General features: G+C 63.1%; 56 protein-coding genes (1 of these 56 cut by a window edge). 18 read left to right on the top strand and 38 right to left on the bottom strand.

Annotation, left to right across the window (positions count from 1 at the left end; translation table 11 throughout):
• Positions 1-77, bottom strand: the beginning of a protein-coding gene (ppx, locus tag PHI64_RS01445) for an exopolyphosphatase (RefSeq protein WP_299877457.1). 1,435 nt of this gene lie to the left of the window's left edge; the window shows 77 of its 1,512 coding nt (coding positions 1-77); the start codon lies at positions 75-77; the stop codon falls past the left edge of the window.
• Positions 78-235: 158 nt separating this feature from the next.
• Here ppx and ppk1 point away from each other — a divergent pair, with 158 nt between their 5' ends.
• From ppk1 to bioD, 7 genes are all read left to right on the top strand, one after another.
• On the top strand, positions 236-2,323 hold the full coding sequence (ppk1, locus tag PHI64_RS01440) for a polyphosphate kinase 1 (protein WP_299877454.1): 2,088 nt from the start codon (positions 236-238) through the stop codon (positions 2,321-2,323).
• 108 nt (positions 2,324-2,431) lie between these two features.
• Positions 2,432-3,718 carry a fibronectin type III domain-containing protein gene (locus tag PHI64_RS01435; RefSeq protein WP_299877451.1) on the top strand — a complete coding sequence of 429 codons (1,287 nt, stop codon included), beginning with the start codon at positions 2,432-2,434 and terminating at the stop codon, positions 3,716-3,718.
• Between the two features lie 102 nt (positions 3,719-3,820).
• Positions 3,821-5,152: an adenosylmethionine--8-amino-7-oxononanoate transaminase gene (bioA, locus tag PHI64_RS01430; protein WP_299877858.1), complete on the top strand. Its 1,332-nt coding sequence runs from the start codon at positions 3,821-3,823 to the stop codon at positions 5,150-5,152.
• A 58-nt stretch (positions 5,153-5,210) separates the two neighbouring features.
• Entirely contained in the window at positions 5,211-6,329 is a 1,119-nt protein-coding gene (bioF, locus tag PHI64_RS01425) for an 8-amino-7-oxononanoate synthase (RefSeq protein WP_299877855.1), read from the top strand.
• Positions 6,326-7,060 (top strand): alpha/beta fold hydrolase, encoded by a 735-nt coding sequence (locus PHI64_RS01420; RefSeq protein ID WP_299877449.1) that lies wholly within the window; start codon positions 6,326-6,328, stop codon positions 7,058-7,060. The genes bioF and PHI64_RS01420 overlap by 4 nt, the downstream gene beginning before the upstream one ends.
• A complete protein-coding gene (gene bioC / locus PHI64_RS01415; protein ID WP_299877447.1) occupies positions 7,053-7,829 on the top strand; it encodes a malonyl-ACP O-methyltransferase BioC in 777 nt (258 codons plus the stop codon). The genes PHI64_RS01420 and bioC overlap by 8 nt, the downstream gene beginning before the upstream one ends.
• 64 nt (positions 7,830-7,893) lie before the next feature.
• Positions 7,894-8,562, top strand: a complete 669-nt coding sequence (gene bioD, locus PHI64_RS01410; protein WP_299877444.1) for a dethiobiotin synthase — start codon at positions 7,894-7,896, stop codon at positions 8,560-8,562.
• On the opposite strand, the gene PHI64_RS01405 is transcribed toward bioD, so the two are convergent.
• Genes PHI64_RS01405 through rpsB form a run of 17 tightly spaced genes read right to left on the bottom strand, consistent with a single transcriptional unit; the run spans position 8,551 to position 23,918 of the window.
• Complete coding sequence (locus PHI64_RS01405) at positions 8,551-9,336, bottom strand: RNA methyltransferase (protein ID WP_299877441.1); 786 nt, start codon at positions 9,334-9,336, stop codon at positions 8,551-8,553. The genes bioD and PHI64_RS01405 overlap by 12 nt on opposite strands.
• A 2-nt stretch (positions 9,337-9,338) precedes the next feature.
• Positions 9,339-9,794, bottom strand: a complete 456-nt coding sequence (locus PHI64_RS01400; RefSeq protein ID WP_299877438.1) for a CopD family protein — start codon at positions 9,792-9,794, stop codon at positions 9,339-9,341.
• Complete coding sequence (rnhB, locus tag PHI64_RS01395; protein ID WP_299877436.1) at positions 9,791-10,399, bottom strand: ribonuclease HII; 609 nt, start codon at positions 10,397-10,399, stop codon at positions 9,791-9,793. The genes PHI64_RS01400 and rnhB overlap by 4 nt, the downstream gene beginning before the upstream one ends.
• A 48-nt stretch (positions 10,400-10,447) precedes the next feature.
• Complete coding sequence (gene lpxB, locus PHI64_RS01390) at positions 10,448-11,599, bottom strand: lipid-A-disaccharide synthase (protein WP_299877433.1); 1,152 nt, start codon at positions 11,597-11,599, stop codon at positions 10,448-10,450.
• A 3-nt stretch (positions 11,600-11,602) separates the two neighbouring features.
• On the bottom strand, positions 11,603-12,379 hold the full coding sequence (gene lpxA, locus PHI64_RS01385) for an acyl-ACP--UDP-N-acetylglucosamine O-acyltransferase (RefSeq protein WP_366945112.1): 777 nt from the start codon (positions 12,377-12,379) through the stop codon (positions 11,603-11,605).
• Positions 12,376-12,807, bottom strand: a complete 432-nt coding sequence (gene fabZ / locus PHI64_RS01380; RefSeq protein WP_366945111.1) for a 3-hydroxyacyl-ACP dehydratase FabZ — start codon at positions 12,805-12,807, stop codon at positions 12,376-12,378. Before fabZ ends, lpxA begins: the two co-directional genes overlap by 4 nt.
• Positions 12,808-12,812: 5 nt before the next feature.
• On the bottom strand, positions 12,813-13,841 hold the full coding sequence (gene lpxD / locus PHI64_RS01375) for a UDP-3-O-(3-hydroxymyristoyl)glucosamine N-acyltransferase (RefSeq protein ID WP_299877427.1): 1,029 nt from the start codon (positions 13,839-13,841) through the stop codon (positions 12,813-12,815).
• 12 nt (positions 13,842-13,853) lie between these two features.
• Entirely contained in the window at positions 13,854-14,348 is a 495-nt protein-coding gene (locus tag PHI64_RS01370; RefSeq protein WP_296572139.1) for an OmpH family outer membrane protein, read from the bottom strand.
• A 47-nt stretch (positions 14,349-14,395) separates the two neighbouring features.
• Complete coding sequence (gene bamA, locus PHI64_RS01365; protein WP_299877425.1) at positions 14,396-16,693, bottom strand: outer membrane protein assembly factor BamA; 2,298 nt, start codon at positions 16,691-16,693, stop codon at positions 14,396-14,398.
• 6 nt (positions 16,694-16,699) lie between these two features.
• Positions 16,700-18,064: an RIP metalloprotease RseP gene (rseP, locus tag PHI64_RS01360; protein WP_299877422.1), complete on the bottom strand. Its 1,365-nt coding sequence runs from the start codon at positions 18,062-18,064 to the stop codon at positions 16,700-16,702.
• Between the two features lie 5 nt (positions 18,065-18,069).
• Positions 18,070-19,263, bottom strand: coding sequence for a 1-deoxy-D-xylulose-5-phosphate reductoisomerase (gene ispC, locus PHI64_RS01355; protein ID WP_299877420.1), 1,194 nt, complete (start codon positions 19,261-19,263; stop codon positions 18,070-18,072).
• Between the two features lie 4 nt (positions 19,264-19,267).
• Positions 19,268-20,092, bottom strand: coding sequence for a phosphatidate cytidylyltransferase (locus tag PHI64_RS01350; RefSeq protein WP_299877418.1), 825 nt, complete (start codon positions 20,090-20,092; stop codon positions 19,268-19,270).
• Entirely contained in the window at positions 20,085-20,873 is a 789-nt protein-coding gene (gene uppS, locus PHI64_RS01345) for a polyprenyl diphosphate synthase (protein WP_299877416.1), read from the bottom strand. Before uppS ends, PHI64_RS01350 begins: the two co-directional genes overlap by 8 nt.
• A 53-nt stretch (positions 20,874-20,926) precedes the next feature.
• Entirely contained in the window at positions 20,927-21,484 is a 558-nt protein-coding gene (gene frr / locus PHI64_RS01340) for a ribosome recycling factor (protein ID WP_299877413.1), read from the bottom strand.
• A 10-nt stretch (positions 21,485-21,494) separates the two neighbouring features.
• On the bottom strand, positions 21,495-22,211 hold the full coding sequence (pyrH, locus tag PHI64_RS01335) for a UMP kinase (protein ID WP_299877411.1): 717 nt from the start codon (positions 22,209-22,211) through the stop codon (positions 21,495-21,497).
• Between the two features lie 15 nt (positions 22,212-22,226).
• Positions 22,227-23,123 (bottom strand): translation elongation factor Ts, encoded by an 897-nt coding sequence (gene tsf, locus PHI64_RS01330; RefSeq protein ID WP_299877408.1) that lies wholly within the window; start codon positions 23,121-23,123, stop codon positions 22,227-22,229.
• A 42-nt stretch (positions 23,124-23,165) separates the two neighbouring features.
• Complete coding sequence (rpsB, locus tag PHI64_RS01325; protein WP_296571982.1) at positions 23,166-23,918, bottom strand: 30S ribosomal protein S2; 753 nt, start codon at positions 23,916-23,918, stop codon at positions 23,166-23,168.
• A 281-nt stretch (positions 23,919-24,199) separates the two neighbouring features.
• On the opposite strand from rpsB, the gene map reads away from it, so the two are divergent.
• Together map and PHI64_RS01315 are read left to right on the top strand one after the other, a co-directional pair.
• The gene (map, locus tag PHI64_RS01320) at positions 24,200-25,021 is read left to right on the top strand and encodes a type I methionyl aminopeptidase (protein ID WP_299877403.1); all 822 of its coding nucleotides are present in this window, start codon (positions 24,200-24,202) and stop codon (positions 25,019-25,021) included.
• A gap of 20 nt (positions 25,022-25,041) precedes the next feature.
• Complete coding sequence (locus PHI64_RS01315) at positions 25,042-27,633, top strand: [protein-PII] uridylyltransferase (protein WP_299877401.1); 2,592 nt, start codon at positions 25,042-25,044, stop codon at positions 27,631-27,633.
• 26 nt (positions 27,634-27,659) lie between these two features.
• Here the strand turns inward: PHI64_RS01315 and def are convergent, their stop codons facing one another.
• Together def and PHI64_RS01305 are read right to left on the bottom strand one after the other, a co-directional pair.
• Complete coding sequence (def, locus tag PHI64_RS01310; protein ID WP_299877398.1) at positions 27,660-28,193, bottom strand: peptide deformylase; 534 nt, start codon at positions 28,191-28,193, stop codon at positions 27,660-27,662.
• Positions 28,190-28,927 (bottom strand): S-methyl-5'-thioinosine phosphorylase, encoded by a 738-nt coding sequence (locus PHI64_RS01305; RefSeq protein ID WP_299877396.1) that lies wholly within the window; start codon positions 28,925-28,927, stop codon positions 28,190-28,192. Before PHI64_RS01305 ends, def begins: the two co-directional genes overlap by 4 nt.
• A gap of 129 nt (positions 28,928-29,056) precedes the next feature.
• On the opposite strand from PHI64_RS01305, the gene typA reads away from it, so the two are divergent.
• Entirely contained in the window at positions 29,057-30,871 is a 1,815-nt protein-coding gene (gene typA / locus PHI64_RS01300; RefSeq protein WP_299877393.1) for a translational GTPase TypA, read from the top strand.
• Positions 30,872-30,982: 111 nt separating this feature from the next.
• Here the strand turns inward: typA and galU are convergent, their stop codons facing one another.
• The 4 genes from galU to smc are packed head-to-tail and all read right to left on the bottom strand — an operon-like array spanning position 30,983 to position 38,612.
• Positions 30,983-31,855, bottom strand: a complete 873-nt coding sequence (gene galU / locus PHI64_RS01295) for a UTP--glucose-1-phosphate uridylyltransferase GalU (protein WP_299877391.1) — start codon at positions 31,853-31,855, stop codon at positions 30,983-30,985.
• A 2-nt stretch (positions 31,856-31,857) separates the two neighbouring features.
• Positions 31,858-33,954, bottom strand: a complete 2,097-nt coding sequence (ligA, locus tag PHI64_RS01290) for an NAD-dependent DNA ligase LigA (RefSeq protein ID WP_299877388.1) — start codon at positions 33,952-33,954, stop codon at positions 31,858-31,860.
• A 12-nt stretch (positions 33,955-33,966) separates the two neighbouring features.
• Positions 33,967-35,067 carry a cell division protein ZipA C-terminal FtsZ-binding domain-containing protein gene (locus tag PHI64_RS01285; protein WP_299877385.1) on the bottom strand — a complete coding sequence of 367 codons (1,101 nt, stop codon included), beginning with the start codon at positions 35,065-35,067 and terminating at the stop codon, positions 33,967-33,969.
• Between the two features lie 20 nt (positions 35,068-35,087).
• Positions 35,088-38,612 (bottom strand): chromosome segregation protein SMC, encoded by a 3,525-nt coding sequence (gene smc / locus PHI64_RS01280; protein ID WP_299877383.1) that lies wholly within the window; start codon positions 38,610-38,612, stop codon positions 35,088-35,090.
• A gap of 298 nt (positions 38,613-38,910) precedes the next feature.
• On the opposite strand from smc, the gene dapC reads away from it, so the two are divergent.
• The 6 genes from dapC to PHI64_RS01250 all read left to right on the top strand — a co-directional run bounded on the left by dapC (position 38,911) and on the right by PHI64_RS01250 (position 44,894).
• Complete coding sequence (dapC, locus tag PHI64_RS01275; protein ID WP_299877380.1) at positions 38,911-40,125, top strand: succinyldiaminopimelate transaminase; 1,215 nt, start codon at positions 38,911-38,913, stop codon at positions 40,123-40,125.
• A complete protein-coding gene (dapD, locus tag PHI64_RS01270) occupies positions 40,122-40,970 on the top strand; it encodes a 2,3,4,5-tetrahydropyridine-2,6-dicarboxylate N-succinyltransferase (RefSeq protein ID WP_299877378.1) in 849 nt (282 codons plus the stop codon). Before dapC ends, dapD begins: the two co-directional genes overlap by 4 nt.
• Before the next feature lie 50 nt (positions 40,971-41,020).
• Positions 41,021-42,193, top strand: coding sequence for a PilT/PilU family type 4a pilus ATPase (locus tag PHI64_RS01265; RefSeq protein WP_299877375.1), 1,173 nt, complete (start codon positions 41,021-41,023; stop codon positions 42,191-42,193).
• 11 nt (positions 42,194-42,204) lie between these two features.
• Positions 42,205-43,368, top strand: a complete 1,164-nt coding sequence (gene dapE / locus PHI64_RS01260; RefSeq protein ID WP_299877372.1) for a succinyl-diaminopimelate desuccinylase — start codon at positions 42,205-42,207, stop codon at positions 43,366-43,368.
• The gene (prmB, locus tag PHI64_RS01255; protein WP_299877369.1) at positions 43,365-44,306 is read left to right on the top strand and encodes a 50S ribosomal protein L3 N(5)-glutamine methyltransferase; all 942 of its coding nucleotides are present in this window, start codon (positions 43,365-43,367) and stop codon (positions 44,304-44,306) included. The genes dapE and prmB overlap by 4 nt, the downstream gene beginning before the upstream one ends.
• A 138-nt stretch (positions 44,307-44,444) precedes the next feature.
• A complete protein-coding gene (locus tag PHI64_RS01250; protein WP_299877366.1) occupies positions 44,445-44,894 on the top strand; it encodes a response regulator in 450 nt (149 codons plus the stop codon).
• Between the two features lie 12 nt (positions 44,895-44,906).
• Here PHI64_RS01250 and PHI64_RS01245 read toward each other — a convergent pair whose 3' ends face one another.
• From PHI64_RS01245 to PHI64_RS01190, 12 genes are all read right to left on the bottom strand, one after another.
• Complete coding sequence (locus tag PHI64_RS01245) at positions 44,907-45,401, bottom strand: glutathione peroxidase (protein ID WP_299877363.1); 495 nt, start codon at positions 45,399-45,401, stop codon at positions 44,907-44,909.
• On the bottom strand, positions 45,398-45,592 hold the full coding sequence (iscX, locus tag PHI64_RS01240; RefSeq protein ID WP_299877360.1) for a Fe-S cluster assembly protein IscX: 195 nt from the start codon (positions 45,590-45,592) through the stop codon (positions 45,398-45,400). The genes PHI64_RS01245 and iscX overlap by 4 nt, the downstream gene beginning before the upstream one ends.
• Entirely contained in the window at positions 45,589-45,933 is a 345-nt protein-coding gene (gene fdx, locus PHI64_RS01235; RefSeq protein ID WP_299877357.1) for an ISC system 2Fe-2S type ferredoxin, read from the bottom strand. The genes iscX and fdx overlap by 4 nt, the downstream gene beginning before the upstream one ends.
• A gap of 15 nt (positions 45,934-45,948) precedes the next feature.
• Entirely contained in the window at positions 45,949-47,817 is a 1,869-nt protein-coding gene (gene hscA / locus PHI64_RS01230) for a Fe-S protein assembly chaperone HscA (RefSeq protein WP_299877354.1), read from the bottom strand.
• Positions 47,817-48,347: a Fe-S protein assembly co-chaperone HscB gene (hscB, locus tag PHI64_RS01225; RefSeq protein ID WP_299877351.1), complete on the bottom strand. Its 531-nt coding sequence runs from the start codon at positions 48,345-48,347 to the stop codon at positions 47,817-47,819. The genes hscA and hscB overlap by 1 nt, the downstream gene beginning before the upstream one ends.
• A gap of 52 nt (positions 48,348-48,399) precedes the next feature.
• A complete protein-coding gene (iscA, locus tag PHI64_RS01220) occupies positions 48,400-48,723 on the bottom strand; it encodes an iron-sulfur cluster assembly protein IscA (RefSeq protein ID WP_296572041.1) in 324 nt (107 codons plus the stop codon).
• A gap of 13 nt (positions 48,724-48,736) precedes the next feature.
• The gene (iscU, locus tag PHI64_RS01215; protein WP_299877347.1) at positions 48,737-49,120 is read right to left on the bottom strand and encodes a Fe-S cluster assembly scaffold IscU; all 384 of its coding nucleotides are present in this window, start codon (positions 49,118-49,120) and stop codon (positions 48,737-48,739) included.
• Between the two features lie 13 nt (positions 49,121-49,133).
• Entirely contained in the window at positions 49,134-50,345 is a 1,212-nt protein-coding gene (locus PHI64_RS01210) for an IscS subfamily cysteine desulfurase (RefSeq protein ID WP_299877344.1), read from the bottom strand.
• 42 nt (positions 50,346-50,387) lie between these two features.
• Positions 50,388-51,536, bottom strand: a complete 1,149-nt coding sequence (locus PHI64_RS01205) for a cysteine desulfurase family protein (RefSeq protein WP_299877341.1) — start codon at positions 51,534-51,536, stop codon at positions 50,388-50,390.
• 17 nt (positions 51,537-51,553) lie between these two features.
• Positions 51,554-52,042, bottom strand: a complete 489-nt coding sequence (iscR, locus tag PHI64_RS01200) for a Fe-S cluster assembly transcriptional regulator IscR (RefSeq protein ID WP_299877338.1) — start codon at positions 52,040-52,042, stop codon at positions 51,554-51,556.
• A 103-nt stretch (positions 52,043-52,145) separates the two neighbouring features.
• On the bottom strand, positions 52,146-52,913 hold the full coding sequence (gene cysE, locus PHI64_RS01195; protein ID WP_299877335.1) for a serine O-acetyltransferase: 768 nt from the start codon (positions 52,911-52,913) through the stop codon (positions 52,146-52,148).
• A gap of 86 nt (positions 52,914-52,999) precedes the next feature.
• Complete coding sequence (locus PHI64_RS01190; protein WP_299877332.1) at positions 53,000-53,722, bottom strand: RNA methyltransferase; 723 nt, start codon at positions 53,720-53,722, stop codon at positions 53,000-53,002.
• Positions 53,723-53,800: 78 nt separating this feature from the next.
• Here PHI64_RS01190 and PHI64_RS01185 point away from each other — a divergent pair, with 78 nt between their 5' ends.
• Complete coding sequence (locus tag PHI64_RS01185; RefSeq protein WP_299877329.1) at positions 53,801-54,607, top strand: inositol monophosphatase family protein; 807 nt, start codon at positions 53,801-53,803, stop codon at positions 54,605-54,607.
• A gap of 7 nt (positions 54,608-54,614) precedes the next feature.
• The gene (locus tag PHI64_RS01180; RefSeq protein WP_299877326.1) at positions 54,615-55,235 is read left to right on the top strand and encodes an arylesterase; all 621 of its coding nucleotides are present in this window, start codon (positions 54,615-54,617) and stop codon (positions 55,233-55,235) included.
• A gap of 10 nt (positions 55,236-55,245) precedes the next feature.
• Here the strand turns inward: PHI64_RS01180 and PHI64_RS01175 are convergent, their stop codons facing one another.
• A complete protein-coding gene (locus tag PHI64_RS01175) occupies positions 55,246-55,794 on the bottom strand; it encodes a bifunctional 2-polyprenyl-6-hydroxyphenol methylase/3-demethylubiquinol 3-O-methyltransferase UbiG (RefSeq protein ID WP_299877322.1) in 549 nt (182 codons plus the stop codon).
• On the bottom strand, positions 55,791-57,254 hold the full coding sequence (locus PHI64_RS01170) for an NAD-dependent succinate-semialdehyde dehydrogenase (protein ID WP_366945110.1): 1,464 nt from the start codon (positions 57,252-57,254) through the stop codon (positions 55,791-55,793). Before PHI64_RS01170 ends, PHI64_RS01175 begins: the two co-directional genes overlap by 4 nt.
• Positions 57,255-57,472: the final 218 nt, after the last annotated feature.

Genomic DNA, 57,472 nt, shown 5'->3' with positions numbered 1-57,472 from the left:
TCATTGACGATCCGCCCGACCTGCAGGCGGAAACTGTTGGAGCCAAGATCGATGGCAGCAATCAACTCACGGTTCATGAATCACACACGATATGCGCCAAGGGCGCCAAGGGCCAGAATTCTAGCACTGGCGCCCCTTGGGCCCACGGGAATCAGTCCCCGAGCCCCATCGTCATCTATCTGAAACACTAGCGTCACATACTTCGGCTCAACCCGGACGATCACTAGGACGACGCATGCCCCACCACCATTCCGACCGCCACTTCAGCACCGATCACTTCATCAACCGGGAGCTCTCCCTGCTGCAGTTCCAGCGCCGCGTGCTCGCCCAGGCGGCCGACACGTCGGTCCCGCTGCTGGAGCGGCTCCGCTTTCTTTGCATCGTATCGAGCAACCTTGATGAGTTTTTTGAAGTGCGCGTTGCCGGCGTCAAGGAACAGCAGCGTCTCGGCAGCCTCACCCTGACCACCGACGGGCTGACCCCGGCCGAACTGCAATCGCGGATCAGCCGCGAAGTCCATAGCCTCATCACCGATCAGTACAACCTGCTCAACAACACCATCCTCCCCGCCCTGGCCGCCGAAGGGATCGTCTTCCTGCGCCGCTCGGTATGGACCGACGCCCAGCACCTGTGGGCCCGGGAGTATTTCATCCGGGAGGTGATGCCGGTGCTCACCCCAATCGGGCTTGACCCGGCCCACCCCTTCCCCCGGGTGCTTAACAAGAGTCTCAATTTTGCCGTCGAACTGGAGGGTCGCGACGCCTTCGGGCGCAGCTCCGGCGCCGCCATCGTGCAGGCGCCCCGGGCCCTGCCCCGGGTTATCCGCCTGCCCAAGGAGCTGACCGGCGTCGATTACGGCTTCGTCTTCCTGTCGTCCCTGCTCCACGCCCACGTGGGCGAGCTCTTTGAAGGCATGAACGTGCTGGGCTGCTACCAGTTCCGGGTCACTCGCAACTCCGACATGTTTGTGGACGAGGAGGAGGTCAAGGATCTGCGCGTCACCCTCAAGGGCGAACTGCAGCAGCGCCACTACGGCGACGCCGTGCGTCTCGAGATTGCCGACAACTGCTCCGAGACCATGGCGAGCTTCCTGATGACCCAGTTCGAGCTGGGCCGGGACGATGTCTATCGGGTGCCCGGCATGGTCAACCCGGTGCGCCTCAACCAGGTACCCGACTGGGTCGAGCGCCCCGATCTCAAATATCGCTCCTTCCGCCCTGCCCGCCCCCGGGGGCTCGAGAAGCACGAAAACATCTTCCGTGCCATCCGCCGCCAGGACATCCTGCTGCACCACCCCTTCCAGAGCTTCGAGCCAGTCATCGAACTGCTCAAGGCCGCCGCCGACGACGCCGACGTGGTCGCCGTCAAGATGACGGTGTATCGCACCGGCACCGACTCCGTGCTGATGGAACACCTGGTCCGCGCCGCCCAGAAGGGCAAGGAAGTGACCGTGGTCCTCGAGCTGATGGCCCGCTTCGACGAAGAAGCCAACATCAGCTGGGCCGCCCGCCTCGAAGAAGTCGGCGCCCACGTGGTGTATGGCGTGTTCGGCTACAAGACCCACGCCAAGATGCTGCTGCTGGTGCGCCGCGAGGAAGGCACCCTGCGCCGCTACGCCCACCTGGGCACCGGCAACTACCACCCGCGGACCACCCGCTTCTACACCGACTTCGGCCTGCTCACGGCGAATGAAGAAATCGGCGCCGACGTGGCCGAGGTGTTCAAGCAGCTCACCGGACTCGGTCAGGCGGGCAAGATGCGTCACCTGTGGCAAGCGCCCTTCAGCCTGCAGCCCAACGTGGTGCAGGCCATCAAGGACGAAGCCGAGATCGCCCGGGCCGGGCGCAAGGGCCGCATCATCGTCAAGGTCAATGCCCTGCTCGAACCCGAGACCATCGAGGCCCTGTACGAAGCCTCCCAGGCCGGCGTCGAGATCGACGTGATCGCCCGCAGCGTGTGCGCCCTCAAGCCGGGCGTACCGGGGCTGTCCGACAACATCCGGGTACGCTCCATCGTCGGGCGTTTCCTTGAGCACCACCGCATCTTCTACTTCGGCGCAGATGGCGCCGAGAAACTCTACCTGTCCAGCGCCGACTGGATGGAGCGCAACTTCTTCAAGCGCATCGAGATCGCCTTCCCCATCCTCGACCCGAAAGTGAAACGGCGTGTAATGAAGGAAGGCCTGCGCCCCTACCTGGGCGACAACTGCCAGGCCTGGGAGCTGGGCAGCGACAACCAGTACCGGCGCAAGAACCCCCGCACCACACGGCGCTCGGCCCAGGAAATCCTGCTCAAGGAATTGTGCGGGGTGGCGACGGGCTGAACACTGGCCGATACCGGCCCGGCATGAGGGGCGCACTCACGGGAGCGGGATCACACCCCCGCCCTGTTGTAGAATCCGGGATCGCTCCATTCACTGATGGTCCTCCCCATGTTTCTGCCCCGCCGCCGACTGATTCTCGCCACCACCCTCAGCACCCTGGTCCTGGCCGCCTGCGGCGGCGGAGGCTCGTCCGCCCCCGCCCCGTCCAACGTCACGGTCGTGGGGGGTGACACCCAGGCCTTCATCAACTGGACCGCCGAAGCCGGCGTCGAGTACTGGCTGTGGTTCAAGGCAGGCACCACCGTGTCGCCGGGCGAGAAAACCGCCAGCTACCGCCTCAAGGTGTCGCCGCCCTATGTTCTCACCGGCCTCACCAACGGCACCGAATACGCCTTCTCCATCAACGCCCGCAAGAACGGCGGCGAAGGCGGCCCCGGCTCCACTCCGATCACCGCCCTGGTCGGCGCCGCCGGCACCGCCTGGCATGCGGGCAACGCCCTGGGCAGCGGTCAGACCCTGCGCGGCGTGACCTACGGCCTGTCGGCAAGCGGTGCCAGCACCTACGGCTATGTGGCCGTCGGCGACGGTGGCGCGCTGTTCCGTACCCCCGATACCGCCGAAGGGCGCAATTACATCTCCACCTCGCCCCTCACCTGGATCGCCCCCACCGGCACCCTGGTGAGCAGCAGCATCGATCTCAAGGGTGTGGTGTATGCCAGCAGCCTGGCCAAGTACGTGGCCGTGGGCAGCAACGGCAACGCCGCCTACAGCTCCGATGTGAACAACTGGACCACCGTGACCAGCGCCGGCACCGGCACCACCCAGACCCTCAACGCCGTAGCCACCAATGGCGGCACGGTGGTGGCGGTGGGTGACAACGGCGCCCTGCGCTATTCCAACGACGGCATCACCTGGAGCGCCACCACCGTCACCCCGGCGGTCACCGCCAACCTGCGCGGCGTGGCCTACTCCACCAAGGGCCTTTGGGTGGCCGTGGGCAGCGGCGGCACCGTGCTCACCAGCACCGACGCGGTCAACTGGACGGCCACCACCCAGACCGGCGACCTCACCGCTGTGGCTACGGTGGCCACCACCACCGATGGCGTCACCACCTACACCTTCGTCGCCGTGGGCGCCGACGGCACCGTGCTCACCAGCACCGACGGCAGCACCTGGAGCAGCACCGTGCTGAGCGCCTCCCTGTACACCGTCTCCGCCGCCAGCCGCCTGGTCGCCCTGGGCAGTAACGGCAACATCTTCACCCGCGAGCTCACCGGCACCACCTGGACCGCCCAGACCTCGCCCATCGCCGGCAGCACCCTGTACGGCCTGGTCAACGCCCAGAGCGTCTTCACCGCCGTGGGTGGCAGCAGCGCCAGCATCTACGCCTACTGACCCCCAGGCCAGGCTGCCCGCAGCCGGCCCCCGAGTGGAGCCGCCATGACCTGGCCGCTCCACTTTTCACTTTCGAGCCCTACCGATTCCACCGATCACGCCATGTCGTCCAGCCCGCACAACGCCCGCTTCCTCGACCGCTCCCTCGCCGCGGTGTGGCACCCCTGCACCCAGATGAAGCACCACGAGCAGCTCCCCCTCATCCCGATTTCCCGGGGTGAAGGCGCCTGGCTGTTCGACATGGACGGGCGACGCTACCTGGACGGCATCAGCTCCTGGTGGGTCAATCTCTTCGGCCACGCCAACCCGCGAATCGGCACCGCCCTCAAAGCCCAGCTCGACACCCTGGAGCATGTGATGCTCGCCGGTTTCACCCACGCGCCGGTGGTCGAGCTGTCGGAGCGCCTCGCCGCCCTCACCGGCCACCAGCTGGGCCACGCCTTCTATGCCTCCGACGGCGCCTCGGCCACCGAGATCGCCCTCAAGATGAGCGTCCACTACTGGCGCAACCTGGGTCGGCCGGGCAAGAACCGCTTCCTCAGCCTGGCAGGCAGCTACCACGGCGAGACCGTCGGCGCCCTGGCGGTCACCGACGTGGCCCTCTTTCGCGACGCCTACGCCGACCTGGTGCGGGGCGGCAGCTGCATCCCCAGCCCGGACGCGCGCCAGGCCGAGGCCGGCGAAAGCGCTGCAGATGTGGCCCGCCGCGCCGCCGCTGCCCTCGAAGCCCACCTCCAGGCCCACGCCGACGATACTGCCGCCCTCATCATCGAGCCCCTGGTGCAGGGTGCCTCCGGCATGGTCATGTACGACCCCGAATACCTGCGCCTCGCCCGCCTGCTGTGCGACCGCTATCAGGTACATCTCATCGCCGACGAGATCGCAGTGGGCTGTGGCCGCACGGGTACTTTCTTCGCCTGCGAGCAGGCCGGCATTTCGCCCGACTTCCTGCTCCTCTCCAAAGGCATCTCCGGCGGCTATCTGCCCTTGTCAATCGTTCTCACCACCGACCGCGTTTTTGAAGCTTTCTACGACGACGACACCACCCGGGGCTTCCTGCACTCCCATTCTTACACCGGCAACCCCCTGGCCTGCCGCGCCGCCCTGGCCACCCTCGACATCTTCACCCAGGACGACGTGATCGCAACCAACCGCCCCAAGGCTGCACGCCTCGGTGAAGCCTTCCAGGCTGCAGTGGGCAGCCACCCGCAGGTGCGCCATCTGCGCCAGCAGGGCATGATCCTGGCGTTCGATGTCGCCGATGCCCCCGCCGGCTTCTCCCGCCGCTTCTTTGCCGAAGCCCTGAACCGGGAGCTGCTGCTGCGCCCCATCGGCAACACGGTCTACACCATGCCGCCCTACATCCTCTCCGATGACGAGATCGACCTCCTCGCCAGCCGTTGCGCCGCCGCCCTGGAGGCCAGCCTTGGCTGAGCCCATCGACCCGCTGGACGCACTGCGCGCCGGCCTGGACGAACTCGGCACCACCGGCCTGCGCCGGCGCCGGCGCATCGTCACCACCCCCTGCCGGCCCGACACCCGCCTGGCCGACCGGGACAGCGCCGTGCTCGCCTTCTGCTCCAACGACTACCTGGGCCTCGCTGCCGAGCCAGCCATTGCCGACGCCATCCGCCGCGGCAGCGAACGCTGGGGCAGCGGCTCCGGCGCCTCACACCTGGTCAGCGGCCACTACGCTCCCCACGAAACCCTGGAGCAACGCCTCGCAGCCTTCACCGGCATGGACGACGCGCTCTATTTCTCCACCGGCTACATGGCCAACATCGGCGTCATGCCGGCCCTGGTCGGCCGGGGCGACGCCATCTTCGCCGACAAGCTCAACCACGCCTCCCTGGTGGATGGCGCCCTGCTCTCCCGCGCCGAGCTGATCCGCTACCCCCACTGCGACCTGCAGGCCCTGGCGGCCCGACTGGCCGCCTCCGACGCACCGCGCAAGCTCATCGTTACCGACGGCGTGTTCAGCATGGACGGCGACATCGCGCCCCTGCCGGAACTCCTGGCCCTGGCCGAAGCCCACCAGGCCTGGCTGTTGGTGGACGATGCCCACGGCTTCGGCGTGCTCGGCCCTCAAGGCCGTGGCTGCCTGGCCCATTTCGGCCTGGCCTCGCCGCGCCTGATCTACATGGGCACCCTGGGCAAGGCCGCCGGGGTGTCCGGCGCCTTCGTGGCCGGCCAGCGGGACGTGATCGACTGGCTGCTCAACAAGGCCCGTAGCTACATCTTCACTACCGGGGCGCCCCCCATGCTGGCCGAAGGTCTGCTCACCGCCCTAGACCTGATCGGGCAAGGTGATGAGCGACGCACCCATCTCAACGCCCTGATCGCCCGTTTCAAGGCCGGTCTGAAGCTGAAGCGCTGGCAGCTACTGCCCTCCGACACGCCCATACAGCCTCTGGTCATCGGTGACAACCACGAAGCCCTGGCCATCTCCCGGGCGCTCGACAGCGAAGGCCTGTGGGTGCCGGCAATCCGCCCGCCTACCGTACCAAAGGGCTCGGCGCGGCTGCGCATCGTACTGTCGGCCGCCCACAGCACGGCGCAGGTCGATCGCCTCGTGGACACCCTCACGCGCCTGGAAACCTTACAAGCATGACCAGCCCCATCATTCTCCTGCATGGCTGGGGGCTGTCATCGGCAGTCTGGGGGCCGTTGCAAGCCGCCTTCGACCCCGATCTGAACATACGCGCCATTGATTTGCCCGGCCATGGCAGTGCCTCCCGCGTAGGCCCGCAGCTGGAAGACTGGTCCAAGGCCGTGCTCAAGCAGCTGCCCGAACACGGCATCCTCGTCGGCTGGTCCCTTGGCGCCCAGCTGGCCATGCAGATCGCCCACGATCATCCCACACGCGTCGACCGGCTAGTCCTCATCAGCGCAACGCCACGCTTCGTGCAGGCCGACGACTGGCCTACCGGCATGCCAGCCACCACCCTGGACGACTTCCGGCTCAGTTTCGATGCCGACCCGGCAGGCACCCAGCGCCGCTTCATCGCCCTGCAGGGGCTCGGCGACACGCGCCGGCGCACCGTGCTCAATGCGCTGGGCAGCGCGACAACGCCAGCGGATGAAGCCCACAGGGCGGCCCTTGCCGACGGCCTGGGTTTGCTCGAAAGCACCGACCTCCGCCGTCTCGTGCCGGAGATCCGTCAGCCCGTCCGCCTGCTCCACGGCGGCGGCGACACCCTGATGCCCGGCGGCGCCGCCGAATGGCTGGCCGACACTTTGCCCGATGGGCGCCTGAGCACCTTCGCCGATAGCGGCCACGCGCCCTTCCTCTCCCGCCCCCTGGACTGCGCCAACCTGATCGAGGGCTTCGCCCATGACTGACGCACCGGCCTCCAAACGCGCTGTTCGCGCCGCCTTCGACAAGGCCGCCGACGCCTACGACGCCGTCGCCGCCGTCCAGCGCAAGGCCTGCGACCGTCTGCTGGCCATGATCTCGGCCCAGGCATTCGAGCCCCAACGCATTGTCGACGCCGGCTGCGGCACTGGCTACGCCCTCGCCGGCCTGCACCGGCGTTTTCCCGGCGCCGAGCTGATCGCCCTCGACTTTGCCCCGGCCATGCTGCGCCGTCAGCCCCCCGGCCTGGCCCTGCCCCTGTGCGCCGATCTCGAACGGCTGCCCCTGGCCGAGGCCAGTGTGGACGCCCTGTGGTCCAGCTATGCGCTGCAGTGGTGCCACCCGCGCCGCGCCCTGCCCGAACTGGCGCGCAGCCTGCGCCCCGGCGGCCAGCTGTGGATCGCCACCCTCGGCCCCGGCACCCTGCATGAACTGCGCGACGCCTTCCGGTTGGTGGATCAGCACGAGCACGTGCTGCCTTTCCAGGCCCCGGAAGTGCTGGAAGACGCCGCCGAAGACGCCGGGCTGCGCGTCCTGGCCAGCGAGCGGGACACCCTCCAGGCCTGGGCCCCCGATCTGCGTGGCCTGCTCGCCGACATCAAGACCCTCGGCGCCCACCAGACCGGCGCACCACGCCGCCCTCCTTTAGGCAGGACGGGGTGGAACAAGCTGGTCAAGGCCTACGAGATGCACCGTACCCCGGCCGGGCTGCCAGCCTCGTATGACACCCTCTGGCTCCTCGCGGAAAAGACATGAACACCACCCACCGGCCCCTTCCCAATCAAGCCCGCAGCGCAGTGCGCGGCACGGAGGTACTTCAATGAGCGCCTACTTCATCACCGGCACCGACACCGAGATCGGCAAGACCTTTGTTACCTGCACCCTCCTCCATGCGGCTCGGGCCCGGGGCCTGAAAGCCGTGGGCATGAAGCCTATCGCCGCGGGTGCCGAAATGATTGCGGGTGAGTTTCTCAACGAAGACGCAGCCCGTCTGCGAGCGGCAGGCAGTTTCGACCCCGGCCTCGCCCTGCTCAACCCCTACTGCCTGGCCAGCCCGATCGCCCCGCACATCGCAGCGGCCGAGGAAGGCGTGCACATCGACCCCCAACGCATTCTGATAGCTTTTGCCGAACTCACCCGGCAGGCCGACGTGGTGCTGGTGGAAGGGGTGGGCGGTTTTCGTGTGCCGCTGATCGCCGGCTACGACACCGCCGATCTGGCCTGTGACCTCGCCCTACCGGTGATCCTGGTGGTAGGCATGCGCCTGGGTTGCATCAACCATGCGCTGCTCACCGCCGAAGCCATCCAGAACCGCGGCCTGCGGCTGGCCGGCTGGATCGCCAACCAGGTCGACCCGGCCATGTTGCGCTTTCAGGAGAATCTGGACGCCCTGCGCCTGCGCATGGAAGCCCCCCTGCTCGGCGTCGTGACCTTTCAGGCCGACGGTGAAGCCGCGCAGGCTGCGGCCAGCGTCAGCCTACCGGCCTGAGCGCCGCTGGCGCAGCTGCTCGAACAGGCACACCCCGGCGGCCACGCCCACGTTCAGGGATTCCATGCCCCCCGGCATCGGAATCAGCACCCGCCGGGTAGCGAGGGCCGCCACGGCCCCCGACAGCCCCTGTCCCTCCGAACCGAACAGCCAGGCCACCGGCCCCTGCAAATCGAGCTCGTAGAGATCGACGGCATCACGCAGATCGGCAGCCAGGATCGCCCCCGCAAAGCCGGCCAGCGCAGCTGCAACATCACAGCCCTCCCACAGGCGCAGCCCGAAATGGGCACCCATCGCCGCCCGCAAGACCCGCGGCGACCAGGCCTGGGCGCACCCCGGCGTCAGCAGCACGTCCCCCACGCCAACAGCCGCTGCCGTGCGCAAGATGGTGCCAAGGTTGCCCGGATCCTGAACGCCGTCGAGAACCACGCAGGTTTCCGCGAGGAGAGGCCCATCCGGCATCGCCGGGACAGCAATCCGGGCCAGCACCCCGGCGGGCGAGTCCACAGGGCTGATGTGGGCAAAAAGCCGCTCCGGAACTTCGATCAAGGAATCCGGCGCACAGCGCTGCAACAACGAGGCGATCTCCGGCTGCGCCCTGCCGCTGTCGCTCACTACCACCTGCAGCAGCGCGAAACCACGCGCCAGCGCTACCTCCACGAGATGGGCACCGTCGAGCAGCGTCTCCCCTGCCCTGCGCCGGTCCCTGGCCGAGGTGGCCAGAGCATGCAGGTGCTTGATCAGCGGATTATCGCGGGAGGTGATCAGCTTCACGATCAATAAGCCAGGCCGAGGGTGGCCAAGGCCACGGTGAACGCCCCCAGGGCCAGGTTGAAGGTGACCCGCTGACGGATAAGATTGAGGGCCTGCGCGCCCTGGGCCCAGCTTTCGGTGGCAACAGCCTGATGCAGGGCTCGCCACGGGCCAAACCAGATGCTGGCGAAAATGCCGGCCATCAGCAGGCCGATGGCTGCCATGACATGCCACGAGCGGGGCGCCTGGGCAAAACCGATTTCGAGCAACATCGCAAACCCCGACACCACGATGACGGCGATGGCCACCCACACGATGCGGAAAAACCGCCCCAGCACGGCGGCCCACAAACCGAGACGCTGGGCCGGCGGCAAGGCGAGGGCCGCCGGACGCAGGCAAAAATGCGCAAAAGCCATCCCCCCTACCCAGATCACGACACCGGCCAGATGGCTGAACAGCAGAAAATGATGAAGTTTCACAGGCGGTCCTCGTCGGTCCACAGAGGCGGATTGGCCAGGATGGCGTGCACTGGCGCGAAACTGCGCCGGTAAATAGCACACACCCCGTGGGCCTTCAGCGCGGCAAGGTGTGCCGGCGTCGGATAGCCTTTGTGACCGGCCAGCCCGTACTGGGGGTATTGCTTGTCCAGGGCCACCAGCAGCGCATCCCGCGCGGTTTTGGCGAGGATGGATGCGGCCGATATCTCCGGCACCAGCGCATCGCCCTTGACGATGGCCTCACAGGGCATGGGCAGATGGGGGCAGCGGTTGCCATCCACAGCCACCCGGTCCGGCACCGTCTTCAGCCCCGCCACCGCCCGCTGCATGGCCAGCATGGAGGCGTGCAGGATGTTGAGGCGATCTATCTCCTCGACACTGGCCTCGGCAATGCACCAGGCCAGCGCCTTTTCCCGGATCTCCAGAGCCAGCGCTTCACGGCGCTTTTCGGAGAGTTTCTTGGAATCGGCCAAGCCGTCGATGGGCCGCGCAGGATCAAGGATGACCGCGGCAGCGACAACCGGCCCACACAGGGGGCCACGCCCGGCTTCGTCGACACCACAGAGCAGTCTTGCATCCTCAGCCACAGACTCCTCCAGCGCACCGGTTCGGATTTAGCCTCGCGGGCGCGGCCTTCACCGTCCGCGCCCCTGCAGATAGGGAAGAATGGCGGCAGCAGCCCGGGCCGCTGTGTCCTGGCGCAATTGCAGGTGCATGTCGGTGAAGCAGCGGGTCAGCTCCGCCACCTTATCCTTGTCGGTCAGCCACCCATCGAGTGCTTCGGAAAGTGCCTGCGGCGTTGCTGCATCCTGGAGGATCTCTGGCACCACCTCGCGCCCGGCCAGCACGTTGGGCAAACCGACCCAAGGCAAGTAGGCCATCCGGCGCATCAGGCGGAAGGACCATTTGCCCATCTTGTAGGTGATCACCATCGGTCGCTTGAGTAAGGCTGCCTCTAGGGTTGCCGTGCCACTGGCCACCAGCACGGCGTCAGCAGCGATCATCGCATCGACCGCGTGGCCGAACAGGATGCGGATGGGCAAGTCGATGTTGGCGTGGCGACGCAGAGCCTCTTCGAAAAGCAGGCGGGTCTCCCGCGTGGCCAGGGGAACCAGGAAGCGGGCCTCCGGGTGACGTTCGCAGAGCGCGGCAGCAGTGGCGATGTAGGTATCGGCGAGGTTGCGCACCTCCGACTGGCGGCTGCCGGGCAACAGGGCAAACACCGGGACGCCATCGGGGATCTGCAGCATCTCCCGGGCAGCAGCGCGATCCGGTACCAACGGAAAGACGTCAGCCAGCGGATGCCCCACGTAGCTCACCGGTACCCCAGCAGCCTGGTACAAGGGCGGCTCGAAGGGGAACAGGCACAGCATGTGGCTGACGGAACGGGCGATACCCTTGAGGCGCCCCTTGCGCCAGGCCCAAATGGATGGCCCGACGAAGTGGATAGCCGGGATGTGCCGGTCCTTGAGGCGTTTCTCAAGCCACAGACTGAAGTCCGGCGCATCCACGCCGATGAAAGCTGCCGGCGGATCCGCCAGCAGGCGCCTCAGCAGGCTGCGACGGATACCCGACAGCTCCCGGTAGTTCTTCAGCGCATCCACATAACCGTGAACAGCCAGCTTCTCGGCCGGCCACAGGGCCTTGAACCCCTCGGCCTGCATCTTCGGACCACCAATGCCGAAGAACTCGGCGTCCGGCAGGTGGCGCTTGAGCGCCCGGATCAGGTGGCTGGCGAGGAGGTCACTGGACGCCTCGCCCGCCACCATGGCGATGCGCAAACCCATGGACTAACGGACAATGCCACGACCGGAGTCGGCAATGAAGTCGGAGAACTGCCGAAGTTCCGGGACATCAGCGGCGGCTGCCGCAATCTGCTGACGCGCCTCGTCGAGGGTCAGGCCATTGCGATAGAGCGTCTTGTAGGCACGTTTGATGGCGGCGATGCCTTCGCTGGAAAAACCACGCCGCTTGAGCCCCTCACTGTTGATGCCATGGGGCGAGGCCGGATTGCCCGAAACCGTGACGAAGGGCGGCAGATCCTGCAGCAACACGGTGCCGACGCCACAGAAGCTGTGGGCACCAACGCGCACAAACTGGTGCACACCGGTAAAGCCGCCCAGAATCGCCCAGTCGCCCACGGACACATGCCCAGCCAAGGTGGCGTTGTTGGCGAAGATGGTGTTGCTGCCCACCATGCAGTCATGGGCCACATGCACGTAGGCCATGATCCAGTTGTCATTGCCGACACGGGTCAGACCGCCGTCCTGAACAGTGCCGGTGCTGAAGCTGCAGAACTCGCGAATGGTGTTCCGATCACCGATCTCGAGACGGGTCGGTTCATCGGCATACTTCTTGTCCTGGGGCTCGGAACCGATGGAACAGAACTGGAAGATGCGATTATCGCGACCGATCCGGGTATGGCCCTCGATGACCACATGGGGGCCTACCGTCGTGCCGTCAGCAATCTCGACGTGCTCGCCGATAACCGAAAACGGGCCGACCTGCACGTCTGCCGCAAGGCGCGCCCCCGGATGGACAATTGCAGTCGGATGAATCGCCATCACTTGATCGCGCACATGAATTCAGCTTCGGTTGCCACCTCGCCAGCGACGCGGGCAACCCCCTTGAATTTCCAGATGTTGCGAATGGTACGAACAATCTCGACCTCAAGCATCAACTGGTCACCAGGCACCACCGGGCGCTTGAAGCGCACATTATCCACCGAGGCAAAGTACACCATCGCATCCTTGTCCGGAACCGTGCCCTCGGTCTTGAAGGCCAGCACGGCCGCAGCCTGGGCCAGCGACTCGATGATCAGAACGCCCGGCATGACCGGATTATGGGGAAAATGGCCGGGGAAGAAGGGCTCGTTGATGGTGACGTTCTTGAGGCCCACAGCGCGCTTGCCAAGCTCCATCTCGACTATCCGATCCACCAGGAGGAAGGGGTAACGATGCGGGATGTACTGCTTGATTTCGTTGATGTCGATGATTTCGCTCATGATTTCTTTTCCATATCAGCGAGCTTCTTCTCCAGCTCACGCACCCGGTTGGCCATCGCATCAAGGCGACGCACGTGGGCAAAATTGCGAATCCAGTCCGCATGAGGCATCTGCGGCAGCATCGCGGTATACACCCCGGGCTTGTCCACCGACTTGGAAATGATGGTCCCCGCCGACACCACCACGTCATCGCAGACCTGGAGATGACCGGAGATCCCGGCCTGGCCGCCCACCATCACCCGAGCGCCGATATGAGTGCTGCCGGCAACGCCCGAATGCCCGGCCATGATGCTGTCGTCGCCGATACTGACGTTGTGAGCAACCTGGATCAGGTTGTCGAGCTTGACGCCGTTGCCGATTACCGTATCCCCGAGAGCGCCCCGGTCAATGGTGGTATTGGCGCCGATCTCCACATCATCACCAATCAGCACTCTGCCGATCTGGGGAATCTTGACCCAGTGACGATCCGCATCCCGGGCAAAGCCGAAACCATCCGAACCAATGACCACCCCGGAATGGAGAATGGCCCGTTCGCCTACCACGCAATCGAAATTCAGCACAACGCCCGCGTGCAACAGGCTGTCGGCCCCGATGTGCACACCGTCGCCAATCAGGCAACCCGGCCCAATCACGCAGTTCTCGCCGATCACGCAGTTCTCGCCAATCACCGCATTTGCGCCGACGGAGACGGAGGGCGGCAATGCCGACGCTACCGAAGCACGCGGATGAATCCCCGCTGGAGCGCGTCGCGCCGGATTGAAGAACTGGGCCGCTCGGGCGAAGTAAAGATACGGGTCCGGCGTGACGATACGCGGCCTGTCGGTCAACTCCACGGCCTTCGGGGCCAGGATGAAGGCTGCGGCCCGACTGGTTTCAAGGGCCTGGCGATACTTGGGGTTGGCGAGAAAGGCGAGATCTCCCTCACCCGCCTTTTCGAGTGTGGCAATCTGCCTGACCACCACATCCGGGTCGCCCAGCAGTTCGCCTCCGAGCCTGCCGACGAGGGCACCAAGAGAGACTTCCATAAAGGCTGGGGCCTACTTCGCTTCGCTCAGGGCCTTGATCACCTTGTCGGTGATATCGATGCGCGGGCTGGCGTAAACGGCTTCCTGGAAGATGATGTCGTACTTATCGGCCTCGGCGATCTGCTTGATCGTCTTGTTGGCGCGCTCAAGCACCCCCGCCAGTTCCTCGTTACGGCGCTGGTTCAGGTCTTCCCGGAACTCACGCTGCTTGCGCTGGAACTCCCGGTTGAGGTCGTTGAACTCACGCTCCTTGTTGCGGCGCTCACCCTCTCCCATGGTCATGGTGTTCTTCTCGAGCGCTTCCTGCATGCCCTGCAATTGCTTGGCGATGCGCTGGAGATCTTGGTCACGTTTCTCGAACTCCTTCTCGAGCTTTTGCTGCGCCTTCTTGGCAGGCGTAGCTTCCTTCATGACTCGATCGGAATTGACAAAGCCGACCTTCACCTCGGCAACAGCCGTCTGCGCAAACGCGGCCAGCAGCACTGCTGCCAGCGTGGAAATGCCAATACCCTTCACTCAAACCTCCATCTGCTTGCAATACGGTTCGGTCGCGATCAAAAAACCGTACCCAACTGGAACTGGAACTTCTGCGTACGATCCCCTTCTTCCTTCTTGAGTGCCTGACCAAGACTGAACTTGAGCGGGCCCACAGGGGAACTCCAGGAGAACGCCAACCCGGCACTGTAACGCAAATCGGAAGCCCGGACCTTGTCGTCCGCGGCCCACACATAGCCCGCATCCGCAAACAGGGACAGCCGCATGGACTTGTCTTTCTGGGAACCGGGCATGGGGAAATAGTACTCCGCATTACCGACGACACGACGATTGCCCCCCAGGGAACGCACGTAACCGGAGCTATCGGTATAGCGGGGACCAAGGGTGCTCTGTTCATAGCCCCGCACGGAGCCGATGCCGCCCGCGTAAAAATTCTTGTAGAACGGCAGCTCCTTGCCATCGTAGCCATGGGCATAGCCCACGTCACCATTGAGCATCAGCGCATAACCGCCGCCAAACGGAATCCAGTACTGGTGCTGGTAGTTGGCGCGGATGTAACGCATGTCGAGGACTGGCGTGGCAACCTCCACCGACGCACGCTGATAGACACCAGAAGTCGGATACAGGAAGCTGTCCCGGCGATCCCGGGCCCAACCGGCCGTTGCGAGCAGGCTTCGTGCCGTATCACCAAAGGTGTTCACGAAATTCACGTACGGCGCCGGACTGGAGTCGTAGACCTTGATGGTGGTCTGATCAATGGCCAGACCGAAATTGATCCGATCATCCTCGGCAATCGGGTAACCAAAGCGGACGCCGGCACCAATCGAGGAGCTCTTGTAGGTAGCCACCGACAGGGAGGTCGGATCGACGTTGCGCTGGTAGATATCCCAACCCACGCTGACGCCATCGATGGTCCAGTAGGGATTGGTGAAGGACAGGGCAACCGTCTTGTTGATCTTGCCGGTATTCACCTGCAGGGTCATGGCGTTGCCGGTGCCGAACAGGTTTTGCTGGGAGATCGACGCCGACAGGATGATCTTTTCCGAACTGGAGAAACCCGCACCGAGCATCAGATTGCCGGTAGCGCGCTCCTTGACGGTGAAGTTGGCATCAACCTGATCGGTGGAGCCGGTGACCGCCGGTGTCTCGATACTCACTTCATCGAAGTAGCCCAGGCGATCGAGACGGACCTTGGAGCGATTGAGGGCCGCGCCGTCGTACCAGGCGCCTTCCATCTGGCGCATCTCGCGACGGATCACCTCGTCACGGGTGCGGACATTGCCGGCGAAATTGATCTTGCGCACATAAACGCGACGGCCCGGGTCAACAAAGAAGGTGAAGGCCACTTCACGCTTGGCTTTGTCCACTTCGGGCGCTGCGTTGACGTTGGCAAAGGCATAGCCGGCGTTACCCAGACGATCACTGATGGCCTTGGTGGTGGCCGTGACGCTGTCACGCACGAAGGTCTCACCAGCCTTGAGTTTGATGAGCGCCTGAAGCTCGGCCTCGGGAACCACCATGGTACCGGCCAGTTTGACGTCGGAGACCGTGTACTTTTCACCCTCGGAGATGCTCAGGGTGATGTAGATATCCTTCTTGTCCGGTGTGATGGACACCTGTGTGGAATCGATACTGAAGTCCAGGTAGCCCCGGTTCAGGTAATGGGAGCGGAGCGCCTCGATGTCGCCAGAAAGCTTCTGTTTCGAATACTGATCGCTCTTCGAATACCAGGTCATCCACCCCGGAGTGGTCAGGGAGAAGAGCTCCAGCAGCTCCTTTTCCTTGAACACCTTATTGCCGATGATACTGATCTGGCGGATGCGCGCTGCCTCACCTTCAACCACATTGAAGTTCACACCGACCCGATTGCGTTCGAGGGGCGTCACTGTCGTGGTGATCTGCACGCCGTACAGACCCTTCGAAAGGTACTGGCGCTTGAGCTCTTGCTCGGCACGCTCAAGCACGGCTCGGTCGAAGATGCGGGATTCAGCCAGGCCGACTTCCTTGAGGCCCTTCTTCAGCGCCTCCTTGTCGAACTCCTTGATGCCGACAAAATCGACCTGGGAGATGGCCGGACGCTCATCGAGGACAACGACGATCACGTCCTTGTCCACCTCGATCCGGACATCCTTGAAGAAACCGGTGGCAAACAGGGCCTTGATCGCCTGGGAGGCCTTGTCGTCGGAAAACTGCTCGCCGACCTTGACGGGCAGGTAACTGAATACCGTTCCGGCCTCGGTACGCTGGATACCTTCGATACGAATGTCTTTGACGACGAATGGCTCAAAGGCCAATGCGGGTGAGGCAGCGAAAAGCGCGGCGATCACCCCAGGAAGAAGCAGAAGCTTGGATTTCATCCGATTTCAGCTAGCAACAAGGCGGTTGATGTCGTTGTAGAAGGCGAAAGCCATTAGCGCTGCCAGCAGGGCCATGCCGATCTGCTGGCCGATTTCCATAACCCGCTCGGAAACCGGGCCGCCCTTGATGATCTCGATCACATAATACAGCAAGTGCCCCCCATCAAGCACCGGCACCGGGAGCAGGTTGAGGACCCCCAGACTGATGCTGATAAGCGCCAGGAACTTGATGTAATGGGAAAAGCCCATGCGTGCGGACTGCCCAGCAAAGTCTGCGATTGTCACCGGGCCACTGAGATTCTTCACCGAAACCTCGCCGACAATCATGCGCCCCATGACCGACAGACTGAGGGCCGCCGTATCCCAGGTCTGACGCAAGCCCTTGCCGAGCGCATCCAGGGTGTCGTAGCGGACTGTCACGAACATCATGTCGCGCCGCCCCTCGGCGTCGGCCACGCCAACCCCGATGCGCCCGATCGGGCGACCGTTCTCCTCCACCGAAGCCGGAACAAGGCGGGTCACGAAGGACTCACCATCTCGCAAAGCTTCCACCTCCAGGGACTGTCCCGGCGCCTCGCGAACCGCCATCACAAGCTCGCTCCAGTCGCTCACGGCCCGCTCGCCAATACGGATGACACGGTCTCCGGCGCGCAGCCCCGCACCCTCTGCAGCCCCGCCCGGGCTGAGCTTGCCCAGCACCGGGGGCAAACTGGGTCGCTGCAGTGTCAGGCCAACCTGGGTAGCGATGTCCTGCTTGTCCTGATCGACCGTCGCCATGCTGAGGTCCAGCTTTCGGAAAGCGATCTCCCGGGCATCGTTGATCGTCTCGACCACCACGACCCGCCTATCCAGGGCATCATTGATCAGCGCCCAACGAAACTCCTGCCAGGTCTGCACAGACCGACCGTCAACACTGCGGACCACATCACCATCAACAAAACCCGCCTTCTCGGCCACACTGGCGGCAACCGGCACACCAAGACGCGGTCGCAGCTCCTCCACACCTCCGGCATACAACCCCCAGTACAAGACGATGGCCAGGGCGAAATTGGCTAACGGCCCGGCTGCCACAATGGCAATCCTCCGCCACACGCTTTGCCGATTGAAGGCCCGGTGCTGCTCATGGGCCGGCACCGGGGCTTCGCGCTCGTCCAGCATTTTCACGTAGCCCCCCAGTGGAAAGGCCGACAGCACCCACTCCGTCTGATCCGAGCCAAGCCGGCGCGTCAGCAGCGGCTTGCCGAATCCCAGCGAAAACCGCAGCACCTTCACGCCACACAGACGCGCCACGCTGTAGTGACCAAACTCGTGCACAACGATCAATATCCCGAGTGCAAGCAGAAAGGGCAGGACGTAATCAAGCAGACCCATGCCGCTCACCTGACCAACCCCCGCACCAGACCAGCGGCAATTTCCCGCGCCTGGCGGTCCGCCTCGAAAACGACATCGAGAGAATCTGCCTTGCGCGGCACAAACGCATCCAGCGTAGCCGCAATGACTCCAGCGATGCGATCGAAGCGTAGGCCGCCCTCCAGAAAACTGGCCACCGCGACCTCATTGGCCGCATTGAGCACAGCCGGTGCAACACCACCCTCCTCCAGAACCCTGTACGCCAGGGCCAGGCAGGGGAATCGCTGCAGGTCGGGGCGTTCGAAATCAAGCCTGGCGATCTCGAACAGATCCAGGGGACGCACCCCCGCATCCACCCGCTGCGGATAGGCCATGGCATGGGCGATGGGGGTCCGCATGTCGGGGTTGCCCAACTGGGCAAGCACCGATCCATCAGCATACGAGACCATCGAATGAATCACGCTCTGCGGGTGAATCACCACCTCAATACTCCCTGCCGGCAAGCCAAACAGCCAGTGCGCCTCAATGACCTCAAGCCCCTTGTTCATCATGGTGGCGGAATCCACGGAAATCTTCCGCCCAATCACCCAGTTGGGGTGGGCGCAAGCCATCTCGGGTGTCACCGCAGCCAGCTCCTCCACGGGCTTGCACCGAAATGGACCACCGGAGGCCGTCAGCAGGATGCGATTGACACCGCTACCGTGGAGGCCACGCTCGAACCCGGCCGGCAGGGCCTGAAAGATGGCGTTGTGCTCACTGTCGATAGGCAACAGGAGCGCGCCAGCCGCGGCAACCTCCTGCATGAAGAGCGCGCCGGACATTACCAGCGCCTCCTTATTGGCGAGCAGGATGCGCTTGCCGGCCCTGGCAGCCGCAAGAGCCGGTACGAGCCCAGCAGCCCCAACGATGGCCGCCATCACCATGTCGACTTCCGGCGCCGAAGACACCTCCGCCAGCGCAGAGGCCCCCGCAAGCACCTCGGTGCAGCAGCCCGCGGCATCAAGCCTGGACTGCAGGGCAGCAGCATCCTCGGCCCTGTCGAGAACCGCATAGGCCGGACGATGGGCCAAACACTGCTCGAAAAGCTTGTCCACCTGCCGATGGGCGGTGAGGGCAAACACACCGAAAAGATCCGGATGACGCGCCACCACGTCCAGGGTACTGACACCGATCGAGCCCGTGGCGCCGAGCACCGTTACACGTTTCCTGCCTTGGTTCATGACTTCAAAGCGCCATCCAGAGCGTCACCAGGCCGGCTATCGGCAGGGTCGACGTAAGACTGTCGATACGATCAAGCACACCGCCGTGCCCCGGCAGCAGACTGCCACTATCCTTGACTCCTGCCTGCCGCTTGATCAATGACTCGAAGAGATCACCGATGATGCTCACCGCAGTGAACACAATCAGCGCCGGCACCGCAAGAATATAAGAACCGGCCGTCACGCCATGCCCCAGGCTGTTCAGACAGATGAGACCAAAGATCACCACCCCGGCCACGGCTCCGTAGGCGCCTTCCCAACTCTTGCCGGGACTGATGGATGGGGCCAGCTTGCGACGGCCGAAAGCACGACCGGTGAAATAGGCGGCGATGTCAGCGACCCACACAGCCGCCATGACCCCCAGCAGCAGCCACGGACTCAGCAGCCGGAGATGAGCGATGGCCAGACTGGGCGGCAGCAACAGCACTAAACCGACCAGCGCAGCAGCCCCCTGCCCCGGTAACTGCCAGCGGGAACGCAACCAGAACGGCACGCACAGAACCCAGAACAGGGCACTGACCGCATACACCGGCACCAGACCAAACGGGGCAACCGTAAGCTCGGTATGCAAACCGGCGACTGCGCCGGCAGCAACGCACAGCCCCCCGAGGATCAGCGCATAGACATGCCTTGCCACACGACCGAAACCGAGCATGGTTGCCCATTCAGACGCTGCAATGCCGCAGATGAGGGATGCAAACAGGAGCCAGCCTGCGGCGGGCAGGAGAAACAGTGCGGCGAGAAGACCTGCGAGCAGGACAAGCGCGGTGATAACCCGCGCCTTAAGCATGATCGGACGCGGTATCGGGCTTGTCGGAGACGACCTGTTCGCTGGTCCGTCCAAAGCGACGCTCGCGCCCCTGGTAAGAGGAGATCGCTTCATCCAGAGCGGCCTCACCAAACTCGGGCCACAGCTTGTCGGTGAAATACAGCTCGGAATAGGCAAGCTGCCAGAGCATGAAGTTGCTGATGCGCTGCTCTCCCCCCGTTCGGATGAACAGATCAGGCTCGGGGCTGAAACTGAGCGCCAGGTGCGGGGCCAGATCCTCCTCGGAATACGGCCGGCTGACCGCCTCCCCGGAGGCAGCGATCATCTTCTCCACCGCCTGCATGATGTCCCACCGGCCACCATAGTTGGCGCAGATGGTGAGATTCATCTTGCCATTGTCGGCAGTCAGCGCCTCACCATCGCGGATCAGCGAAACCAGTCCATCATCAAACGGGGTCAAGTCGCCGACAACACGCAGACGGATCTCATTGCGATGGATGCGCTCGATTTCGGCCTTCAGGGACTTCACGAACAACTGCATCAAGAAAGACACTTCGTCTTTCGGACGGCGCCAATTCTCGGAACTGAAGGCAAATACCGTCAGATACTCGACACCACGATCCAGGCAGCTCCGGATCACCTCACGGAGAGAATCGACCCCCTTCGCGTGCCCGGCAACCCGGGGCATCAGTCTCTTGCGCGCCCAGCGCCCATTGCCGTCCATGATGATCGCGATGTGCCGCGGAACCGCTGCAGCTTCGGGTACGCCCTGCGTGGAGCTGAGAAACGGCAATCGCACCATATCGTATCCGCCTGGAAGAAAAGAAACCGGAAAAGCAGCAACCGACCTTGCGGTCAGATCTGCATCAGCTCTTGTTCTTTCTGGACGAGAAGCTTGTCGATCTCGACAATCGCCTTGTCAGTCAGCTTCTGGACATCATCCTGGGCACGACGCTCGTCGTCTTCGGAAATCGTCTTGGCCTTGAGGGCATCCTTGAGCGCGCCATTGGCATCGCGTCGCAAATTGCGCACTGCAACCTTGGCGCCTTCGCCCTCGTGCTTGACCACCTTGATGAGCTCCTTGCGGCGCTCTTCGGTCAGAGCAGGCATAGGCACACGAATGATCTCGCCCTGCGCAGCCGGGTTCAGACCCAGATCGGAATCACGGATCGCCTTCTCGACCTTGCCGACCATGGGCTTCTCCCACGGCTGGACACCGATGGTGCGCGCATCAATCAGGGTAATGTTGGCAACCTGACTGATGGGCACCGGACTACCGTAATAATCGACCATCACGTGATCGAGAATGCCCACATGGGCACGGCCTGTGCGCACCTTGGCGAGATCCTGCTTGAGGGCCTCGATGGAGCGCTGCATCTTGTGTTCGGTTGTTTTCTTGAGCTCGGGAATCATTGCTTCATCCTCAGCAGTAAACCAGCGTGCCTTCGTCTTCGCCCATCACCACCCGCTTCAGCGCCCCACTCTTGAAGAGGCTGAATACATTGATGGGAAGGCGCTGGTCACGGCACAGCGCAAAGGCCGTCGCATCCATAACCGCAAGATTTCGCGAGATTGCCTCGTCAAAGGAAATTTTGTGGAAACGGGTTGCAGACGGATCCTTCTTGGGATCAGCCGTGTAGATGCCATCCACCTTGGTCGCCTTCAGGACGATGTCCGCACCGATCTCCGAGCCACGAAGGGCCGCAGCGGTATCAGTGGTAAAGAAGGGATTGCCAGTGCCAGCACCAAAAATGACGACACGCCCCTCTTCGAGGTAACGAATCGCCTTGCCACGGATATAAGGCTCGACCACCTGGTCGATGCGCAGGGCCGACTGGACCCGCGCATTAACCCCCGCAGCCCGGAACGCATCTGCAAGGGCCATGGCGTTCATCACGGTGGCCAGCATCCCCATGTAGTCGGCGGTGGCGCGATCCATGCCGGACGCGGCCCCCGCCATTCCACGGAAGATGTTCCCGCCGCCAATCACAACCCCGACCTCAACGCCGATGCGGGTCACATCGACCACATCGGTGACGATTCCGGCAACCACCTCGCGGTTGATACCGTAGGCGTCGTCACCCATCAGGGCTTCGCCGGAGAGTTTGAGGAGAATGCGTTTATAGGCGGGCTGACTCATCGTTTCGCGAACCTCTTACTTCTGAGCTGCAGCAGCAGCCTGAGCGGCCACTTCAGCGGCGAAGTCCGTCACCTTCTTCTCGATGCCCTCACCGACAATAAAGAGGGTGAAGCCGGCCACGGAAGCGTTCTTGGCCTTCAGCAGCTGGCTGATGGTCTGCTTGCCATCCTCAGCCTTGACGAAGACCTGATCCAGCAGGGTCACGTCCTTCAGGAACTTCTGCACGGTGCCTTCAGCGATCTTCTCAAGCATGGCTTCCGGCTTGCCGGCTTCACGGGCCTTCTCGATCGCAACGCGACGCTCGACGTCCAGCAGCTCGGCCGGAACACCGGAAGCATCCAGGGACTTCGGCTTGGAAGCAGCGATATGCATGGCCAGATCCTTGGCCAGAGCTTCGTCACCACCCACCAGATCGACCAGCACGCCGATCTTGGAACCACCGTGGATGTAGTTAGCCACAGCACCCTTCGCTTCCACACGCACAAAACGGCGGATGGACATGTTCTCACCGATCTTGCCGACCAGCGCCTTACGGACTTCTTCAACGGTCTGGCCGTTCAGCTCCAGAGCGGAGAGCGCCTCCACATCAGCCGGATTCTTGGTCGCGACCAACTCGGCGACGTTCTTGACCAGAGCCAGGAAATCGTCATTCTTTGCCACGAAGTCGGTTTCACAGTTAACTTCAACCATCGCGCCGAGCTTGGCGTCGCCGGAGATATAGACGCCAACGATGCCTTCTGCGGTCACGCGGGCAGCAGCCTTCGAGGCCTTGTTGCCCAGCTTGACGCGCAGGATTTCCTCAGCCTTGGCCATGTCACCAGCGGCTTCAGACAGGGCCTTCTTGCATTCCATCATGGGTGCGTCGGTCTTCTCGCGCAGCTCCTTGACCATGCTTGCGGTAATTTCCGCCATGCTTGCTCCTAAGTATGTCTATTGGATCGAATTGGGTAAGGCTCAGGCCTGCTCTTCGGCGCTGTCTTCCACTTCCACGAACTCGTCGGAACCAGCCGCAACGATTTCCTGGATGACCTGGTTCTTGCCTTCCAGCACGGCATCAGCCACGCCACGGGCGTACAGGCGGATCGCGCGGGAAGAGTCATCATTACCCGGGATCACGAAGTCCACGCCTTCAGGGGTGTGGTTGGTATCAACGACAGCCACAACCGGGATACCCAGCTTGTTGGCTTCGGTGATGGCAATCTTGTGGTAGCCCACGTCGATCACGAACAGGGCATCCGGCAGGCCGCCCAGATCCTTGATGCCGCCGAGGCTCTTTTGCAGCTTCTCGAGCTCGCGGGAGGCCATCAGGGCTTCTTTCTTGGACAGACGCTCGATGGAGCCGTCTTCGACCATGGCTTCCATTTCCTTCAGGCGCTTGATGGAAACCTTGACGGTCTTGAAGTTGGTGAGCATACCGCCCAGCCAACGCTCATCAACGTAGGGCATGCCGGCGCGACGGGCTTCTTCAGCCACGATTTCGCGAGCCTGACGCTTGGTGCCAACGAGGAGGATGGTGCCGCGATTGGCAGCCAGCTTGCGCACGAAATCCATTGCCTCGTTGTACTTGACGAGGGTCTTCTCGAGGTTGACGATATGGATCTTGTTGCGCTGACCGAAGATAAAGGGAGCCATCTTCGGGTTCCAGAAACGGGTTTGGTGACCAAAGTGGACGCCCGCTTCGAGCATTTGACGCATGGTTACAGACATTTTGTACTCCAATACAGAGGTTTGACCGCCGCCCAGCCTGCCTGGCCCGCCCATGCGGAGCCACGCCTTGCCGAAAGCCATCCTTGCGGACAACTCACCAGACCTCAATGGGCCGGACGTGTGAATTTTGCCCGGCACATGCCAGACAAGCCGCCGATTGTAGCAGCAACACCTTACTTCCCTCAAGGCCGGCTCTCCGCCTTGCGCTCCCGCTGGATTGCCCGCATGCGTCGCATGCGCTAGCCTAATGCGCTCGAAACCCCACAAAAGATCAGAACGTCATGAGCGTCACCATAAAAACGCCAGAAGAAATCGAAAAGATGCGCATTGCGGGCCGCCTTGGCTCTGAAGTGCTGGACTACATCACCCCCTTCGTCAAGCCCGGGGTCACTACGGATGAGCTGAACAAGCTGTGCCATGACTATATGGTTGAGATTCAAGGCTGCATCCCGGCCCCTCTCAACTACTGCCCTCCGGGCTACAAGCCCTACCCCAAGTCGATCTGCACATCGATCAACCACCAGGTCTGTCACGGCGTCCCAAGCGAAAAGGTCCTTAAGAAAGGCGACATCGTCAATCTGGACATCACCGTGATCAAGGACGGCTACCACGGCGACACCAGCCGGATGTTCCTGGTCGGCGGCGACAACAACTGCAGCATCCTCGCCCGGCGCCTGTGCCAGATCACCTATGAGTGCCTGTGGCTCGGCATCGCCCAGGTGCGCCCCGGCGCCCACCTCGGCGACATCGGCCACGCCATCCAGAAGCATGCGGAAGGCAACGGCTTCTCGGTGGTGCGGGAGTTCTGCGGCCACGGCATCGGCGCCAACTTCCATGAAGACCCGCAGGTCCTGCATTACGGCAAGCCAGGCACCGGCATCGAACTCAAGCCGGGCATGATTTTCACCATTGAGCCGATGATCAACGCCGGCAAGGCCGCCATCTCGGAACTCCCCGACGGCTGGACCATCGTCACCCGCGACCGCAGCTTGTCTGCCCAGTGGGAGCACATGATCCTCGTTACCGAAACCGGCGTTGAAGTGCTGACCCTGTCAGCCGCATCCCCGGCGCGTCCGGATATCGTTGCCAACCTCCTGCCCTGAGATCGCCCCTCCGCCTGAAGATGCCCGAATCCGCGCCCATCCTTTCGCCCGACACCGCTCGCGAACTCATCACCCGGTACAAGAGCCGCCTCAAGGCGGGCGGCGAAGCGCTGAGGGCAGCCTACGAGGCGCGCCCGCTAACCGATCCGATCCTCAAAGGCCGCTCCCACCTGGTGGATGAGGTTCTCATCAACCTGTGGAGAGATTTCGGGCTCCCCGCCTCTGCCACACTGGTGGCGGTTGGCGGCTATGGGCGTGAGGAGCTCTTCCCCTGTTCGGACGTGGATCTGCTGTTCCTGCTTGAAGACGAACCCGATGCCGACCTGGAGGAGCGCCTGACCCAGATGATCGGCCTTATCTGGGATATCGGCCTTGACATCGGGCACAGCGTACGCACCATCGAGGCCTGCCTCGAAGAGGCCACTCTTGACGTGACGGTGATGACCAACCTGCTGGAGGCCCGCCGCATCCACGGCAACCCGCAGCTCTATGCCCGTTTCGACACCAGCCTGCGCGGTATTCTCAACGCCGGGCAGTTCTTCAAGGCCAAGCGGCTTGAGCAGGAGCAACGCTACACCCGCCACAACGAAACCCCCTACTCCCTGGAGCCCAATTGCAAGGAAAGCCCTGGCGGGCTGCGGGACCTCCAGATCATTGGCTGGATCAGCCGCTCGGCAGGCATCGGCACCCACTGGCGCGACCTGGCCCGGCACGGCCTGATCACCGACGAGGAAGCCACCGAACTGCGCGAACTGGAGCGCTTTCTGCAGCACGTGCGCATCCGACTGCACCATCTGACCGGACGCCGCGAGGACCGCCTGCTGTTCGATCACCAGGAGAAGCTTGCCCGGCGCTTCGGCTACGATGCCACCGAAGCCCGACGCGCCTCCGAAGTATTCATGCAGGAGTACTACCGGACCGCCAAGAAGGTCACCCAGCTCAACACCATTCTGCTGCTCAACTTCGGGGTGGAGTTCTTTCCCAACCGCTATCCGGCAGCCATCAACATCAACGAACGCTTCCAGTGCGTACGCGAACTGCTTGACGTACGTGACGAGGGCGTCTTTGACCGCCACCCCAGCGCCCTGCTCGAGTGCTTCCTTCTGCTGGAGCAACGCTCCGAACTGAAGGGCATGACCGCCCGCACGCTCCGCGCCCTGTGGCGCGGCCGCAAGCTGATCAACGCCGAGTTTCGGCAGAATCCAGCCAATCGCGCCCTATTTCTGCGCCTGCTACAACAGAAACGCGGTGTAGTGCACGAAATGCGGCGCATGAACCAGTACGGCATCCTGAGCTTCTACTTGCCGGCCTGGCGGCGCATCGTTGGCCAGATGCAGCACGACCTCTTCCACGTCTACACGGTGGATCAGCACATCCTGCAGGTCTTGCGCAACGTGCGCCGCTTCATGGTGGCCGAACACGCCCATGAATATCCTCTGCTAACGCGCCTGAGCACCGGCTTCGAGAAGCCCTGGCTGATCTACATCGCTGCACTCTTCCATGACATCGCCAAGGGCCGAGGTGGCGACCACTCGAAACTGGGCATGAAGGACGCACGGGATTTCTGCGAATCCCATGGCCTCGAAGAAAACGATACCCTTCTGGTGGAGTGGCTGGTCCAGCACCACCTGTCCATGTCCAACGTAGCCCAAAAGCAGGATCTGTCCGACCTGGATGTGATCCGCCGCTTTGCCGACCTGGTTGGCAACGAACGCCGCCTCAACGCCCTGTACATCCTCACCCACGCGGACATTCGTGGCACTAGCCCCAAGGTCTGGAATGGCTGGAAGGGCAAGCTGCTGGAAGACCTGTTCTTTGCGGCCCAGCGTCTGCTGCGCGGAGCGACGCCCCAGCAGGCCCTCGGCACGCCCATCCGCCAGGACGACGCCCGCAACCTGCTGCGCTACTACGGGCTGCGCCCAGGCACCGAGGACGCCCTGTGGGATCAGCTGGATACGGTGTATTTCCTGCGTCACGACCCCGAAGAAATCGCCTGGCATGCCCGCATGCTCTATTACCGGGTGGAGACCGACGAACCTGTGATCAAGGCGCGCCTGAGCCATGTGGGCGAAGGCCTGCAGGTGATGGTTTACATGAAGGATCAGGGCGACCTTTTCATGCGTCTGTGCGGCTTCTTCAGCCGACTGGGCTTCTCCATCGCCGACGCCAAGATCCACACCACCCGCCACGGCTACGCGCTGGACAGCTTCGTGCTCCTCGATCCAGGCCAGGAAGTCCATTACCGGGATCTGATCACCCTGCTTGAGCACGGCCTCACCGAGCGGCTGGCCACCCACGCCGCCATCGATCGTCCATCCAGCGGGCGCATCTCCCGAGAGGTCAAGCACTTCCCCATCACCCCGGAGATCAGCATCCGCCCTGACGAACGCGGCCAGCACCACATCATGTCCGTAACCGCTGCAGACCGCCCAGGCCTGCTCTTTGGCGTAGCGGAAACGCTGGTTGCCTACGGCATCAACCTGCATACCGCCAAGATCGCCACCCTCGGTGAACGCGTGGAAGATACTTTCCTGATCAGCGGGCCCGGGCTTTCCCAGGACGCGCAGGTTCTGAAGATCGAGTCCGACCTGCTGGAAAAACTGGCCGTCTGAAGCCCTTCCAGGGCTGCCGCCGACACTCAGTCGTCGGCAGCCACCGCCCCGTCCGGAAAGAGCACATCGGTGTAGCCGAAACGAGAGAAATCCCGCACGCGCATGGGGTAGAGAACGCCATCCAGATGGTCGCACTCATGCTGCACCACGCGGGCATGAAAGCCCGTGGCAAGGCGATCAATCAACTGACCACGCTCATCGAAGCCGGTATAGCGCAAGGACGTCCAGCGCGGCACCCAGCCACGCAGCCCGGGCACCGAGAGACACCCCTCCCAGCCCCCTTCCTCCTCCTCGCTCTGCGGCATCAACTCCGGGTTGATCAATACCGTGTCCGGCACCGATGACGCATCCGGATAACGGGGGCTCGCCCCCCCACCAAAGATCACCACGCGCAGATCAACACCGATCTGCGGCGCCGCCAATCCCGCTCCGTTGAGGTGCGCCATGGTATCGCGCATATCCTGGATCAGCGCCGCCAGCTCCGGCGTATCAAAGGCCTGCACAGGTGCCGCACGCCGAAGCAGGCGTACATCCCCCATACGCAAGACGGCGCGGATCATGCCTCGCAGATGTGGTCGAGCACATGACGCACCCGCCCCATCGCCTCCCGAAGCACCGTGTCGATGCTATCAAAGCAGATCCCGGACGCACTGCCTGCACGCCCGGCCGCAAAATTCGCAATCACATTGATCGCAGCATACGGAATGCCCAGTTCCCGTGCCAACGCGGCCTCTGGCATACCGGTCATGCCCACTACATCACAGCCGTCCCGCTCCAGGCGATTGATTTCCGCCGCCGTCTCAAGCCGAGGGCCCTGGGTCGCCCCGTAGACAGCGCCATCAGCCACCTTTTCACCAGCCGCGGCTGCCGCCGCGAGAATCCGTTGCCGCAAGGCAAGATCATAGGGCTCAGTGAAATCGATATGCACCACCGCTTCATCGAAGTTCTCGTGAAAGGTGCTCTTGCGGCCCCAGGTGTAATCGATGATCTGATTCGGCACGACCAGCGAACCTGGGCACAGATCGGCGCGAATGCCACCCACCGACGCCACGGAAATGATGGCATCCACTTTGGCCTGATGCAGGGCCCACAGGTTCGCCTGGTAGTTCACCCGGTGGGGGGGAATCGTATGGCCGTAACCATGTCGAGCCAGAAAAACCACCGGCTTGTGGCACAAGCGCCCAAAGGTGAGCGCACCCGAGGGCTCACCGTAGGGCGTCCGCACCACCTCCCGACGGATCAAGTCAAGGGATGCAAGCTGGGTAAGGCCGCTACCGCCGATAATTGCCAGCATCTCCGGCTCCTCCTCTAAAACGTGTCAGGTGCGAATCTTAGCACGGGGGCCAACACGACCCGCCCATGCTGCGATGCGCAAAGACGTGCTAAAATTTTGGGTTTACAAGCACTTCCGGTATCCAACCCCATGTCCCGCGCCATTCGAAACATTGCCATCATCGCTCACGTTGACCACGGCAAGACCACCCTCGTCGACCAGCTCCTGCGCCAGTCCGGCACCTTCCGTGAAAACCAGCAGGTCACCGAGCGGGTGATGGACAGCAACGACATCGAAAAGGAACGGGGCATCACGATCCTCTCGAAGAACTGTGCCATCCAGTACGGCGACACCCACATCAACATCGTCGACACACCGGGCCACGCGGACTTCGGCGGCGAAGTCGAGCGGGTACTGTCCATGGTCGACAGCGTGCTGCTGCTGGTGGATTCCGTCGAAGGCCCCATGCCCCAGACCCGCTTCGTGACCCGCAAAGCCCTGGCTCTCGGTCTCAAGCCCATCGTCGTGATCAACAAGATCGACCGTCCGGGCGCCCGCCCCGACTGGGTCATCAACCACACCTTCGATCTCTTCGACAAGCTCGGCGCCACCGACGAGCAGCTCGACTTCCCGATCATCTACGCCTCCGGCCTCAATGGCTTCGCGATGGAGAACCTGGAAGACGAACGCAAGGACATGCGCCCCCTTTTCGAGGCCATCCTCAAGCACGTACCGGCCCCGGAAGTGGACGCTGAAGGCCCGCTGCAGATGCAGGTCTGCTCCCTCGACTACTCCACCTACATGGGTCAGATCGGCATCGGCCGCATCAAGCGCGGCCGTATCAAGCCCAACCAGGAAGTCGTCGTGATGTACGGCGACGAAAACCGAGGCAAAGGCAAAGTCAGCCAGATCCTGACCTTCAAGGGCCTGGAACGCTCCCCTGCCGAATTCGCAGAAGCCGGCGACATCGTGCTGGTGGCCGGCATTCAGCAAGTCAACATTGGCGTGACCCTGTGCGATCCCGAATGTCTAGACGGCATGACCCCGATCGCCGTGGATGAACCCACCCTGACCATGAACTTCATGGTCAACAGCTCCCCGCTGGCCGGCCGTGAAGGCAAGTTCGTGACCAGCCGCCAGATCCGCGAGCGCCTCGAGAAAGAGCTGCTGAAAAACGTCGCCCTGCGCGTCAACTTCACTAGCGACTCCGACACCTTCGAGGTATCCGGCCGTGGTGAACTGCACCTGACCATCCTGCTGGAGAACATGCGTCGGGAAGGCTACGAGATGGCCGTGGGCCGCCCCCGCGTGGTGTTCAAGGACATCGACGGTGTCAAGTGCGAGCCTTACGAAATGCTCACCGTCGACGTCGAGGAAGAACATCAGGGCGGCGTAATGGAAGAGCTCGGCCGCCGCCGTGGCGAACTGCAGGACATGTCGCCGGACGGCAAGGGTCGCGTGCGTCTCGAATACCGCATCCCGGCCCGTGGCCTGATCGGTTTCCAGGGCGAGTTCCTGACCATGACCCGCGGCACCGGTCTGGCCAGCCACGTGTTCGACGACTACAGCCCCATGGCCGGCGCCATGAGCGAGCGTCGCAACGGCGTGTTGATCTCCCAGAACGATGGCGAAGCCGTGGCCTACGCCCTGTGGAACCTGCAAGATCGTGGCCGCATGTTCGTAAGCCCCGGCGATGCGCTGTACGAAGGCATGATCATCGGCATTCACACCCGCGACAACGATCTCGTGGTGAACCCGATCAAGGGCAAGCAGCTCACCAACGTGCGCGCCTCCGGCACCGACGAAGCTGTCCGTCTGATCAACCCGATCCAGCTGACCCTCGAATCCGCCATCGAATTCATCGCCGATGACGAAATCGTCGAGATCACCCCGAAGAACATCCGCCTGCGCAAGCGTTTCCTCAAGGAACACGACCGCAAGCGCGCTGCCCGCGAAGAAGCATAAGCAAGACGGTCATGCCGGGGCAACTCCCCAGCATCGACAACAAAAAGCGCGGCCCTTGAGCCGCGCTTTTTGTTGTCGACTGCGCGCCCTGCGGGGCGCCATCCACTTGATTCAACAACGCGATGCCAGAAACGCGGCGAACTCGGCACCAACCTCCGGATGCTTCAAACCCAGCTCAACGGTGGCCTGCAGATAACCCAGCTTGGACCCGCAGTCATACCGCACACCTCTGAACTGGTAAGCCAGCACGGCCTCCTCCTTTAGCAGCGAGGCAATGGCGTCGGTGAGCTGGAGCTCTCCACCGGCCCCGGGCTTGAGCTGGCGGAGATGCTCGAAAATCCGCCCGGTCAGAATGTAGCGCCCGATCACAGCCTGGGTAGACGGCGCTTCTTCGGGCTTCGGCTTCTCGACAATTCCGCAGACCCGCTGTACCTCGCCACTATCGCGCTCGGTGCTGACAATACCGTACTGGCGGGTCTGCTCGCGGGGAACGTTCATCACGCCCAGCACGGAACAACGATGATAGTTATAAACCTCGGCCATTTGCCGCATCACCGGTGACTCGCCCAAGGAATCCAGCAGATCGTCAGCCAGCAGCACCGCAAAGGGTTCATCCCCCACCACCGGCGCAGCACACAACACCGCGTGCCCCAGGCCAAGCGCCTCGGCCTGGCGAATGTAGATGCAATTGACGTGGGGGGGCACGGTATCACGCACGATTTTCAGGAGCTCCGCCTTTCCGCGCATCTCCAGCTCGGTCTCGAGTTCGTAGGCCTTGTCGAAGTGATCCTCGATGGCCCGCTTGGAGCGCCCGGTGATGAACACCAGATCAGTCATGCCCGCAGCCACCGCTTCCTCGACCGCATACTGGATCAGGGGCTTGTCCACGATGGGCATCATCTCCTTGGGGCTGGCCTTGGTGGCCGGCAGAAAGCGGCTCCCCAGGCCCGCCACGGGAAAGACCGCCTTCGTCACCTTCTTCATCATCACTCTCCGAATAACATTCCCTGGCCGTCGTGCGTATCCGCCTCGGCCGGCTTCAACAGGCGGCGCAGCCCGTCCTCGTCCAGTATGGTGACACCCAGCTGTTGCGCCTTTTCGAGCTTGCTGCCCGCATCGCTGCCTGCGACCACGTAATCCGTCTTTTTGGACACCGATCCGGCCACCTTGCCCCCCGCCGCCTCCACCAACGCTGTCGCCTCATCCCGGCTGAGGCTGGGCAGAGTGCCGGTGAGCACCACCTTCTTTCCGCTCAGGGCTCCAGCCTGCGGACGGGCTGCCGGCTCAGTCTCCGGCCAGCGCATCTCCCGCTGCAAGGCGGAAATCACCTCACGGTTATGGGGTTCGGCCAGAAAGTCGAGGATGCAGCGAGCCACTACGGGCCCCACATCCGGCACTTCGAGAAGCGCCGCCTCGTCAGCCGCCAGAAAAAGCTCAAGCTTGCCGAAATGGCGTGCAAGATCCTTGGCCGTGGTCTCTCCCACGTTACGCATGCCGAGACCGAAGATGAAGCGCGCCAGGGAGGTATCCCGGCTCTTGTCGATGGCTGCCAACAGATTGATCGCCGATTTTTCGCCCATCCGCTCCAGCCCCGCCAGCACCTCCTGGTTCACCCGCGTCGGGTCGTAGAGATCGGCAGGAGTACGAACGATACCGGCGCTGACCAGCTGATTGACGATCTGATCGCCCAGGCCATCCACATCCACCGCCCGACGGCCGGCAAAGTGGAGCAGCGCCTGCTTGCACTGGGCCGGGCAGAAGAGCCCGCCGGTACAGCGGGCCACAGCCTCGTCCTCGCCCCGCACCACATGGGAGCCACACTCCGGACAGACATGACCCACGGCCTCAAGGAGGTTGTAGCGCGGCAGCTCGGACGCCCGCCGCTCGGCGATGGGGCCCACCACTTCCGGGATTACGTCACCGGCACGGCGCACGATCACCCAGTCACCAATCCGCACATCCTTGCGATCGATCTCGCCCTGATTGTGCAGGGTGGCGTTGGTCACCGTCACACCGCCGACGAACACCGGCTCCAGGCGGGCCACTGGAGTCAGCGCACCGGTACGCCCCACCTGCACGTCGATGCCAAGCAGGCGGGTGGCCACTTCCTCGGCCGGATACTTGTGGGCCACGGCCCAACGCGGTTCCCGGGAGACAAAACCGAGGGACTGCTGCAGATCGAGGCGATCCACCTTGTACACCACCCCGTCGATGTCGAAGGGCAGCGACTCACGCAGGGCAGCGATGTCCCGGTGGAAATGCGCCAGCCCCTCCGGACCGTCGGCCCGCCGGCGGTGCTCGCACACCGGCAGTCCAAACGCCGCCAGGGCGTCCAGTACCTCGGAGTGGGTTGCCGGCATCGTCCATCCCCGCACCTCCCCCAGCCCGTAAGCAAAAAAGGACAGGGGGCGCCTTGCGGTAATGCCGGGATCAAGCTGGCGCAGGCTCCCCGCAGCAGCATTGCGCGGATTGACAAAGACTTTCTGCCCCGCGGCCTCCTGATTGGCGTTGAGGCGCTGAAAATCGTCCCGACGCATGTAGATCTCACCACGGACTTCCAGCACCTGAGGGGCCTCGCCCTGCAGGCGCAGGGGAATCCGGCGCAGGGTGCGCACGTTGGAGGTCACATCCTCACCGGTACTGCCGTCGCCCCGGGTCGCCGCTTGAACCAGCACGCCGTCTTCATAGCGCAGGTTGATCGCCAGGCCATCGAACTTGAGCTCTGCAGCATAGGTGACGAGCGGTGCCGATTCGTCCAGGCCCAGTGCCCGGCGCACCCGGCCATCGAAGCTGACGGCGCCCTGGTCCGTGGTATCGGTTTCGGTATGGATGGACAGCATCGGCACAGCATGCGTCACTGCCGCGAGCTCAGGAGCGGGACGCCCCCCCACACGGGTCGTTGGTGAATTCGGGGTCAGCAGCTCAGGATAAGCGGCCTCAAGCGCCTGGAGCTCCTGAAACAGCCGGTCAAACTCCGCATCGGGGACGGTCGGCGCATCAAGAACGTAATAGGCGTACTCATGGCGCTCCAGCTCCGCACGCAGGGCCGCCGCCCGCGCGCTGGCTTGCTCACTTGCCATCATGGAAGACGCGGATCAGGAAAACAGGCGGCGCGCCAGCGCGGAGCCGGGGGCAATGCCGTACTCGACCATCTGCCCTTGGAACTGCTCGATTTGCGCCCGGATCAGGCCAACGGCCTTGTCGCCAAAGGGCGAACGGTTATCGTCCACCACGGCACCGTTGAGGGCATCCGCGAGCTGCTGGGCCACGGCCATCATGCGCTCGAACACCCGCACGCCATCGGCCACCCTGGGCACATCCAGGGTCAGGGTCACGCCCTGCGTGGTGAGCCCACGCATGTCCTCGGCCACGAACAGGGACGACTCGAGATTGCCCAGCACGAACTGGCTGACACCCTGCTCGTCACGGGCATGGAAACAGCCATCTTCGAGCAGTTCAAGCCCGGCTGCCTCGGCCATGCCCCGCAGCTTGGTTCCGGCAAAGGCGTGCTCCCGGGCCACCACGTTGACGCCGATCTGGATATCCACGCCAGCACAGAAACGGTCCAGTTCGGCAGCCTGGTTCAGGGCCTCGCCTTTGGCGGGCAGGGACGGAATGGCCATGAAGATGTCGCACATGCGCTGCAGTCCATCGCCCACCAGGGCCAGATCGGCATCACCGGCTGCACCCCGGCGATCCACCAACTGCAGGGCTACACAGATCCAGTGATAACTGCTGCCGCTGTTCGGGCCTACTGCCTCCCAGCGGTTTTCGGTATCAGAAAAGCCGAACCAGCGCACCGGTTTGCCGACACCCTGGAGCTGCTCCGCAGCAGCCTGCCACAGGCGCCCCGCGACCACGGGCTCGATGGATTCGACACGCACCACCCAGTCGGCACGTTCGTCCACCTCCGGGGGCAGCAACGGCGGCACTCGGCGGGCACTGGCATCCTTGACGGTCTTCGCGCTGGGCTGGGCACGGGCTGGCGCTTCGGCGCTGATCACCGGCTCAACCCGATCGGTCGAACCCACGCCAGCCGGCAACTCGCTGAGCACGGGCTCCTGGGCACTGGCAGGCACCAGCGGCTCCAGGGCTTTGCGCTGCTTGCGCTCCTGCCACTTGTTGAACGCAAAGATGCTGACGACCACCACGCCGCCAACACCCACCAGACCCATTTGCAACTCACTGATTGCCATCGATTTCCCTTGTTTCCCGGTCAGGCTGCGCCGGCTTCGGCCAGTCGCAGCGCTTCCTCGATATCCACTTCCACCACTCTCGACACCCCCTGCTCCTGCATCGTCACCCCAACCAGCTGCTGCGCGATCTCCATGGTGATCTTGCTGTGGCTGATGAACACGAACTGGGTCTGCGACGACATGCGCTTGACCATCTGACAGTAGCGCTCGGTATTCGAGTCATCCAGAGGTGCATCGACCTCGTCCAGCATGCAGAAAGGCGCGGGATTGAGCTGGAACATGGAAAATACCAGAGCAATCGCCGTCAAGGCCTTTTCACCCCCCGAAAGCAGCTGGATCGAGCTGTTTTTCTTGCCCGGCGGCTGGGCCACGATGGAAATGCCTGCATCAAGGATCTCGTCACCGGTGAGCACCAACCGCGCTTCGCCCCCCCCGAACAACATGGGGAACAGGCTGCCGAAATGGCGATTGACCGTATTGTACGTCTCCTGAAGCTGCTCCCGGGTCTCCCTGTCGATGCGTCGTATTGCATCCTCCAGGGTTTCGATGGCTCCAAGGAGGTCATCGGTTTGCGCGTCCAGATAGGACTTGCGCTCGGAGGCCGCCTTCAATTCATCCAGTGCCGCCAGATTGACCGACCCGAGCTCGGCAATCTCCCGTCCCAGACGGGCCACTTCACGCTGCAGCGACCCCTCCCGCAGATCCGGGGTAAGCAGCGGCGCCAGGGCGGCCTCATCGGCCTGGGCCTCATCGAGTCGTGCGCCATGCTGACCCTCGGCCATTTCGGCGGCCTGCACCCGCAGGCGCAGATCGGCGACCCGCTCCCGCTGGGGTGCGGCGGCATGCTCGGTGCGTTGCCGCTCCTCTTCAAGGGCCCGCAGGCCGGCATTGGCTTCCTCAAGGGTATTCCGGCAGGCTGCCAGCGCGGTTTCACGCACCGTCCGCTGGGCAACGGACTCCTGCAGGGCAGCGGCCACCGATACCTCGTCGATCTCCAGCAGGGACTCCCGGCGCTCGACCAACTCATCGGCGATCCGCGCCAACTGCTCGGCGGCCAGCGCCCGATTGCGATCGATGTCTTCCAGCTTGCTGCGGCATTCCCGCTCGGAGTGACGGGCTTCCTGCAGCTCCCGCGCCAGGGCCTGTTCCAGCGCACGGGTTTCGCGCAAGGCGCTGTCCCGCTCCCGACGCACCGACTCGGCCGCATCCAGGCGGCCGCGCTGCAGCTCGGCCATCTCGCGACTGCGCTCCAGTTCGGTTTCGGAGCGCATCAGGCGGTCGCGCTCGGCCTGCTCGCCATGGGCAATTTCACCCAGATCCCGGTCAATCTGGCCACAGCGCTCTTCGTAACGCATCCGGGCCTGGTTGAGCTTGAGCACCTCGACCTGCTCGGCATGGACACGGGCCTGAAGGGCCTGGGCATCACGACGCAGGCTGGCAATGGACTCCTGCAGGCGGCTGGCCAGCGCTTCCGACTCGCCCACCGCTGCATGAGCGAGGGCGGCCTCGTCCTGAGCGGCCTGCACCTCGGCGCCCAGATGCTCGATCTCGCGCTGACGTTCGATGACGCCATGGGTACGGGAATCGGGCGCGTAGTGGCTGAGGGCATAGCGATCGAGGAGACGCCCCTCCCGAGACACCAGTACCGTGCCAACGGGCAGCTCACTGCGCCGGGGCAGCCACTCCGCCAGATCGTCGGCAACGAAAGCCCGGCCGAGCCAGGCCTTCAGGACGCTGGCGAGTTCCGCATCGGCATCCACCAGCGCGCTCAGCGGGCGGGTGCCCACAGGCCCCTCGTCCGAATCCGCGACGGGCATCTCCCCCGGCAGCAGGAAGGCCACTGCTCCCGGCACCTTGTCGGCCAGGGCTGCCAGCGCCGCCTGGCCATCCACCGCCGGCAAGGCTGCCAGCCGCTCGCGCAACACAGCCTCGACCGCCAGTTCCCAACCGGCCTCGACGCGAAGGCGTTGCCACAGGGGTGTCAGTGCGTCCAGGTGATGGCGCTTGAGCCAGTCACCCAGCTGCCCCTGCGCCTGCACCTTGCTTTGTAGCTGAACCAGCGCTTCACGGCGCGCTCGGAGCTCGGTGGCACGGCGCTGAGCCTGACGCTCGGCTTCCATGGCGTGCTTGAGCGCTTGCTGGGTGGCGGGCACCTGCCCGGTCAGATCGCCCAACCCGGATTGACTGCGCGCCAGGCTGTCTTCGGCCTCTTCAAGCATGGCCTCCCGCTCGGCCAGTTGACGCAGATCCGGTGCCTGCACGCCCGACTGTTCCTGCTGCAGCCGCGCACGACGCTGGGACAGAGCCTCAAGGGTGCGCTCGCTGCTCACCCGGTGCGCCTCTTCAACACGGATCTGCTGCTCGGCGTGGTTCAGCTCGCGGCGCACCGCCGCCGCCGCCGCATCGGAGGTGCGCAGGGCCTCTTCCGCCTCGGGCAGACGTTCGCCGACCTCCCCGTGACGGGCCTCGGCCTGCTCGGCCCGGATGGCCGCGTGCTCAAGCAGACCACCCCAGCGCTCACCGTCGGCGGCCAGGGTGTCGAGCTGGCTGCGCCACTGGGCATCGTCACGTTCGAGTTGGGCCAGCCGGCTTTCCAGGATGCGCCGGCTGTCCCGCAGGCGGGCAAGCTCGCCCTCCAGGCGGGTCAGTTCGGAACTCACCGCATAGAGCGCTTCCTGAGCCAGCTGCACGCCTTGATTGGCACCCAATTGGGCATCGCGGGCGGTTTCGAGCTGCCCTTCCAGCGCCTGCAGGTGGGTGGAGTCTGCCTCGATGCGCCGGGTCGCCTCGGCCAGCTCTTCCGACAGGCGGGCGCGCTCGGCCCGCGCCTCGTTGCGCTTCATCAGCCACAGCAGATTCTGACGCTCGGACAGGCTGGCGTTGAGCTGCCGGAACTTCTCGGCGACGGCCGCCTGGGTTTCGAGCTTGCCGATCTGCTGGCCGAGCTCGTTGCGGATGTCTTCGAGGCGGGTCAGATTGTCCCGGGCATCGGACAAACGCCCTTCGGTCTCCCGGCGCCGCTCCCGGTACTTGGTGACCCCCGCGGCCTCTTCGAGAAAGCCCCGTACCTCTTCGGGCTTGGCCTCGATGATGCGGGAGATCATGCCCTGCTCGATGATGGCGTAGGCCCTCGGGCCAAGGCCGGTGCCGAGGAACAGATCGATCACGTCCTTGCGACGGACCTGAACCCCATTGATGTAGTAAGTGGACTCGCCGCTGCGGTCGAGCACCCGCTTCACCGCCACCTCGGCGTAGGGCTTCCACTGGCCGGCGGCCCTGCCTTCGGCGTTGTCGAACACCAGTTCGACGCTGGCCCGGGACACCGGCTTGCGCGTGGTGGAGCCATTGAAGATGACGTCCAGCATGGAGCCACCGCGCAAGGCCGAGGCCCGTGACTCGCCCAGCACCCAGCGCACGGCATCGATGATGTTCGACTTACCGCAGCCGTTCGGACCGACGACACCGACCAGATTGCCCGGCGTGAGCACGGTGGTAGGGTCTACAAAGGTCTTGAAACCGGCGAGCTTGAGTTTGGCCAGGCGCACGTATCGACAGGATGAAAGAGGGCTGGGGTGGACGGATCCTCAGCAACAATGCTGCACCGCCACATTAACGACGGCCGCTATAATAACATCTGCAAAAAAAGCGGCCATCGGGCATGTCTCACTCGCCTGCTTACCGCGTTTGCACCTGTCGCACCGCTCCTGATCTCCATGGCTACGGCCTGCGCCCGCCGTTCAGCCCGTGACAACCTGCGACACACAAGCTGCCGCGCCCGCACCCAAGCTGTCGGCGCCTCGACCCTCCGCCCCCTCCGGGCCGACTACAGGACATCTTTCGAACGTGAATCCGCACCTCCAGGATCTCCACCCCTACCCTTTCGAGAAGCTGCGCAGCCTCTTCGAGGGCATAACGCCCCCCGCCGACCTGTCGCCGATCCGCCTGTCCATTGGTGAGCCCCAGCACGCAACGCCGGGTTTTATCAGCCAAGCCATGGTGGACAACCTTGGCGGCCTCGCCAACTACCCGACCACCCAGGGCTCCGACGCCCTGCGCCAGGCCATCGCCGGCTGGCTTGAGCGCCGCTACGGCCTGCCCGGGGTCAATCCGGCCACCCAGGTGCTGCCCGTCAATGGCTCCCGGGAGGCGCTCTTCGCCTTTGCCCAATGCGTGATCGACGGCTCCCGGCCCGACGCGCTGGTGATCTGCCCCAACCCGTTCTATCAGATCTATGAAGGCGCCGCCTACCTGGCCGGCGCTCAGCCCTACTTCATCAACAATCTGCCGGACGACCGCTTCGCCTCCGATTTTGCCTCCGTCCTGGAGGCCGACTGGCAGCGCGTCCAGCTGGTGTACGTGTGCTCCCCCGGCAACCCCACCGGCAGGGTGTTGTCCCTCGATGAATGGAAGCAGCTCTTCGACCTGTCAGACCGCTATGGCTTCGTGATCGCTGCCGACGAGTGCTACTCCGAGATCTACTTTGACGACGCCCAACTGCCCATCGGTGGGCTCGAAGCCGCCCATCGCCTGGGACGCACGGATTTCCGCAACGTGGTGATGTTTTCCAGCCTGTCCAAGCGTTCCAACGTACCCGGCATGCGCTCGGGCTTCGTGGCGGGCGACGCCGGCATCCTCAAGAAATTCCTGCTCTACCGCACCTACCACGGCTGCGCCATGAGCCCCACCGTGCAGGCCGCCTCCGCCGCAGCCTGGCGCGACGAAGCCCACGTGGCCGAAAACCGCCGCCAGTATCGGGAAAAATTCGCCGTCATCACCCCGATGATCGCCGCCCATCTTGAGGTGGAACTTCCCGATGCAGGCTTCTATCTATGGGCCCGGGTAGATCGGCTCGGGCTTTCCGACACCGAGTTCGCCCGGCGCCTGCAGGCCGAATATAATGTGACGGTTCTACCCGGCAGCTACCTTGCGCGGGAAGCCCGTGGAGTCAACCCCGGCGCCGGCTTCGTGCGCATCGCCCTCGTTGCCGACCTGGCCGAGTGCGTTGAGGCAGCCCGTCGCATCGTCTCCTTCGCCCAACAACTATCGAACAACTCATGAGCGTCCAAATGCACATCACGCCCCACCACGAGAACCCCTTCGTACCCCAGATCGAAGAACTGTGGGAACGCCGCACCGATCTTTCGGCTGCCAGCGCCTCCAAGGAACAGATCGAGATCATCGAACACGTGATCGAGGAGCTGGATCAGGGCAAGCTGCGCGTCGCCGAGAAGATCAACGGCGAGTGGGTCACCCACCAGTGGATCAAGAAGGCCGTGCTGCTGTACTTCCGCACCCACGACAACAAGATCATCGACAATGGCACCCGCTACTATGACAAGGTGCCCACCAAGTTCGACGACTACACCCCTCAGGATTTTGCCGCAGGCGGCTTCCGCGTGGTGCCCAACGCCGTTGCCCGCAAGGGCAGTTTCATCGGCAAGGGTGTGGTGCTGATGCCCTCCTACGTGAACATCGGCGCCTACGTGGATGAAGGCACCATGGTGGATACTTGGGCCACCGTCGGCTCCTGCGCCCAGATCGGCAAGAACGTGCACCTCTCCGGCGGCGTCGGCATTGGCGGCGTGCTTGAGCCCCTTCAGGCCAACCCCACCATCATCGGCGACAACTGTTTCATCGGTGCCCGCTCCGAAGTCGTCGAAGGCGTCATCGTGGAGGACAACTGCGTCATCTCCATGGGCGTGTATATCGGCCAGAGCACCAAGATCTACGACCGTGCCACCGGCGAAGTCCACTACGGCCGTATCCCCGCCGGCTCCGTGGTAGTGAGCGGCAACCTGCCCTCCGCCGATGGCAAGTACAGCCTGTACTGCGCCGTGATCGTGAAAAAGGTGGACGCCCAGACCCGCGCCAAGACCAGCATCAACGAACTCCTGCGCGACTGACGACCCCAGGGGCCGCCACTCCGGTGGCCCCTCCCCTTCCGGGCTGCCCGATGATCATCGACAAGCTATTCGCGCTAATGGCCGAGAAAAAGGCCTCGGACATCTTCATTACCGTCGGCACCCCGATTCACATCAAGATCGACGGCAACACACTGCCCATCAATCAACAGGCCATGGATCCCGTGATGATCCAGCGTATGGCCTACGAGATGATGAACCCGGAGCAGACAGAGCGCTTCGAGAAGTTCAAGGAGATGAACCTCTCCTTCGGCAGGCGTGACATGGGCAACTTCCGTGTCAACGTCTTCTGGCAGCGCAACAGCATCGCCATCGTCGTCCGCTACATCCTCGGTGAAATCCCCCGCCTCGAAACCCTTGGCCTGCCTCCCGTGCTGTCCGAGGTCATCATGGAAAAGCGCGGGCTCGTGCTGGTCGTCGGCGCCACCGGTTCCGGCAAATCCACCACCATCGCGTCGATGCTGGACCACCGCAACGAAAACCGTTCCGGCCACATTCTGACCATCGAAGATCCGATCGAGTATCTGTTCAAGCACAAGATGTCGATCGTCAATCAACGCGAAATCGGTGCCGACACCCTGGACTGGCAGAACGCCCTGCGCAGCGCCATGCGCCAGGCCCCCGACTGCATCCTTATCGGTGAGATCCGCGACCGGGAAACCATGAGCGCCGCCCTCGCCTATGCCCAGACCGGGCACTTGTGCCTGGCCACGCTACACGCCAACAACGCCTACCACGCCCTCAACCGGATCTTCAGTTTCTTCCCCCTCGACGGACGTGCCCTGCTCTCCCTCGACCTGGCCGCAACGCTCAAGTGCATCGCGTCCCAGCGCCTGATCAAACGGCCTGACGGCGGGCGGATCCCCGCGGTGGAAATTCTCCTCAATACCCGTCAGGTAGCCGAACTGATCGAACGCAGCGAGATCTCCGCGATCCGTGAGGCCATGGAGCAGAGCCTGGCCCAGGGCTCCCGCACCTTCGAACAGGATCTGTTCCGTCTCTACAAAGACAAAGTCATCACCCTCGAGGAAGCCCTGGCCAACTCAGACTCCCCCACCAACCTATCCTGGCTCATCAACAACGCCCAGTTCGGCAACAGCGGCAACGAGAAATCCAGCCGCCCGCCGTCCACCATCGATTTCGAGCAAACCGAACCGGATGGCGCCTCCTTCCGTGAATTCACCCTCGAACTCGACGACGACTGACAACAAAAATCATGACTGCACCCCAAACATCAGGGAACCCCACCCTGGCCCTGGCCTGTGAACTCATCGCGCGCCCCTCGGTTACCCCCGAAGACGCCGGCTGCCTTGACCTTCTCACCGCCCGCCTCGCCCCCCTCGGCTTCGTCTGCGAGCGCATCGACGGTGGGGGCGTAAGCAACCTGTGGGCACGTCGCGGCACAGCACGCCCCCTCGTCGTCTTCGCCGGTCACACCGATGTGGTGCCCACGGGCCCGCTGGACGCGTGGACGTCCAACCCCTTCGTACCCACTGAGCGGGACGGCCATCTGTTTGGCCGCGGCGCCGCCGACATGAAGTCATCCCTGGCCGCCTTCGTCACCGCCATTGAAGATTTCGTTGCCGCCCATCCGAACCACGCCGGATCCATCGCCCTGCTGCTCACCTCTGACGAAGAAGGCGATGCCACCCACGGCACCACCCTGGTGGTGGAAGCCCTCAAGGCCCGCGGTGAAACCCTCGACTACTGCATCGTCGGCGAGCCCACCTCGGTGAACACCCTCGGCGACATGATCAAGAACGGCCGTCGCGGCAGCCTTTCCGGCAAGCTCACCATCAAGGGCGTACAGGGCCACATCGCTTATCCGCACCTGGCGCGCAACCCCATCCATCTGGCGGCACCTGCACTAGCCGAGCTTGCATCCATCACCTGGGACCAAGGCAACGAGTACTTCCCGCCCACCTCCTGGCAGATGTCCAACATCAAGGCCGGCACCGGCGCCACCAACGTGATCCCGGGCACCCTGGAGCTCCTGTTCAACTTCCGCTTCGCCACCGTGCATACGGCCGACGACTTGAAATCGAAGGTGCACGCCATCCTCGACAAGCACGGCCTGGACTACGACCTGGCCTGGACCCTCGGCGGCAAACCCTTCCTGACCCCCCGCGGCACCCTCGTCGCTGCCATGGAAACCGCCGTATTCGACACCCTGGCGCTGAAGCCCGAACTATCCACCACCGGCGGCACCTCCGATGGGCGCTTCATTGCCGAAATCTGCCCTCAGGTCGTCGAGTTCGGTCCCGTTAACGCAAGCATTCACAAACTCAACGAGTGCATCGCCATCGACGCGGTCGCACCTTTGTCGGCCATCTATCGCCGAACCCTCGAAAACCTGCTGAGCACATCGGAACCGGCATGACCCACGACGACCATCTGGAACACGACAACGAGCATGAACACGAACACGAGCATGGCCCCATGGCCGAGCTCGTAACCGTCCGCGACTGGATTCGCTACGCCGTCACCCGCTTCAACCGGGCAGGCTGCTTTTACGGCCACGGCCTGCAGGACGCCTACGACGAGGCCGTCTATCTCGTCCTGCACACCCTTGCCCTGCCCCTGGATCGTCTTGAGCCCTTCCTCGACGCTTGCATCCCCGGCGATGAGCGGGAAGACATCTTCGCAGTGATTGAAAGGCGCGCCGTTGATCGTCTGCCGGCCGCCTACATCACTGGAGAAGCCTGGCTGGGCGATTTCCGCTTCAAGGTCGATCCGCGCGTGATCATCCCACGGTCCTTCTTTGCCGAACTGCTCCAGGACGGCTTCAGCCCCTGGATCCAGGACCCGGAGGCCGTCACCTCGGCCATGGACATGTGCACCGGTTCCGGCTGCCTGGCCATCCTGATGGCCCACGCCTTCCCCAATGCAGAGATCGTGGCTGTGGACATCTCGTCCGACGCCATTGATGTGGCCCGAGAGAACATCGCGGCCTACGGTCTTGAAGACAGGATCACCCTGATCCAGTCCGACGGCTTCTCGGCAGTGCCGGAACAGCGCTTCGACTTCATCCTCAGCAACCCGCCTTACGTGACCCAGGAAGCCATGGATGCCCTGCCGAGCGAGTATCTGCACGAGCCCGGCCTTGCCCTCGGCTCCGGGAATGACGGCCTCGATCTGGTGCGCAAGCTGCTCGCCGATGCGCCTCGTTACCTCAAGCCCGAGGGCCTGCTCGCCGTTGAAGTAGGCCATAACCGCCACATCGTTGACGAAACCTTTCCTGACTTGACGCCGACTTGGTTGTCAGGGCCGAGTGGCGACGACAAGATCTTTATGCTTGAAGCCGGTCAATTGTTGTAAAAGCCCCAAAAAATGTGAACTCGGTCCACCAATTCCATAGCTGACCGTACTTATGATCTTGCTTGGGAGAAATTTGCCAAATTGACCCCAAAATGACCGTAATCAACAAAAACATAAAAGCAAGATCAAGGAGCTACCATGGCGACCGATCGCCCCATCCTCCTCGTTGAGGACAACCCCGATGATGAAGCGCTGACGCTCCGGGCGTTCAGCAAGAACAAGATAGCCAACCAGGTGGTCGTAGCCCGAGATGGCGTCGAAGCGCTCGACTACCTTTTCTGCAGCGGGCAGTTTTCCAACCGGGACAGCACGATCATGCCGGCCTTCGTGCTGCTAGATCTGAAACTTCCGCGAATAGACGGGCTTGAGGTGCTGCGTCGGATCCGTGCAGACGAACGCACAGCTCTGCTGCCCGTCGTTGTGCTGACCACCTCGAAGGAACATCAGGACATCTTCGAAGCATATCGGCTAGGTGCCAACAGCTATATCCGGAAACCCGTCGATTTCGAGCGTTTTCTTCAGGCCGTCGGCCAGCTCGGCTTGTACTGGCTGTCGCTCAACGAACCCTCGGACCCGACCGCCCGGTAAGCGGATGGAAGACTACAACAGTGCTTCGATGTCCCTGCCCAGATCACCGGGAGGCGTCATCGGAGCATAACGCTTCACAGGCACACCGGCCTTGTCGATCAGGAACTTGGTGAAGTTCCATTTGATGGCGTGACTCCCCAAAACCCCGGGCAGCGCCGCAGTGAGAAAGCCAAACAGGGGGTGGGCGCGCTCACCATTGACCTCCACTTTCTCGCTCATCAGAAAGGTGACACCATAATTGCGCTGGCAGAAGCCGGCAATCTGGCTTTCGTCGCCGGGCTCCTGCCCGCCGAACTGGTTGCACGGAAAACCGATCACCACCAAGCCACGCTCTGCGTAGGCCTCGTGCAGGGCTTGAAGCCCCCCGTACTGGGGCGTAAAACCACATTCGCTGGCCGTGTTCACGACCAGCACGGCCCTCCCCGCCATATCGGCAAAGCGGATCGGCGCGCCGGACAAGCTCCTCGCTTCGAAGCCCAGAATGTTGCCCGGCATGGTGCCAGTCACGCCACTTCCTCGATCCAAGCCTGCTGGATTCCTTCCAGGATGCGCTCCCCGCAATGCTTCGGATCGTCGTCAAACTCCGGTAAGGCCATCGTCCATTGCATCAGGTCCACGAAGTTGACCTTGATGGGGTCCACGTCAGGGTGAGCCTCCGACAACTGGATCGCAATCTCCTGCACTTCTGTCCATTTCATCCCCGCTTGCCCTCCTTGACCATGTTGATCGAATACTTGGGAATCTCGACGGTGAGCGGCGTGTCACCCACGATGGCCTGACAGGACAGGCGCGAGGTCGGCTCCAGGCCCCAAGCCTTATCGAGCAGGTCTTCCTCGAGCTCCTCGGCGGGCTCCAGGCTGTTGAACCCGTCGCGCACAACCACGTGACAGGTCGTGCACGCACAGGACTTCTCACAGGCGTGCTCGATGAAAATATCGTTGAGCAGTAGGGCATCGCAGACCGACTGACCCGGCTCTGCGTCTATCACGGCCCCTTCCGGGCACAGCTCCACATGGGGAAGCACAATCAAAGTAGTCATGGTGAGGTATAAGGTTCAGATCCGCAGATCATCGATCCGGTGGCCGGCAAGAGCCTCCCGGATACTCTTGTCCATGCGCCGCGAGGCAAACTCGTTCGAGGCCCGATTGAACGCCTCGAGCTGGATCTTGATGGCACGGGCGTCCTGCCCTTGGGCGGCTGTGCGCAAGGCCGCAATCGCCGCATCCAGCGCCTCGCGCTCGCTTTCATTCAGCAGTACGGCGTCAGCCACCAGCGCCCTTTCGGTCGCTTCGACCACTCTTTCCGCTTCCACCTGCTGCTCCCGCAGGCCGCGCAGCTCCATGTCATCGCGAGCATTGTCGAAGCCCGCCTTGAGCATGTCAGCAATCTCGTGGTCCGCCAGCCCGTAGGACGGCTTAACCTCTACCCGAGCCTCGACACCGGTGGTCTGCTCCCTGGCGGCCACCGACAGCAAGCCATCGGCATCCACCTGAAAGGTGACGCGGATACGCGCCGCGCCGGCTACCATCGGCGGAATCCCGCGCAGCTCGAAACGCGCCAGGGAGCGGCAGGCCGACACCAGCTCCCGTTCGCCCTGCACCACATGGAAGGACATGGCCGTCTGGCCGTCCTTGAAGGTGGTGAAATCCTGGGCGCGGGCGGTTGGAATGGTGGCATTGCGGGGGATGATCTTTTCCACCAGCCCCCCCATGGTTTCGATGCCGAGGGAGAGAGGAATGACATCAAGCAACAGCCATTCATCCTCGGTGGCCCGGTTGCCCGCCAGCACATTGGCCTGCATCGCAGCACCAATCGCAACAACGGTATCCGGATCAAGATTGGTCAGCGGCGTCCGCCCAAAGAACTCTCCGACAGCCTGCTGCACGTGGGGCATACGCGTCGCGCCCCCCACCATCACCACCCCCTTCACCTGATCGGGCTCAAGCCCGGCGTCACGAAGGGCCTTCTTGACTGGCTTGAGGGTCTTGGCAACCAGGGGCCGGGTGATATCCACGAATACAGCCCGATCGATGCTCAGATCCACTTCATCACCGCTATCCAGAGTCATCCGGATCGGCACGCTTTCATCGAGACTCAAGCGCTCCTTGACTTCCCGTGCCTTCATCAGCAGGCGCCGGGCGTCCCGGTCCGAAGGCAGTGAAATGCCGGCATTGTCGAGCATCCAGCAAAACAGGCGATGATCGAAGTCGTCCCCCCCAAGCGATGCATCGCCGTTGGTCGCCACCACTTCGAACACCCCCCGCGACAGACGCAGCACGGAGATGTCGAAGGTGCCGCCGCCAAGGTCATACACGGCGTAGATGCCTTCCGACGCGTTCTCCAGGCCGTAGGCAATCGCGGCAGCCGTAGGCTCGTTGAGCAGACGCAGCACGTTGAGACCGGACAGACGAGCCGCATCCTTGGTTGCCTGGCGCTGGGCATCGTCGAAATAAGCCGGCACTGTGATCACGGCCCCGGTCAACTCACCACCCAGACTGCGCTCGGCACGCACGCGCAAGTCCTTGAGAATCTCTGCGGACACCTCCACCGGGCTTTTCACGCCCTGCACGGTACGCAGGCGCACCATACCTTCGGCGTCCACGAAGTCGTAGGGCATGGTCTCCACATGGGAAACATCCTTGAGCCCGCGACCCATGAAACGCTTCACAGACACAATGGTGTTACGGGGGTCGACGGCTTGGGCAGCGTGGGCTTTGCGGCCCACGACGATCTGCCCGTCGGCAAGGTATTGCACTACGGAAGGCAGCAGCATCCTGCCGTCTTCATTCTGCAGACACAGGGCCACGCCATTGCGGACGGTTGCCACCAGTGAATTGGTGGTACCGAGATCGATGCCCACGGCAAGCCGATGCTGATGCGGCTCGGTGGACATCCCCGGTTCAGAAATTTGCAGCAGAGCCATCAGGATTCCAGCGCCGTTAAGGCGTCATTGATTTCGTGTTGCAGCTTTTCAAGAAACTTCAGGCGGCGAACCGTATCGGCAGCCACCTCCAGATCGCCTTGCTGGTCGAACTGTACGGCAAGCTGTTCGATGAGACCACGATTGGAATGCCGGATACGCCGGGCAAGCTCTTCGAGTACCTCTTCATCGGCTGCCTCACGGGCCTCACCAAGCGCCTCACGCCATTCCATCTGCTCCATCAGGAAGGCCGGAGACATGGCCGTGTTGGTTTCGAAGGCCGGATCGATGCCTTTCAACTCAAGCAGGTACTGCCCCCGCGCGAGGGGGCTCTTGAGGGTGCGGAAGGCTTCATTGGCATGCGTGGCCCACTGCATAGACAGACGCTTGTCAGCGTCGGGCAGGTGGGCAAAACGGTCCGGATGAACCTTGCCCTGGATATCCAGGTAGGCCTGCTCAAGCCGGTCCATGTCCACCGAAAACCCCACCGGCAGGCCAAAAAGCGCGAAGAAGTCCTGTTTCAGATCAAGCATGTGAAACCCTCTGCCCGAATGGACAGGCGAACCGATAATTCCGGCATCGTGCTCAGACGGTGAAACTCTCGCCGCAGCCGCATTCACCCTTCACATTCGGGTTGTTGAACTTGAAACCCTCATTGAGCCCTTCACGAACGAAGTCGAGCTCGGTGCCATCCATGTAGGGCAAGCTTTTAGGGTCGATCAGGACCTTCAGTCCGTGGCTCTCGAAGACCACGTCCTCAGGCAAGACCTCATCGGCAAACTCCAGCTTGTAGGCCATGCCCGAGCATCCGGAGGTACGCACACCAAGACGGATACCCACGCCTTTGCCACGCTTGGTGATGAAGTTGCCGATGTGGGTTGCCGCCTTGTCAGACAGGGTGACTGCCATGATCGCCTCTCTTTCAGCCGTTGTGTTTTTTCTTGTAATCCTCGACCGCGGCCTTGATGGCATCCTCGGCCAGGATGGAGCAGTGGATCTTGACCGGCGGCAGGGCCAGTTCCTCGGCGATAGCGGTGTTCTTGATGTCCAGCGCCTGGTCCAGTGTCTTGCCCTTCACCCATTCGGTGACCAGGGAGCTTGACGCAATTGCCGAACCACAACCGTAGGTCTTGAACTTGGCATCCTCGATAATGCCATCCTTGCCGACCTTGATCTGCAGCTTCATCACGTCGCCACAAGCGGGCGCCCCCACCATGCCGGTGCCCACATCTTCGTCTTCCTTGCCGAAGGCGCCGACGTTACGGGGGTTTTCGTAGTGATCCAGAACCTTTTCGCTGTATGCCATTTTCGTTCTCCTGTCAGTGCGCAGCCCACTGCACGGTGTCGAGATCAATGCCGTCCTTGAACATGTCCCACAGGGGAGACAGCTCACGGAGCTTGCCGATCTTGCGCTGCAGCAGGTCAATGGTGTAATCGACTTCCTCGACCGTCGTAAAGCGGCCAATGGTGAAACGGATGGAGCTGTGGGCCAGCTCGTCGTTGCGGCCCAGGGCTCGCAGCACGTAGGACGGCTCCAGGCTGGCCGAGGTGCAGGCCGAGCCGCTGGACACTGCGATGTCCTTGATCGCCATGATCAGGGACTCCCCCTCAACATAAGCGAAGCTGATGTTGAGGTTGTGGGGTACGCGGTGCTCCATGTCACCATTGACGAAGGTTTCCTCAATGGTGGTCAGACCCGCCAGCAGGCGATTGCGCAGAGCCAGTACACGTGCATTTTCCTCAGCCATCTCGAGGCGGGCCAGGCGGAAGGCCTCCCCCATGCCGACGATCTGGTGGGTCGCCAGGGTTCCGGAACGCAGGCCACGCTCGTGGCCACCGCCGTGCATCTGGGCTTCCAGACGCACCCGCGGCTTGCGCCTCACGTAGAGAGCACCAACCCCCTTCGGCCCGTAGGTCTTGTGGGCGCTGAAGGACATCAGATCCACCTTGAGCATGCTCAGGTCGATGGCCACCTTGCCTGTGGCCTGGGCGGCATCCACATGGAAGATGATGCCCTTCTCACGACACAACTCGCCGATCTCGGCGATCGGTTGCACCACGCCGACTTCGTTATTCACGAACATCACCGACACCACCACGGTATCCGGGCGGATGGCTGCCTTGAGCACATTCAGGTCGAGCAGGCCGTTCTCCTGAACGTCGAGGTAAGTCGCCTCGAACCCCTGGCGCTCAAGCTCGCGCACAGTGTCCAGCACCGCCTTGTGCTCGGTCTTGAGGGTGATGATGTGCTTGCCCTTGCCGGAGTAGAAGTGCGCAGCACCCTTGATGGCCAGGTTATTGGATTCGGTGGCACCGGAGGTCCAGATGATCTCCTTGGCGTCGGCATTGACCAGCGCCGCGACTTCCTCGCGGGCTTCCTCCACGGCCTTTTCTGCAGTCCAGCCGTAGGAGTGGCTGCGCGATGCCGGGTTACCGAACAATTCCGTCAAATAGGGAATCATCTTCTCGGCCACGCGGGGGTCCACCGGCGTGGTCGCCGAGTAATCGAGGTAGATCGGAAACTTGAGCATCTTCATCTTCTCCGTACTGCAAAATTGAGTCATTCCACAAACTTAGACCGCCACCGCCGTCATCGTTCGAAGGCTCGCCAGACACTCGTCCAGCGCTGTCAAAAATCCAATCACATCCTGTCGCGTGCTAGTGGCACCGAGGCTGACACGCACCGCCGCACGGGCCAGCGCAGCATCAACACCCATCGAGATCAGCGTATGGGAAGGCTCGGGGTGGGCACTCGAACAGGCAGAGCCGCTTGCCACCGCAAAACCAGCCCGATCTAGCCTAGCAACCAGGGTTTCACCATCCACACCCGGTATCGCGAAAAAACTGGTGTTCACCAGACGGGGAGCGCCGGCCGAAAAAACCCGTGCCCCCATGCCCGTCAGGCCCGCCTCAAGCATCTCCTGCAATACGGCAAGCCGCTTGCTGCGCTCTTCCTGGCCGCGCAAGATCAACTCACAAGCCGCCCCAAACCCCACAATGGCCATCACGTTCTCAGTGCCGGAGCGAAGATTGCGCTCCTGACCGCCGCCCGCCACCAGTGGCGCCAACTCGACACGCTTATCGACAATCAGTGCACCAACGCCGACAGGCCCCTGGATCTTGTGGGCCGAAAGTGTCAGGCCGTGCACCCCGAGGGCGCGAAAATCCACATCGACTTTGCCGAGGCCCTGCACCGCGTCACAGTGCATCCAGCCCCCCGCAGCCTTCACCCGCTTAGCCAGCGTAGCCACATCCTGGATCACGCCGGTTTCGTTGTTGGCCAACATGATCGACACCAGCCTGGGCTTCTCCGCGAGCACGCGATCAAAAGCGGCCGGGTCGATACGCCCCACCCCATCCACTGCAACTTCTTCGCAGCGCCACCCGCTACGCACCAATTGCCTGGCCGGCTCCCGCACGCAGGGGTGTTCGATGGCGCTCACTGCCACCAGGCCCGGCTTGAGGAAGGCCGCCGCGCCTTTGATGAACAGGTTGTTCGCTTCCGACCCGCCCCCCGTGAAGATCACTTCTGTGGAGTGGGCATTCACCGCCGCAGCCACTTGCGCCCGCGCCTCCTCCACTGCCTTCCGAGCTGCGCGCCCGTACTCATGCCGGCTCGATGCGTTACCGAAACGATCACCCAACCAGGGCAGCATGGCCTCCCTCACCCCTTCACTGAGCGGGGTGGTGGCGTTGTGATCGAGGTAGACCGGCGCAAACACCGAATACTCCGGCGAGTTCAGGCTGTCAGAGGCAGCTTGCTACCCGAGCGGCAAGCCGTTGTATTGCGCTCGTCACGCAGGACTGAAACCGGGCCCGCCTTCTGACGCTGCTGCTCCACCAGGCTCGCAAGAGTCACCGAATGGAGATATTCATACATCCGCCGGTTGAGATTGGTCCACAACTCATGAGTCATACAACGATGCTCGTCATGGCAGTTTTCCTTGCCACCACAAGAGGTTGCATCCAGCGGCTCATCGACCGCCGCAATAATGTCGGCCACCGTGATCACATCCATTTCCCGCGCCAGGGCATATCCGCCACCAGGGCCACGAACGCTGCTGACGAGTTCGAAACGACGCAACTTACCGAACAACTGCTCCAGGTAGGACAGCGAGATCTTCTGACGATCGGCGATGCCAGCCAGGGTCACGGGCCCATCAGCACAACGAAGCGCCAGATCGATCATTGCCGTAACAGCAAAACGACCTTTGGTGGTGAGTCTCATGTCGGCTCCCGGATTGGATGAAGAAATAGTTGAATATTTCAGTCAACAATACCAAACCCGACAAAATCAATCAACTATTTTACCCCTCCCCGGCACGCCACCCTCAGTCCACCATTTTGCCCAGACCTTGGGGATCGAAGGCATCCTCCGCCTTTGCCGCCGCATCCACACACAGCCCCGATTCCGCCAGCCTCTCCACCAGCACACGGAGCCGTCGATCCGTCTCGACAGCATGGTCAAGCAACCCATGGAGCGCCTTGGATACCGGATCATCCATATCCCGGGTCACGCCGTAAGCAGTGAACCCCATCTGCTCGGCCTTGGCCTCCCGTGCCCGGCTGAGCTCATCGCCGCCGCCAGCCTCAATGATTCGCGCCGGATTCCCCACTGCGGTGGCACCAGCAGGAACCGGCTTAACCACGACCGCGTTGGAGCCGACCTTGGCCCCATCACCCACCTCAAACCCTCCCAGCACCTTGGCGCCGGCACCAATGACCACCCCGCGACCCAAGGTCGGGTGGCGCTTCGTACCCCGATACAGCGAGGTACCGCCCAGCGTTACCCCCTGGTAGATGGTGCAGTCATCGCCCACCTCCGCCGTCTCGCCGATCACCACTCCCATGCCGTGATCAATGAACACCCGCCGACCGATGACGGCACCCGGATGGATCTCGATTCCGGTGAGCATCCGCCCCATATGACTGGTGAAGCGACCAACCCAGCGAAATCCGGCCAGCCAGGCCATATGGGCAAAACGATGCAGCCAGAGGGCTTGCATGCCTGGGTAACAGGTGAGCACCTCCCACCTGGAGCGTGCTGCCGGGTCCCGTTCGAGAACGTTGGCCACGTCTTCACGCAGACGACTGAACATGGGGAGTGACTCCAAAATTAAATGCGCTTTCGTAAGGGCCGGGCACCCGGTCGGGTGCCACCCATCGTATTTCCGACTATTTTAGTCTACTTCTTCTCGAACGCGCTCAACATGCCCCGCAGGATGTTGACCTCGTCCTTCTCCAGCCGGATACGCCCAAACAGACGCCGGAGGCGTGGCCAGAGGCGCTTGGAGTTCTCTGGATTAAAGAAGCCGCTAGCTGTGATAGCCCTGTCGAGGTGGGTATAGAAGCCCTCGATCTGCTCGTGGGTCGCCGGCTCAAACTCCACCGCGGGCGCCACGCCCGGATCCAGAGCAGCCATGCGCAGTTCGTAGCACAGCACCTGGACCGCCGCCCCGAGGTTCAGGGAGGAGTAGCTTTCACTGACCGGCACCTTGACCGGCATGTGGCACAGGGCCACATCCTCATTGGAGAGCCCCTTGGTCTCATTGCCGAAGACCAGCGCGACATCCCCATGGCCGGCAAGGCTCACCAGCTCTCCGGCAGCTTCCCGCGCCCATTTCATCGGCACAGCCATCTCCCGGCGGCGGGCCGTCAGGGCTGCAGCAAAGACGGTGCCCTCAAGCGCCTCAGCCAGGGTGTCCACCACCCGCGCGCTGGCGAGGATATCGTCGGCACCGGCCGCCCGAGCCGTTGCCACCGGGTCCGGAAAGCAGTGCGGCGCAACAAGCACGAGTTGCGACAAACCCATGGTCTTCATGGCCCTGGCCGCTGCGCCGATATTGCCGGGGTGACTGGTTCTGGAGAGAACGACACGCACGCGCCCAAGCGCGTTATCGAGGTTCATATTAAAATGTGCGGTTTTCCAAATTAGAGTCGACCGGTGGGCCCTTTTGCCCGGGCCGGCAGACCTTGCCAGACACCCATGCATCCCACTCTGAACATCGCCATCAAGGCCGCACGCCGTGCCGCCACCGTCATCAACCGGGCTTCCCTCGACCTGGATCTGATCCGTGTCGAAACCAAAAGCCCCAATGATTTTGTGACGGAAGTAGATCGGGCTGCCGAAGAAGCCATCATTCAGGTGCTCCGCGAGGCCTATCCGAGCCACAGCATTTTAGCAGAAGAGTCCGGCGAGACCGGCCCGGAGGCGGAGACCGAGTACCAGTGGATCATCGACCCCCTCGACGGCACCACCAATTTCCTGCACGGTTTCCCCCAGTACGCGATCTCGATCGCTCTGGCCCGCAAGGGTGTGGTCGAGCAGGCAGTGGTGTTCGATCCCAACCGCAACGAGATGTTTACCGCCTCCAAGGGTGCCGGCGCCTTTCTGAACGACCGGCGCATCCGTGTCTCCAAGCGCGTCAAACTGCAGGATGCGCTGGTGGGCACGGGCTTCCCGTATCGCCAGTTCCGCAACGTTGACACCTATCTGGCGATCTTCAAGGAACTCACCCAAAAGACTGCCGGCCTGCGCCGCCCGGGCGCTGCGGCCCTCGATCTCGCCTACGTGGCAGCCGGCCGCCTCGACGCCTTCTGGGAGTTCGGCCTGTCGCCTTGGGACATGGCCGCTGGCAGCCTGCTGATCAGCGAAGCCGGCGGCCTGGTCAGTGACCTGGCGGGCGAATCCACCTACCTGACCTCCGGCAACGTGGTGGCAGGAACGCCCAAGGTCTTTCCCCAGCTGCTGCAGCTGATCCAGGGTCACTGTGGCGACGCGCTGCCGGCCTGACGCCCTGATGCCCACCCTCAAGACCATCCTCCACGCGGCCCTGGTCAGCCTTGTGCTGGCCGGGGGAACAGCCTGGGCGAACACAGTCCTGGTGTGGGGTGACAGCCTGTCGGCCGGCTATGGATTGCAGATTCAACAGGCCTGGCCGAGCCTGCTCGAGAAACGCATCGCCGACACCAAACTTCCCCACAAGGTGGTCAATGCCAGCATCAGTGGCGAGACCACCTCGGGCGGGCGCAGCCGCCTGCCTGCCGCCCTGCAGGCCCACAAGCCTGCCGTGGTGGTCATCGAACTGGGTGCCAACGACGGTCTGCGCGGCCTGCCGCCAAAGCTCATGGCAGCCAACCTGCAGGCCATGATCGATGCAAGCCGGCAAGCCGGGGCCAAGGTGCTTCTGGTGGGCATGCGCATGCCCCCGAATTATGGGCCCGACTACACCAGCAGCTTTGAAAACGCCTTCAAGGATCTGGCCCGCAGCAACAAGATCCGGCTAGTGCCTTTCATGATGGAAGGTTTTGCCGACAAGCGGCAGCTCTTTCAACAAGACGGCATCCATCCGGTTGCCGACGCCCAACCCATCATTCTCGACACCATCTGGCGGGAACTCGCCCCGCTGCTGCGCCGCTGAAAACCGCCAATCAGGGAAGACGCAGTGAGGGGTTGTGCCCCTTCACTGCGCAGATCCGTTGGATGACCGCCGGCTTCGGCTCCGTTATCTCTCCCTGCTCGTAGGCCAGCACCGTGCACGCATCCGCCACCCGCTCGAAAAGCTCATGGGAACGCAGCAGGAAGTCCGGGTTGCTGGGCTTGCCGAAGCGTTCATTACCGATCATGAAGGTCTCGTAGATCAGCACGCCACCATGGTTGAGCGCCTGCAAAAGCAGCCCCAAGCGCGGCCGGAACAGATAGTTGGTCACCACGATAGCGTCAAAATGACGGCCGGCGAAGGGCCAGACGCCGCCCTCCAGATCGGCCTCCCATGCTTTGACATGGGGCACGCCAGCCAGCAACTCCAGCGCCACCGCATCCCTGTCCACCGCATCAACCCGAAAGCCCTTACTGGCCAGCCAGCGTGTATGGCGCCCGCTGCCACAAGCATAATCAAGAACCTCTCCGCCCTCCGGAATGAGGGAGGCAAAGCGCATCACCCACGCCGAAGCTTGCAACGCACCCGCATGCCGCATCATTGTCCTATCCCTCCCAGGCACAGATATTTGGTTTCCAGGTATTCGTCGATGCCATGCCTGCCACCCTCACGCCCCACGCCGGACTGTTTGACACCCCCAAAGGGCGCCACCTCTGTCGAAATGAGCCCGGTGTTGATGCCCACCATGCCGTAATCCAGAGCCTCCCCGACCCGGAAGACCCGTCCCACATCCCGCGCATAGAAATACGCCGCCAGACCGTACTCGGTGTCATTAGCCATCAGGATCGCCTCATCTTCGGTATGGAAGCGGAACAGCGGCGCCACCGGCCCGAAGGTCTCCTCTCGGGCGATACGCATGCTCTGCTTTACGTCTGCCAACACAGTCGGCGCGTAGAAACGCGAACCACTCTTATGGCGCCGACCGCCCGTCAGCACCCGCGCTCCGCCGGCCAGCGCATCCGCCACATGGGCCTCAACCTTCCGCACCGCCTCGTCGTCAATCAAGGGTCCAACGCTGACTCCAGCCTCCAGACCATTCCCCACGCTAAGACCTTCGACAGCCGCCGCCAGCTTCGCTGCAAAGGTGTCATACACCGAATCCTGCACCAGCAGCCGGTTGGCGCAAACACAGGTCTGACCCGCGTTGCGATACTTGGAGACCAGCGCCCCTGCCACAGCAGCATCAATGTCCGCATCGTCAAAGACGATAAAGGGCGCATTACCGCCGAGTTCAAGGGAGAGCTTCTTGATCGTGGGCGCGCACTGGGCCATGAGGAGACGGCCGACCTCGGTGGACCCCGTAAAGGACAGCTTGCGCACCACGGGGCTCGATGTCAGCACGCTTCCGATCGCCACGGGATCGCCGGTGACGACATTGAACACGCCCGGAGGGAATCCCGCCTGCTCTGCCAACCAAGCCAGGGCCAACGCGGTAAAGGGGGTCTGCTCCGCAGGCTTGACCACGACCGTACAGCCAGCGGCCAGGGCCGGCGCCAACTTGCGGGTGATCATCGCCGCCGGGAAGTTCCACGGCGTGATCGCAGCACAGACCCCCACTGGCTGACGGATCACCATGTAGCGACGATCAATGCCCGTCGTCGGAATGGTCTCGCCGTAAAGGCGCTTGGCCTCCTCGGCAAACCACTCCACGAAAGACGCCGCATACACCACCTCGCCCCGCGCCTCCGCCAAGGGCTTACCCTGCTCAAGAGTCATCATCCGAGCAAGATCGTCGGTGTGGGTCAGAATGAGCCGGAACCAGCGCTGCAAAATCGTCGACCGATCGCGGGCGAGCAGACCACGCCATGCCGGCAGCGCCGCGTCAGCAGCAGTGACGGCACGCCCTGTCTCCGCCGCCCCCATGGCCGGCACGTCCCCGAGAAGGGCTCCCGTTGCCGGATTAAAGACCGACAGGCGTGCATGATCATCAGCATCAAGCCAGCAGCCATTCACAAATGCCTGGGTTCTATACAGGCCGGGTTCCTTGAGCGTCTGCATGATTTCTCTTCCTGATCCGGATCGGCCACCACGCGGCCTCGTCCTTCTGATGACACAAGACAGTGCAGGTTCCCCGCCCTACAGGTACAAAGTGATCGGGATAGGGGCGGCCAGCTTAGCCGACCGACCCCTCCCACACCACCCGGCATGCGGGTCCGCACCGGGCGGTTCGAGCCGTTGAGGTCATGAGAGCCGAGGCACGCCGAGCCGATCAAAGTAGG

Origin of the sequence: Zoogloea sp. (assembly GCF_028689785.1) — a bacterium.
Lineage (GTDB): Bacteria > Pseudomonadota > Gammaproteobacteria > Burkholderiales > Rhodocyclaceae > Zoogloea.
The sequence above is the reverse complement of the archived record's forward strand: the minus strand, read 5'-3'. Positions and strand labels throughout refer to the sequence as shown.

What these genes read in the sequence shown, in the direction of transcription:
- ppk1 (WP_299877454.1), top strand. Translation starts at nt 236, where the DNA reads ATGCCCCACCACCATTCCGACCGCCACTTCAGCACCGATCACTTCATC.
- PHI64_RS01435 (WP_299877451.1), top strand. Translation starts at nt 2,432, where the DNA reads ATGTTTCTGCCCCGCCGCCGACTGATTCTCGCCACCACCCTCAGCACC.
- bioA (WP_299877858.1), top strand. Translation starts at nt 3,821, where the DNA reads ATGTCGTCCAGCCCGCACAACGCCCGCTTCCTCGACCGCTCCCTCGCC.
- PHI64_RS01420 (WP_299877449.1), top strand. Translation starts at nt 6,326, where the DNA reads ATGACCAGCCCCATCATTCTCCTGCATGGCTGGGGGCTGTCATCGGCA.
- bioC (WP_299877447.1), top strand. Translation starts at nt 7,053, where the DNA reads ATGACTGACGCACCGGCCTCCAAACGCGCTGTTCGCGCCGCCTTCGAC.
- bioD (WP_299877444.1), top strand. Translation starts at nt 7,894, where the DNA reads ATGAGCGCCTACTTCATCACCGGCACCGACACCGAGATCGGCAAGACC.
- lpxB (WP_299877433.1), bottom strand. Translation starts at nt 11,599, where the DNA reads ATGGGTTTGCGCATCGCCATGGTGGCGGGCGAGGCGTCCAGTGACCTC.
- lpxD (WP_299877427.1), bottom strand. Translation starts at nt 13,841, where the DNA reads ATGGAAGTCTCTCTTGGTGCCCTCGTCGGCAGGCTCGGAGGCGAACTG.
- bamA (WP_299877425.1), bottom strand. Translation starts at nt 16,693, where the DNA reads ATGAAATCCAAGCTTCTGCTTCTTCCTGGGGTGATCGCCGCGCTTTTC.
- rseP (WP_299877422.1), bottom strand. Translation starts at nt 18,064, where the DNA reads ATGGGTCTGCTTGATTACGTCCTGCCCTTTCTGCTTGCACTCGGGATA.
- ispC (WP_299877420.1), bottom strand. Translation starts at nt 19,263, where the DNA reads ATGAACCAAGGCAGGAAACGTGTAACGGTGCTCGGCGCCACGGGCTCG.
- PHI64_RS01350 (WP_299877418.1), bottom strand. Translation starts at nt 20,092, where the DNA reads ATGCTTAAGGCGCGGGTTATCACCGCGCTTGTCCTGCTCGCAGGTCTT.
- uppS (WP_299877416.1), bottom strand. Translation starts at nt 20,873, where the DNA reads ATGGTGCGATTGCCGTTTCTCAGCTCCACGCAGGGCGTACCCGAAGCT.
- frr (WP_299877413.1), bottom strand. Translation starts at nt 21,484, where the DNA reads ATGATTCCCGAGCTCAAGAAAACAACCGAACACAAGATGCAGCGCTCC.
- pyrH (WP_299877411.1), bottom strand. Translation starts at nt 22,211, where the DNA reads ATGAGTCAGCCCGCCTATAAACGCATTCTCCTCAAACTCTCCGGCGAA.
- tsf (WP_299877408.1), bottom strand. Translation starts at nt 23,123, where the DNA reads ATGGCGGAAATTACCGCAAGCATGGTCAAGGAGCTGCGCGAGAAGACC.
- rpsB (WP_296571982.1), bottom strand. Translation starts at nt 23,918, where the DNA reads ATGTCTGTAACCATGCGTCAAATGCTCGAAGCGGGCGTCCACTTTGGT.
- map (WP_299877403.1), top strand. Translation starts at nt 24,200, where the DNA reads ATGAGCGTCACCATAAAAACGCCAGAAGAAATCGAAAAGATGCGCATT.
- PHI64_RS01315 (WP_299877401.1), top strand. Translation starts at nt 25,042, where the DNA reads ATGCCCGAATCCGCGCCCATCCTTTCGCCCGACACCGCTCGCGAACTC.
- def (WP_299877398.1), bottom strand. Translation starts at nt 28,193, where the DNA reads ATGATCCGCGCCGTCTTGCGTATGGGGGATGTACGCCTGCTTCGGCGT.
- PHI64_RS01305 (WP_299877396.1), bottom strand. Translation starts at nt 28,927, where the DNA reads ATGCTGGCAATTATCGGCGGTAGCGGCCTTACCCAGCTTGCATCCCTT.
- typA (WP_299877393.1), top strand. Translation starts at nt 29,057, where the DNA reads ATGTCCCGCGCCATTCGAAACATTGCCATCATCGCTCACGTTGACCAC.
- galU (WP_299877391.1), bottom strand. Translation starts at nt 31,855, where the DNA reads ATGAAGAAGGTGACGAAGGCGGTCTTTCCCGTGGCGGGCCTGGGGAGC.
- ligA (WP_299877388.1), bottom strand. Translation starts at nt 33,954, where the DNA reads ATGATGGCAAGTGAGCAAGCCAGCGCGCGGGCGGCGGCCCTGCGTGCG.
- PHI64_RS01285 (WP_299877385.1), bottom strand. Translation starts at nt 35,067, where the DNA reads ATGGCAATCAGTGAGTTGCAAATGGGTCTGGTGGGTGTTGGCGGCGTG.
- dapD (WP_299877378.1), top strand. Translation starts at nt 40,122, where the DNA reads ATGAGCGTCCAAATGCACATCACGCCCCACCACGAGAACCCCTTCGTA.
- PHI64_RS01265 (WP_299877375.1), top strand. Translation starts at nt 41,021, where the DNA reads ATGATCATCGACAAGCTATTCGCGCTAATGGCCGAGAAAAAGGCCTCG.
- dapE (WP_299877372.1), top strand. Translation starts at nt 42,205, where the DNA reads ATGACTGCACCCCAAACATCAGGGAACCCCACCCTGGCCCTGGCCTGT.
- prmB (WP_299877369.1), top strand. Translation starts at nt 43,365, where the DNA reads ATGACCCACGACGACCATCTGGAACACGACAACGAGCATGAACACGAA.
- PHI64_RS01250 (WP_299877366.1), top strand. Translation starts at nt 44,445, where the DNA reads ATGGCGACCGATCGCCCCATCCTCCTCGTTGAGGACAACCCCGATGAT.
- iscX (WP_299877360.1), bottom strand. Translation starts at nt 45,592, where the DNA reads ATGAAATGGACAGAAGTGCAGGAGATTGCGATCCAGTTGTCGGAGGCT.
- fdx (WP_299877357.1), bottom strand. Translation starts at nt 45,933, where the DNA reads ATGACTACTTTGATTGTGCTTCCCCATGTGGAGCTGTGCCCGGAAGGG.
- hscA (WP_299877354.1), bottom strand. Translation starts at nt 47,817, where the DNA reads ATGGCTCTGCTGCAAATTTCTGAACCGGGGATGTCCACCGAGCCGCAT.
- hscB (WP_299877351.1), bottom strand. Translation starts at nt 48,347, where the DNA reads ATGCTTGATCTGAAACAGGACTTCTTCGCGCTTTTTGGCCTGCCGGTG.
- iscA (WP_296572041.1), bottom strand. Translation starts at nt 48,723, where the DNA reads ATGGCAGTCACCCTGTCTGACAAGGCGGCAACCCACATCGGCAACTTC.
- iscU (WP_299877347.1), bottom strand. Translation starts at nt 49,120, where the DNA reads ATGGCATACAGCGAAAAGGTTCTGGATCACTACGAAAACCCCCGTAAC.
- PHI64_RS01210 (WP_299877344.1), bottom strand. Translation starts at nt 50,345, where the DNA reads ATGCTCAAGTTTCCGATCTACCTCGATTACTCGGCGACCACGCCGGTG.
- iscR (WP_299877338.1), bottom strand. Translation starts at nt 52,042, where the DNA reads ATGAGACTCACCACCAAAGGTCGTTTTGCTGTTACGGCAATGATCGAT.
- cysE (WP_299877335.1), bottom strand. Translation starts at nt 52,913, where the DNA reads ATGTTCAGTCGTCTGCGTGAAGACGTGGCCAACGTTCTCGAACGGGAC.
- PHI64_RS01190 (WP_299877332.1), bottom strand. Translation starts at nt 53,722, where the DNA reads ATGAACCTCGATAACGCGCTTGGGCGCGTGCGTGTCGTTCTCTCCAGA.
- PHI64_RS01185 (WP_299877329.1), top strand. Translation starts at nt 53,801, where the DNA reads ATGCATCCCACTCTGAACATCGCCATCAAGGCCGCACGCCGTGCCGCC.
- PHI64_RS01180 (WP_299877326.1), top strand. Translation starts at nt 54,615, where the DNA reads ATGCCCACCCTCAAGACCATCCTCCACGCGGCCCTGGTCAGCCTTGTG.
- PHI64_RS01175 (WP_299877322.1), bottom strand. Translation starts at nt 55,794, where the DNA reads ATGATGCGGCATGCGGGTGCGTTGCAAGCTTCGGCGTGGGTGATGCGC.